Here is a 57,671-nt window from a genome sequence, read left to right as displayed (position 1 = left end):
CTAATGCTTAGCGGATCAGTCGCTGAAATTGTAGACCCGGCCAATACACATCCGCTCACTGTATTTTTCAAATTCATTGGTGATGAGGTTATGGCATTACTGATTGCGGCCGTGTTTTCTTTTTTCTCGCTAGGCTATGCACGTGGTCTAAAGAAAGAGGACTTGTCCCGTTTTACCAGTGAATGTCTGGCACCAACAGCCTCTATTATCTTAATTATCGGGAGCGGTGGTGCATTTAAAACGGTATTGATCAACAGCGGTGTAGGTCAGGCCATTGCAGCGGTCGCTACAGGAGCCCATATGAATGTGATTGTATTTGCTTTTCTGGTCGCTGCGCTCATTCGTGTAGCCACTGGGTCAGCGACAGTCGCGATGACGACAGGCTCCGGTATTGTCGCACCTGTGCTGGCACTTACACCCGGCGCGAATGTCGAACTGGTCGTCCTTGCTACAGGAGCAGGGTCGCTGATCTTGTCTCATGTGAATGACGCCGGTTTTTGGATGATTAAAGAATTTTTCAATATGACGGTTCCGCAGACTCTAAAATCATGGACCGTTATGGAAACCATCCTCTCCCTGGTCGCTTTCGGTTTGATTATGCTGCTGAGTGTGTTAACTTAACGATAATGAGCTAATAACGGTAAGTGAAGGGGAGATTGAATATGACAGACACCCGATATATGATCGGCGTCGATATCGGTACGACCAGTACCAAAGCAGTTCTTTTCGAAGAAAACGGCAATATTGCCGCCCAGCACCATGTGGGTTATCCGCTCCATACACCTGAGCCGGATGCGGCAGAACAAGATCCGGAAGATATTTTCAAAGCTGTTGTGACGACGGTGCAAGAGGTCATGAAACAAAGCGGAGTGTCAGCCGAGCATGTGCTGTTCGTCTCCTTCAGTTCGGCCATGCACAGTGTACTGGCGGTGGATAAGAATGGAAAACCGCTGACCGCCTCTATCACTTGGGCAGATAACCGTAGCGCCAAATGGGCCGAAGCGCTCAAACATGAATACAACGGACACGATATTTACTTACGTACCGGAACGCCTATTCATCCTATGTCACCGCTCACAAAACTAATGTGGATTACACGGGATTTACCAGATGTTGCGACCCAGACGTACAAATTCATTTCCATTAAGGAGTACGTTTTTGCCCGGTTATTCCACCAATATGTCGTGGACCACTCGATTGCCTCTGCAACCGGACTCATGAATTTGCAGCAGTTGAACTGGGACGAGGAAGCGCTGCATATTGCAGGTGTGACGAAGGAGCAGCTATCCGAGCTGGTGCCGACAACTCATGTGCTCAAAGGGCTGGATGAGACCTATGCACATGACATGGGCCTACTGAAGACGACTCCTTTTGTGATCGGGGCCAGCGACGGTGTCTTGTCCAACCTCGGTGTGAATGCGATCAAGCCTGGAGTTATCGCTGTTACCATCGGCACCAGCGGAGCCATCCGCACCGTAGTTGATAAGCCGCTCACGGATGCCAAAGGGCGCTTTTTCTGTTATGCCTTGACCGAAAAGCTGTGGGTCATCGGCGGACCAGTGAACAACGGAGGTATAGTCTTCCGCTGGATCCGGGATGAATTTGCAGCCTCCGAAGTGGAAACGGCCAAACGACTGGGACTTGATCCATATCATGTGCTGACCCAAATTGCGGAACAGGTACGTCCTGGCTCCGACGGTCTGCTCTTTCTTCCGTACTTATCCGGTGAACGTGCGCCCCTATGGGACCCGAATGCTCGCGGCTCCTTCTTCGGTCTGTCCCTGCGTCACAAAAAAGAGCATATGATTCGCGCCGCTCTGGAGGGTGTGCTGTTCAATTTGTATACCGTCATGCTCGCCATGGAAGAAGTCATCGACAGACCGTCAGTCATTCACGCCACGGGTGGATTTGCACGCTCGGAACTATGGAGACAGCTCATGGCAGATATATTTGATCAGGAAGTCATTATTCCCGAAAGTCTGGAAAGCTCATGTCTGGGTGCAGCTATTCTAGGCTTGTACGCACTGGGACGGATTGATTCGCTGGATGCTGTGTCCGGTATGATTGGTACCACTCACCAGCACAAACCGGTAGCAGAACACGTGGATATTTATCGCGATTTACTGCCGATTTATATTCGCATTTCACGTAAATTCGAAGAAGAATTCAAGGATATTGCGGAATTTCAAGCCAAGTCCCTACAGTCTTGAGTTACAAGGTAAACCGAATGGAGTTACAGCAGCGAAGCCATAGGCCCTTAAACTTGTAAAGCGAAGACCCTTCTCATCAAGGGTCTTCGCTTTATTGTTGTGCGCCCTTCGTCACGTAGAGCAGCATTCGTGCATTTTACAGGAAATCGGCCAAGACCGAAATTACAGAAACAGGGTTTTAGAGATGATCACCAACAAAATAAACAGAACCAGAATCGCTCCTACAGAGGTCCATGCGCCTACGCCGCAACCCATACCGCCTACTCCGCACATATGACTCATTTACAACACTCCCTTCGCTCATTTACAGGATCATTGTATGTAGACCTGGTCAAATGCGTAAGGGGGGCATTCCCCCATTTTTGCGGCGAATGCCTGTTTATTTTGGAGACTAGCATTATGTATTAACCTCAAAATTATAGAACCCCTCAAGTGTTGCTCTCTTCATCATCAATACTGCACAAGTCCCAAGGAATCCACTCAGCAAGCCACACCTCATGCCCTGCATAATAAAATGCGATTCCCTCTTCTCTTGCTTTAATCGTGTTTACCTTGAGCATGACCAATTCACCTCTTCGGCTCCCTGCTAATGCTGCAAAGTTAGTGCTTTCAGATAAATGTACATACTTTCTGCCAACAGGATCTAAACCATCCGCCATAATAAATGGCAATGCTTGCTTATTCGTACCATGGTATAGTACATCTGGTGGATTCCCGGGAGTATACTCTATCTTTTGATAGCTATGTCCATATCTAGCTCTGATTCTACCGTTATGGATTTCAAAACGCTGCTTATCTGAATTGCGCACGATCCGCTCAATATCAGTCTGCTCTACACCTGACCAGCCTGGCAAGCTTTGAATGATTTGAAGTAAGTGTTCCACAGTACAAGAGCCGTCTGTAATGTCTAACTTTAGCCCGGATTCCTCGGGTTTGTGTCGCAGCATTTTGCTCATTATTTTACTTAGCTTCATATCTTCCTTTTGTTTCTTCATTGAATTTCTCCTTCCTTTAACATAGTAGATCAAAAGATATTTCTACATAAAATTAAGGATTCCTCTTATTTCTTCTTTATACGCTAAAAGACCATCAGAACCGGGAAGGTCTGATGGTCTTTATCAGAAAAGATGCTAGTTATGCCTCTCTGCGTCTGCGTGGTGTCAGACCAAGCCAGGACAACAACGAACTGCGCGATTTTCGTTGTCTGCCCTGGTAGGTACGCAAATTCGTAATTAACTGCCGATCCCGTTCCTCGTCGATCTTTTCTTTCATCCAGCGTTTTTGATCCTCCAGTTGGTTAGACAAGTTGATATTCTTTTCCACCAAACGGCTGTGCTCTGCTTCCAGTTCCTCCAAACGGCTCCGCATTTCCAACAAAGCGTTTTGCACCATGTCCTGCATCTGCGCCAGTTCTTGTGGCTCTACGGACTCCTGTGTTTGTACAGATACAGGCGCTTGCTTCAATCTATACTCAATAGTTGATGCCAAAGTCTGGAACTCTTCCTGCAACTGTAGCTGCATGGGTTCTTCTGACAGTGTCTGAGCATTCATTTCATCCTGTAACTCTGTCAGTTCAACCGTAGCAGCGACTTGAGCCTGCATGACCGTCTCTTCCCTGCCTTCAGCCGCCGCCATTATTTCTTCCCAGGTTGCGGTCAGTGACTCAGCATCCGAGATGGGTGGCAAGCGGAATTCCTCATCCTCCATTGGAAAGGGAGCGGTCACTCTCTCAAGCACCACCTGAACCGCCTGCTCCATCGTCATATGCTGCTCACGCAACGCCCTCCGCATCACCTTCAAGCACTCAACATCCTCAGCACTGAACATTCTTGATTGATTCGCGGAACGCTGAAACACATACCCCTGCTCCTCCAGCGCCGCTGCATATTTACGAAGGGTACTCGCCCCGATTCCCAACTGTTTTGCTGCTTCCGTCGTCGATTTGATTTCTTCCATTTAATCATTACCTCCCCGGATGGTATGGAAAGAAATAAGCTTGTATATGTAGAATTCGCGAAATCCATTGGAAACCCTTTGGCAAAAATGTTCTAATATTGCAGACTGCTAAGAACCTTTGTCATAACGGAATCTTTGTAGAAATACAAGAAACGACATTGCAGAGAATACTTCGTTCTATGTACACTAAAGACTCTTTAAAGAGCGTCACATAAATGTCATACTTTTATAATTCCTATGGCACTATTCCTTCCATCAACATAGTTCATGTTATAATTTATACAGCGGTCACCTTAAATATAAATTGAAATGCACTCTCCTACCTTCCAGTAAAAGTATTGATAATTTACGTTCATTCTACAATTAATCGCAGAAAGACACCTCTTTCACAGTTCATTTTTAATTTTCCGGAATGGAGACAAAAAAAATGGATATTTTCAAAAGATCAGCAATATGTTATGTTATGTAACGTAAAATGGATTTCAGGCATAATTTGTAGCATATTAACGTTCGCTGGAACGAGGAGGCAACATAGATGAAGGGGAAGGCAAGGAAAGTAGCTATTGTCGGCGCGGGAATGGTCGGTTCGAGCTGTGCCTACTCAATGGTTAATCAGTCCATTTGTGATGAAATCATGATGATTGACCGCACGTATGATCGGGCTTTGGCCCATGCACTGGATCTGTCCCATTGTATGGAGTTTACGTCCACACGCACTAAGGTACGTGCAGGCACGTATGCAGACTGCACGGATATGGACGTGGTGATTATAACGGCTGGAGCCAACCCTAGACCAGGTCAAGACCGCCTGTCTGTACTGGACGACGCAGTGCTTATCACCAGAGAGATTGTAACAGCGATTATGGAGGGTGGCTTCGACGGTATATTCGTCATTGCCGCTAATCCTGTCGACATTGTAACGTATATGGTACAAAGTATATCCGGTCTGCCGCGCAACAAGGTGATCGGCACGGGCACCTCTATCGACTCGTCCCGGCTCAAGACGTTGCTTTCTGAGGTGTTTTCCATAGATCCACGCAGCGTACAAGGATATGCTCTTGGCGAGCATGGCGAATCCCAATTCGTCGCTTGGTCACACGTAACGATTGGCGGTAAGCCGCTTTTACACATTTTACGGCAGCATAAGGAACGATTCAGCCACGTCGATCTGGACGACATTGCCCGTAAAACCAGGGATGCAGGCTGGGAAATCTTCACCCGCAAAGGCGCCACTTATTTTGGTATTGCCAATGCTCTGGCATACATTACCCGTTCCATTTTAAATGATGATGGTAAAATTATAGCGGTCTCTGCTGTATTGGACGGCGAGTACGGGCACACCGATGTCTGCACGGGCGTTCCAGCGATTATCGGCAGCGGAGGAATTCAAGAGGTCATTGAGTTGGAACTAAGTCCAGAGGAACAAGCGAAGTTCGACGCCTCTTGCCACTTTATCAGCAATAATATCCGTGCCATTTCAGACTTAGTGTAAACCAATAGCACAGAAAAAAAACTCCTTACCCTCATTGAGGATAAGGAGTTTTTGCAATCCCCGTATTTCGCCCTATATCTCTTTATAACGAAATACCGTCAGTCCCGCCAACGTAAATACGACAAAGCTGCCCATTATAACCGTCAATAGTGTATCAGTTGGCACCATGAACGCCCCGAAGTTGTCTCTTCCACTCGGCATCATCGCCAATAAAGGCTGTGTCCATGGATAGTACGGACCGTAGGCTTGAGAATTGGCGACCAGAATATTCGGCACGGTGAACACAAAATTCAACGCAAGCGGTGCGGCAAAGCTGGACCACAAGAAGGATACCATCAACTGCAACGCAGCCAGCGGCAGGCAGGCTACCCAGCCTGCGAGCAGACTTTGAGCGATCACAGCCCAAGGAATCGGTCCGTTCATCCCCTGCACAGCTCCAACACTCAGCAACGCTCCTCCGAACAGTAGCTGGGTCAATCCGACCAAGGCCATAATGATAGTCAGCTTAGCTGCGTACAGACTGGTGCGGGACAATGGCAATGACATCAGCTGCTTCCAGCCGCCGCCCCCATGCTCGAAACGGCAGACTAGAGACCCAAACACGGCCGTCAGCATCGGCAGGAACAGCAGCGCATGAACTGTAAGCATGGCTGACAACAGCAACAGCCAGTTCCCTCCCGGATTCGCCAGCAAACCAATCAGGACGGCAATCGCCGGGCTGACGAGCGCGAGCAGCCAGACGGGCGATTTCGCCATTTTCAACCGTTCAACAGAAAGTAACCGTGCATATCCTCCGAACATTACGCCACATCCTTTCGGCTAAAATGGGCCGCTGTCAGCAGGCTGAGAAGCATACCCGTTCCGCACCCGACGGACGCAAACATCCACGCTTGAGGTGCAACCCAGGCGAATTGAGGCCAGGCCAATGGAAACCATTCGGACAGCTGTGAAGCAAACAAGCTGCCGATGCCTAACGTAATGCCCAGTGTTACAGGTAGCGCTTGATTATGGAATGTGACTGTTAACCACAACAATAATACGAGCATAGGCAACGTGCCGCCTAAGGGCCAAAATCCGAGTCGTAGCAGTTCTCCTACGGGTGCAGGTTCTCCCCCGAAGCCAAGGATCATTCCCAACACCCAAGTCCCTACCGTCAGGAGTAGACAGGACACACACAGCATCCCAATCGCCAACGTCAGCTTGGCCATATAGACGCTGAATTTGGAAATCGGCAAGGCCAGCAACTGCTTCCATGAGTTAGATGTATGCTCCACATTCGCCAACATGGAAGCCACCATAGTAGCTCCTAGCACCAGCGCAAGGGGTACAAAAAGAGCGATGTTATCCATCAAAACTTCCCACAGATGACCCTTGTTACGCGGAATCAGATAGTCATATCGAAGTCCAAAGTTGAGCGCCTGCATGGCCACCAGCCCAAGGGGACCGAGGAACACCAAGAACCAGATTCCCTTTCTGCGTGCTTTGAGCAGATCCGCCGTGAGTGCTCGCAGCATCATAAGGAAGCCCCTCCTTTGCCCACCACCTGCATGAACATATCCTCCAGCGATTTGCGGCGTTCCTCCACACGGTATACGGCATGCGTATTTTCGACCAATCTTCTGACCAGCAGCGCAACAGCCGCATCATTCATGTTCTCGAACTCCAGCGCCGATCCGTCCTTCACCGAATGGTAGCCCTGCTCACGCGCAATCAATTGGGCTGCTTCCGGTTCCGACACGACGATCCGAATTCCGCCCGCGGATTCCTGACGGAGATTATGAATCGTGTTTTGGAAGACCAGCTCTCCTTCACGAATAATACCTACGGTATTCGCCATATGCTCTACCTCGCTCAACAGATGGCTGGATACCAGTACGGTGATCCCCCGTTGCTTGGGCATCGCCTGAATCAATGTGCGCATTTCCTGAATACCCTCCGGGTCCAAGCCATTCGTAGGCTCATCCAAAATGAGCACTTCTGGATTCCCAAGCAGGGCTGCTGCAATACCAAGTCTCTGCTTCATGCCCAGCGAGTAGCCTTTGACTGGACGTTTGGCATGCTTGGTCAGTCGGACGACCTCTAACACTTCCGCAATGTTTTGCTTGGGTACATTCAAAATACGGCGAATGGCCTCCAGATTTTCAATGGCGTTCAAATGACCATAATACGAAGGATACTCCACCAACGAGCCGACTTTACGCAAAATATCAAGCTTATGTCTGCGAATATCTTTGCCGAATATACGAATCGTTCCTCGAGTTGGGCGAATAAGTCCAAGCAGCATGCGGATCGTTGTCGTTTTCCCTGCTCCATTTGGACCCAGAAATCCGTAAATATCTCCCCGAGCTATTTTCAGGTCCAGCTGATTAACCGCCGCGCAGCCTTTGTATATTTTGCTGAGACTGTTCGTTTCAATAATGTATTCGTTCAAGTTCCTCACCTCGACACCTATCGTAACGTGCCAAGTTTAAAGCCAAGGGAACTCTGAGTTTAAGTTTTGTTTAAAAAACGGATTCGGGTCCCGGCTGATGAACTGAAAATCTCCCTCTCCAAATTCATTTCGCGAGCCAGCAGTTCTGTAATCGCCAACCCAATCCCGGCTCCTTTTTCACTGGACTGTTGCTCCATACCAGGCCCTTTATCTGTGATAACCAATGCCTCTGTCCCATTATCCTTCTGGACTTGAACACCAATATATCGGCCTGAGGCAGCATGGCGAACTACATTTTGAAAGAGATTGTCCAGCAGACGACGGAAGCCTTGCTCATCGACATTCCACACCATACTATGCTCAGGCAGGTCGATATCCACTTCAAAGCCCTCCTTCTCCCACACCGGATACCAGCTGGCTACACACTCCCGCACTAGCCGCAGGATATCACGCGGTGTGTTATTCATGGTGTATTTGCCACTGGATAGGAGATTATAGGTCAGCAAGTTGTCGATCAGACTCCCAAGGTCCTTTAGCTTGTTTTCCATTAGTGTAATCGACTGTTTCCCTCTGCTGCTGAGATTTTCACCATCTAGTGTATACAGATGGCTACGCACGACCGTAAGCGGCGTCCGAATATCGTGTGACAGATCCGCGACCAGTCTCTTCCGTAGCTCTTCCTCCTGACGCTCACGTCCCCGACTCTCTGCCAACTGCTCGACCATCTGATTAAATGCTTCTTCCAGCTTGCCGATTTCATCCGGGCGTCCAGTGGCAACAAGAATAGGCAAGCCGTCCTCTCCTCGCTGCGACATGGCGGCCTGAAGCTGCAACAGTCTACGCCGAATGTCTCCAAAAAACAGAAGAGATACGGATATAAAAGCGCCCAAAATCAATACAATAAAAAAGAAATAGTACATCAACATACTACTATCAGTAGGTGGCTGTTCAAAGAACGAACGAGGCACTTTTAATACCATATAGCCCTGATTTACATCATTCTTGCCCCCGCCAATAAAGGCTACTACCGTAAACGGCCCCTCATAGCTTGCTTGCTTCATAAAAGCTATAGCCTGCGCAGCGTTCCATTGTTTTGGCAGGTTAGGTTGGGTCGGTAACTCCAACCTAGTTAACCCTGCGGTATCCACCCAAAATATTTGGGATTTAGGGAACATATCTTGTTGTATTTTGCGCAGATGGACTGAGATTTGCTCTGGTGTGGCTCCCTTCAAGGCTACAGCTTCGCGATGCCAGCTATTTTCGGTATGGGTAGCAGAGGGATAGTAAGCGTTTTTAGGCTTGGACCCCGCCCCCCAATTGAATAACACGCTATATATCAAGGCTGTAGCAGGCAACACAATGGGCAACAGCATCATAGCAACCACAATGATGACCAGATAACGGAACAACAGTGAACTGCGAAACCGACCTCCCTGATCCGGCTTAGAGCTGGGATGCAGCCTCCTCCAACCCTTGCGCGTCCTGTTCATTATGCTTTCACCCGATATCCTACACCACGGATCGTCTCAATGATGCGAGGTGTCGCAGGATCAATCTCCAGCTTTTCGCGCAGGTGTCGGATGTGAACCATTAAAGTTTTGTCTCCGTCGATATATGGATCTCCCCATACCGCTTCATACATTTGCTCTTTCGTCATAATCTGGCCCAAATGCCGCAGTAAATAAGCAAAAATGTGATATTGCTTGCCTGTCAGTGTAATTTCCTCCCCGGTATCACGGTTCACAATACGGTTATCAGGAGAGAACACAGAGAGATGCCCCAGTTGTAAGGATTCTTCAGGCACGGTTCCTGATCGGCGCAGCAAAATCTCCATACGTGCTATGAGCTCGTCCGGGTGAAAGGGCTTGGTTACATAATCGTCGGCGAAATCCAGTCCTTGCAGTTTATCGTCTATGGAGGTACGAGCAGACAACATGAGAATGGGAAGCTCCGGGTACTCTTTCTTGAGCCGTTTCCCTATGGTGAATCCATCCAGACCAGGTAACATCACATCCAAAATCACGAGTTGGCACGTACGGGCTGCCTCCACAGCCCCATCCCCGCTGCGAAGCCATACTACAGCGTAATTCCGCTCTTCCAAATACTGATGCGTCCAAGCACCGATATCCTGGTCATCTTCGATGTATAACACATTTGTTTTCATCATGAGCACCTACTTATCGTTTTTCTTTTATGTAATGGGCATTATAGCATTTATGGTACATAACCCACTTAAAAAGGTTAATAACTATCTTATACGACATACGCTTCACATTTTCAAATTTGAATGCTTATGAAAAAAGGAGGCCGACCCGATGCTGCTGGAAGCTATATACCATCACCCGAAACGCAATTGGGCTTTTGGTTATAATGATGAAACGATATTTCTACGGCTACGTGCGAAGAAAAATGACCTGAACACCGTTCATGCTCTCACCGGAGATAAATACGATTGGGACCGCACCCAACAGCTTGTCCCGATGTCCAAATTCGCTACTGATGGCAGGTTTGATTACTATGAGTGCAGTATAAAACCTACTCACCGTCGGCTGAAATATGGATTTTTGCTAGAAGACGGTGAGGAACGTATTTGGATGAACGAGGACGACTTTACTACCCAAGAACCCGAAAATGCAGATAAACTGTTCCAATATCCGTTCTTGAACCCGATTGATATTCTGAAGCCACCTGCATGGGTGAAGGATGCGGTATTTTATCAGATTTTCCCGGAACGATTTGCGAACGGTGACCCCTCCATCAGCCCAGAAGGTGCAGAGACATGGGGTGGAACCCCACAAAGAGACAATTTTTTCGGTGGCGATCTACAGGGGATTCTGGATCACCTAGACCACCTGAACGAGCTGGGGATTAACGCCATATATATGACTCCTGTGTTCAAGGCGACGACCAATCATAAATATGATACAGAGGATTATATGGAGGTGGACCCACATTTCGGGGACAAAAAGACATTGAAAAAACTGGTCGATGCCTGCCACGATCGAGGAATTCGGGTGCTGCTTGATGCGGTGTTCAACCATTCAGGGCGTACTTTTAAACCGTTCGTCGACGTCCAGGAAAAAGGCGAAGCCTCGCCTTACAAGGACTGGTTCCATGTACATAGCTTTCCCCTGAAAGTGGTGGATGGCATACCGACGTACGATACATTCGGGCTGGAACCGATGATGCCCAAGCTGAACACCGAACATCCTGAGGTGAAAAGGTACCTGCTGGATGTAGCAAAGCATTGGATCGAAGAAATCGGCATCGATGGTTGGCGGTTGGATGTGGCAGACGAGGTGGACCACGCCTTTTGGCGGGAATTCCGCACTACGGTCAAGCAGGCCAATCCGGATGCGTACATTTTGGGTGAAATGTGGAATGAATCATCTGAATGGCTTCAGGGGGACCAATTCGATGCAACGATGAATTATCCGTTCACCTACGCCGTGAATGATTTCTTCGTCAAAAAAGCGACCGATGCCCAAAGCTTTGCCTACGCCATCGGACGACAGCTGGCCCGCTATCCACAGCAAGCATCCGAGGTTGCTTTCAATCTGCTGGATAGCCATGATACACCGCGCCTACTGACGCTGTGCGGGGGCGACAAGCGACTGATGCGGCTGGCTGCTTTGTTCCAGTTCACGTATATGGGCGCACCCTGCGTTTTTTACGGCGATGAGATCGGCCTGGATGGAGATGCCGATCCAGGCTGCCGCAAGTGTATGGAGTGGGACACCGACAAGCAGGACCGCGAGCTGTTCGACTTTTACCGCGAGCTGATTGCACTTCGTAAGGGGCACCCGGTCCTCCGTGATCAGGGAAGCATCACCTTTTTGGAGGCACAGCCAGAGGGCACCTCACTTGCCTACGAGCGCCGCAGCGGGGAAGAAGTGCTGCTCGTGCTGCTCAATCGTTCCGATGAGGATCACGTTTTTGAATTGGACATTCCTGAGCAGGAATGGAAATCAGCCTTTGGCGAAAGCCAGTGGTCCGTAGGACCGAAGGGACTGCATGCCGAGCTTCCTCCTTACGGATATGCTGTGCTGAAGGCAACGCCTGTGCGATCAATCAACTCTGCAAAAGAAGTCGACAACAAGACGCAAAGCAAGGCATAGGCTATGTAGACGCGGATGCTGATGAAAGTACCTGCCGAATACGGCAAAAAAAAGCGAAACCACCAGGAACAAGATAGTTAACTTGTTCCTGGTGGTCTTTTTACGTTAAATATGAGCTTCTATCCAAGTCGCTTATTTGTTTTTAACATCTGTTCTTACTACCCCAACGTCTGAAGCATTGATAGAAATGGGGTTGCCGCCTTGCCCTGTTTGAGCTGAAGAAGATTGTCTAACGTCCACCCTAATTCTTTTGCCCTTAAAGCCAGTTCGTCTCCTTTTTCCCAATGCAGTGGCCTCCTTAAGTCTTCATGGCTTCATGAACCTCTCAATATGACCTAACTGTGGAGAGATATGCTATATGCATATGCCGCTGAAGAAAACAGGTCTCGGCGAATATCAGATCATAGAGAAAAGAGGCTGTTAGTACCCGAGCTGGCAAGCTCCTCCAAGAAATTGCAACGAACATACTAACAGCAAAAGAGCGGAACCTGCTTTTACAGGCTCAATGTGGCTTTAAAACCATCATTGAGCCTGTAATGATTAATGATATAGAATCATTGCTTATATCAGCTATCAACAAGCCAGCAGCCTTTCATGACTATCGTTGAACGCTAGCAAATTCGCTTGTAGATAATTGAATATTTTAATCCGTAAAATTTAAAGCGTTTACAAGTTAAGCGGCAGGTTGCCGGTCAGAGACGGCTGCTTGACCGGATCACTTTCAAATTGGCTTAAGCCAATACACCAAGAGCGTATCCAATAATTCCTATTGCGAATAAAGCAAAAATCAGAGCTATAGCATTCACTTTCTTTTTGAGCAGTCTCATGCATAAAAAAGTCAGCAAGAGAGGTAACAGACCAGGTATCAATTGATCCAGAATCATCTGTATCGTCGTAACAACCTCTACTCCATCCGAACGGGTATATCGGGATACTTCGAGTGGTATATTCAGAGTAGTCCATTTGGATACAAGGGCGCCCATAACAAATAGTCCCAGGATGGAGGCCGATTCCGTAAGCTTTTGCAGCCGGTTTCCGGACATGTCGGACACAATCTCCGTCCCTTTTTTGTAGCCGTATTTCAGTCCGTACCACTTAGTGGCCAGGCGAATAACATTAAAAAGCAAGAAAAATAGGACAGGCCCGATAACGCTTCCGGACAACGCAATGGAAGCTCCTAATGCAGCCAGAACGGGGCGTAATGTTCCCCAGAAAATAGGGTCCCCTACTCCAGCCAAAGGTCCCATTAAGCCAACTTTCACACCACTTATGGTAGCATTATCAATCGGCTGGCCATTGGCTTTCTGCTCCTCCATAGCGGCCGTTACCCCCATAATCGGTGCAGAGATAAACGGTTGAGTATTAAAAAACTCCAAATGCCGCTTTAGTGCTTCTTTTTGGTCTTCCTTCTTGCTGTATAGCCGCTTGATTGCCGGAATCAAGGTGACACAAAAACCAATCGACTGCATACGCTCAAAGTTAAACGAGCCCAGCAGGAACCATGAACGGAAAAACATTTTGTTTAAATCGCTTTTGGTCAACTTTTTTTCTTCCATAGTACCCCACTCTTTCATTAAGAATTTCTTTAGAGCTCTTCAATTTCACCCACTTGATCTTTGCGCTGGCTATATTTAGGATTGAGCTGGATATACAGCAGAGCCAGAACCGCCCCCATGATTCCAAAGCCAACCAGATTGATGCTTGTAAATGCCGCGATGACAAAGCCCAAGAAAAAGAAAGGCATCAGATATTTGGCTGCCATCATGTTAATAACCATGGCATATCCTACAACGACGATGAATCCCCCTGCAATTTGCAGCCCTTTTGTAATGACCTCCGGGATCGCGTCCAGCAAAGTCGTAACCAGACCGGTTTCTGCTGCAATAGCCACCAATACGGCAGGCAAAGCGACGCGTAATCCCTGAAGAAGGAGGGCTATGAAGTGACATAATTCAATTCCTTTGAAATTTGAAGATTCGGCATATTTATCTGCCAGATGCTGAAAGAACACGGTAATCGTTCTAACAAAGATAGTTAACACTTGTCCGCCAGCCGCAATCGGAATCGCAACGGCAATTCCCGCACCGATCGATTGGTGCCCGACAATAACCAATATGGTTGAGACTACACTGGCCAAAGCCGCATCCGGAGCCATGGACGCTCCGACATTCATCCAGCCCAAAGCCAACAATTCCAGCGTACCGCCTAGAATAATACCGGTTTTGAGATCTCCCAGGACCAGACCGATCAGTGTACACGCAACTATAGGACGATGAGTCTGTCCTTCATCCAAAACACTGCCCATTCCGCAAATGGCTGCAACCAGCGTGACCATTACGATTTCAAAAACACTCATGTTTGACCCCCTCTCTTATGCGTACGTGTTGTTAAAACTGGACATTTTGGAGCTTGTTAATCAAATTAATTTTAGGATCACTGGCCACTTTTCTAATCTCCAGTTCTATCCCCTTTTCGTGCAATTTATAAAATGCCTCTACATCCTGCTTGTCTACGGACACTGCTCCGGTAATTTGTGTTTTGCCTTCTTTGAAGCACATTCCACCTACATTTACCGATGTAAACGGTACCCCACCTTCTACAACCCGCAGTACATCCGTGGGATTGGTAAACAGGAACAAGGTCTTGAAATCGTTATATTTAGGATTGTTATAAGCTTCAATCGCTTTCGCAATCGTGACAACATAAGCTTTAATCCCCGGCGGCGCCACTTGTAACAATAAGGTTTTGCGCAGCGTATCCGCAGCGACCTCATTGCTGACGGCGATAATTTTGTTACACTTCGTTTCCTTCACCCACACCGTAGCTACCTGACCATGAATCAGACGGTCATCAATACGAACAAATGATATTTCCATACCTATAATTCCTCCTCTGTTTGTATGTCCCGGATGACACGAAAAGACTTCATTGAATCCTGACCCGCACGGATGGCCAGATCACTTAGATTCTCCACGTTCTCCAGCCCTCTATTGGTCAGCAGGTCTACGATCATTGGCAGGTTTACCCCTGTTACAATGTCCATTTTTTCATACCGGGCCACAATCCTACTGGCCGCATTATAGGGACTGCCACCAAACAAATCGACGAGAAAAATCAATCCGTCCGTCCAATCAATTGTTTCCAAGGCCGCTTTGTACTTCTCAACAAGTCCGTTAACACTTTCACCTGGTTCAAACGTTACACCCACCACATTTTCCAGATGGCCAAAAATCATTTCCGTGGATCTTAGGATCTCTTCAGAAAATTTTCCATGAGTGCCAACAATAACACCTATCATTTGTTTCACCCCCTCCTTGCATCCTTCGCCTATACTTATATGCAAGTCTCATGCCAAGATTCTGTATGATGCGATTAACTATCAAAAAAAAGACCAAACCCTCGGCTGCTCCGGGAATTTGGCCTTTTCTCACCAACTACCTATTATCCTTATCCGCATGATTAATACACATCCAGCATCGTTTTATACACTTGCGCCACTACTTGGGGATACAGTTATATACTTCGCTTAGGATTTCGCAAATATAATATTTTTCATCATTAGTCAGCTTAATGTTAATACTGGAGGCAAATATATTGCAGGAACGGTTCACCACATCGATTAATCGTTGTTCAAGCAAGGATACATCCTCCTGATACACTAGCCCTTCTCCAATGACCATTCGTTCCAGCGCATGAGCCGTATGAACAGCAAGCTGAACCTTCTTTGCATAATGGAAATCAGCCTCCAGTTCCTGTTCCAGCTGCTCGATAAATTTCATCAAAATCCCCAAAATTTTGTGAGGATTCAAATAAGTCATAAACTCCTTTAGCGTATCCTCACATAGATCTCTTACGATCACGCTTCCGTGTTCATGCATAACAGGCAACTGATTGTTGAGCAACAATTCTCTTAATGCCTGTTCACCGCTTGCCTCGATCAGTTTTTCCAAAGGGATAAACGGTACATTGAGCTCGCTTGGCCGCTTAACCCCAATCACCGCAAGAAGCGTATGCTTGGCCCGTAAATCCTTCACCACTTTATCCAATTCCCTGACCTTTGCCGGTACAACAACTATTTTCTCTTCGGTTAAGTCATAAACAACCTTCTCTACAAACTCCTTTAGCTTGGCGGCGGCACCTTTGCCGGAGGAACAGACCGTCACGATTACCTTATTACTGGTCTTTTCCGCTTTCACTCCAGCATTTCCAGTGTTATATCCACGAAAATCCTTCAAAGATAGATAAATTTCCTCTATATTCATATCAAAAATACTGGCCTTTCGCACAGCCTCCAACACAAGCGGGGTTGAAACCATATCGATAGTCTTCACCTTAATCCCGACACGTTCCATAATGGTTGCTTCAAGATTGAGCAAGGAGCCCATATCAACCAGCAGCAATACGCCTCTGCCATTGTCAATGTCCTTCACTTTTTCCACAATAACTTCCAGGATTTCTCTGGGGCTAACATCCAAAGGCATGTCTACTGCGCAAATATTTGAGCTCCCCAGCAGGCTGTCGACAACGCTAACGACACTGCTTGCCGTACTGTTGCCATGTGCAGCTACGATGATTCCCACATTTCCCTGGTGCTCCTCTTCTACCGATTTCAGAAGAATCGCCACATAGGTGGTCTCGGCATCGGGTACGCTGACTTCAAACTTGGACTCGATCAAATCTTTGATAATGAGTGCCAGTCTGTATTCTTCATCCTGATCATTCATCGGTTCATAGATTTGTTTACTGACATATTTTTTCTCCCGGATTCGCTTTAAAAAAGCACTTAAATGAAGACTGAAGGCATAAACAAACCTGTCGCTGTAATTTCTGTTCAATTCTTTTCGAGCCATCTCTTGCACCTGTTCAGCGAACTCTAGGATATTTCTGCCTACGATCTTAAGGATCCGTTCCCTTCCCCCTTTGATGTTATAAAATCGGTTATAGAAGCTTTTGATGTGAATATTGACATCTGTAGTAATAAACTTATTGATAAAACTGTCGTCGAGTCCTTCTTCTTTGAGCATCCCTATCTTGTCTTCAATCAATTTGTACAGGTTGAACGGCAGTTCAAAAGCGTCTACTTCATCCATTCCTTTGCTGCCTTCAGGAGTAATATACAGCGAGGAGTTGACCATCTCCATTTCGGCAATCTCCTTGCGGTTCTTCCCCATATTAAATAGACCTTCCTTGATATTTCCGGGCAAAATTTTAAAATCAAGTTCAATCTCTTCCTTATTTTCATGTATGCTGTTCAAAAATCCTTTGGCACACACAAGCTGAATGTTCGATTTCAACTGACCGATATTTCCATAGGTTACGCTGCCAATCAGTGCTTTTACAGTTTCCAATTCAACCCTAATAGGCTTGTTCACACGATGGGCTTCGTTTGCAAAGAGATGCTTCAGGATCAAAAACCTCTCTTCAACAGTTCGCTCTTGCAAGGAAGGAATGTTGATCGTAATCGGTATCCGTCTGATAAAGGTTTTCAGCATGGAAGAACCGGGATCTTCGGTCGTAGCGCCGATGAGCAGCACATTCGCTTCCCGCTTGCGCTCCGACTCGCCCAATTTGTTGTAACTGTTCGTGTCCATGAAATAAAATATCATTTCTTGGCCTTCTGGGGGCAGCCGATGAATCTCATCCAAAAACAGAATGCCCCCATCCGCTTTCTCGACCAGTCCCTCTTTCTCCCGATCAGCCCCGGTAAATGCTCCTTTTACATGACCAAAAATGTGGGAAAGTAGCAGCTGAGGGTTATTGTAATAATCAGCGCAGTTAAATACGATAAACGGTGCTTGCTCTGAAAAGCGCTTCATATATTTCCCATAATTATACATCAACCTAGCGAACATTGTTTTCCCAACGCCAGTCTGTCCCACAATCAGCGTATGTAGGCCCTTCGGCGGGTATAATATTGCCGCTTTTCCCTGCTCAACCTGGTTCCTCATACTCCCCATGAAACCAATTAAGGCGTGAAACGGATCCACTTGCTCTCCAGGCAGCAATATTTCATGAATACTGTTGACTTGGATTTGTTTCTCTTTAAGCTGAACCCGAAAGGTCTCCTCGATCACCTGCTTGTGCAAAAACTTGACGGGTCTCCCCTTGATTTTAATAATCAAGTCGGCGCGAAGTAGGCTATTAAGCTCCTTGCTTACATTATTTCTTAACATATTCTGTTGATCGGCTATTTCCGCAGCCGTAATTCCACCGCCGTCCTGCAAGGCCTCTACCGACAGTTTCTTTGTCCCATTGGCAATATACTCTAAGATCTCATCAATTCGTTTCACGGTATTCCCCCATGCTGACTAGTTCTTATTTAATTAGTATATAAAAAAAGAAATAATCCTCTACAAGAAAATAAACTGACAAGTTAATCATTAATCTGATACCCTTTTTATTGAATCTATCCAAAACTCAAATTCAGCCCATTCCATTCACTTCTTTTCCAAGATCAAAGGTTGGCAGTATAATTGCATAAGCTTCACGAATAAGCTGCATAAAAAGTTATTTTTGTTTCCCAGTAAGGAGCTGAGATAAAATAATGCGCTACGGATTACAGCAAGAGCAAACATTCAGGCTGGCTATGACTCCAGAATTACGACAAGCCATCACGATTCTTCAATATTCTTCGGTCGATCTGATGTCATATCTTCATGAGCAAGCAAATGAAAATCCGATCATTGACTTGGCAGAGATCGATATGTCCATCGAAAGAATCAACACAGAAGAAGAATATTCGCTACGAAAAAATGATAATCCGGTAGACCTTCTGGACTTTGTCTCTAATCCCGCAGATAATTTATATAGACATCTCAAAGCGCAGCTTGGGATGGTCCGCGGGCTATCCAAACTACAACAGATGATTGGCATGTTTCTAATTGGGAATTTAAATGAAAAAGGCTACCTTGAGCTGGATGTAAATACAGCTGCCGGAATACTTGACGTCCCCACCGATGAGGTTGAAAATATACTTGCCCTGATCCAAGGCTTTGAACCGGCAGGAATCGCTGCCCGCAGTCTGGAGGAATGTCTTCTTTTGCAGCTGCGATATGCCGGGAATGATGATGTTTACCTGGAAGAAATCGTGCGACATCACATGGTCAATCTTTCATGTAACCGCATACAAAAAATCGCGGATGCTCTAGGGATCGACATTCACATGGTACAACAAATGATCGATCAGATACGCAAGCTGAATCCTTGTCCGGGAGCGGCATTTGCTCCATATGAACGCCAGTATCATATAGCAGATATCTCAGTGGAGAAATCCAAAAACGACTACGTTGTGACAGTTAATGATATCACAGTCCCACGCGTCGGGATTAATCCTTTTTACCAAAGTATGCTTCGAAAGCCGGCGATGGAGGAAGAGAAACGATTTCTTCGTGAGAAGATGAATACAGCATTATGGCTTATTCATAGCCTTGAGCAGCGCCGCCTGACCCTGATGCGTGTGGCCCAGGCTATTGTTGATAGGCAACGGGAATTTTTTGAGCATGGCGTTTATCATCTGAAATCGATGACCCAAAAGGAGATTGCTGGAATAACCGGCCTGCATGAATCCACGATCAGCCGGGCGGTCAGTAATAAATACATGCAGACGCCCCGTGGATTGTTTGAACTCAAATATTTCTTCACCTCCGCCCTAGGATCGAAAGACGGGGATGCTACTTCATCAGAGAGCGCAAAAATGCGGATAAAGCAGATCATCGACAGTGAAGAGAAGCAAAAACCATTTTCAGATCAGGCAATCACAGAGCTGATGGCAAAGGAAGGACTAGAGCTGTCACGCAGAACGGTAGCCAAATACCGTGAAGAATTGGGGTATTTATCCTCCACCAGGAGAAAAGTGTATTAAAGCTTCAGCAAGCGGTTGTGAAAACTAAAAAGCAGCGCTATCACATTCTCCCGGCTGCCTCCCTCGTAGAATCTCCAATAGAATAGGCCAACCAGTAATCTCTGGTTGGCCTATTCATACGACCTGAGCCAGTACAGCCGTTTACGCAGGTAGCGTCTGTGTTTTCAATTGCACGTACAACTGGTGCGTCACCTGCTGCGGTTCAATACCCAACTCATCTTCCAATATTCTGACGAAGCTTTCATAATGCTTTTGCGCAGCGGTATAATCGCCCAGTTGGGCATAGGCGGTCAGCAGCAGACTGCAGATATCGTCTGAGTACGGCTCCCGCTGCTGTAGGCTGAGCAAGCGCTGAACAGACTGCCGGGTACGACCTGAGCGAAGCTCTTCTCTCGCCAGCTCAGAAGCACATGCCAGATACATACTGCGCAGCTTCTCCCTTTTTGCATACGCCCACGGGTAATCGTGCTCCTCCAGGTAGTTGCCACGGTATAGAGCCAACAGGCTATCAATACGCGGCGTACCGCCGCTACCGGATGCAGCCCATTCGGATATTCCCCGCTCGAAGAGCTCTACATCTGTAATCCAGCCATTGCGGTTCAAGCGGTAGCGATCCAGATTGTATTCTAGTTTTGTATCTTGCATCCGTTCTTTCAACGCCTTGCGAATTTGGTAAATGGACGTGTGCAGGTGAACAACAGCCTTGTCCAAATGATATTCAGGCCACAGCGCATCCAGCAATTGTTCTTTGCTCACCCATTCCCCTTCATGGTGTAGTAAAAAGGAAAATAGCTCCTGTGACTTTAACGTGCGCCATTTGAGTGGTTTCGCTCCTACGGCTTCCTGTCCAACCTCCAAAATTTCAAGCTTTTGAAAACAACGTACCTTGGGGGATTGCTCTGCTGCAACTCCCAAGCTGGAGGAACGGGAATCAGCCAGCGTGGCTGCAATCCGATCTATCGTTTTGGATAGCCGCCGGGCATGAACGGGCTTTAACAAGTAATCCAGTGCTTGCAGCTCGAACGCTTCAATAGCATATTCCGAGTACGCGGTCACAAAGACGATATGAATATGGGAATCCAGCTGTTGAATCCACTCGGCGGCCTCCAGACCGTTCATCTCTGGCATTCCGATATCTATAAAAACAATATCCGCACGTTCTGACGCCAGATGATCCAGCCCCGCTTGTGCAGACGTATATTTCCCCATTACCGTTAACCGTCCGTCCGCCTCCAGCAACCGTTCCAAGTAGGTTAATGCCGACCTCTCATCATCAATCAAAATCGCCTTCATTTGTGTCCGTGCTCCCTTCCTGCTGCAACCATCCATCATGATGCTCTATCTACATGCTATCTGCTTTATCCTTACGAATTTTAATTTCTTATATTTTATATATCGTATCGTCGCGGGCGTGACATTAGCTTTTCCGACGAATGTACTGTACTTTTTTTATTCATCGGTATTCCGGGGCGAAATCGTTTCCGGCACACGGAAGCTTACCGTCGTCCCTTGCATAGGATTACTTTCAATCCTCAATCCTTCTCCATACATATGGATAAGACGGCGATGGATATTACGCAGTCCCACGCTGGAAGATATATGATCCTCCGACAGCAGTTGTTCCAGTCGCTCCGGTGGAATCCCTACGCCGTCATCGGTCACGCTGACCACAAAATCGGTTCCATCCTCCTGCACAACCACTCGCACGGTTCCACCTGTTGCCCGTTGCATCACACCATGCCGTATCGCATTTTCCACGATGGGTTGAATACTTAACGGCGGGATGAGCGACCGGATGTTCCTCCCTACCTCTACGGTTACCTGCAAACGTTCTTCAAATCGTGCTTTTTCCAGTGCCACATACGATTCTACCAATTCCAGCTCCTTGGATAACGGTACCGTATTCTCCCTGTTCTGAAAATCAAAGCTCCCCCGCAAATACTGGCTTAGCTCCATGAGCAGCTCCGCTGCTTTGTCCGGGTCTACGGCTACGGTCGAAACAATGACATTCAAGGCATTGTACAGAAAATGCGGCTTGATTTGTGCCTGTAAAAAGGCCATTTCAGAACGCACCGCTTCCTCCGCTGAATGGCGCATGTTCAGCAGCGTGCGCACACGCGCTTTTAATTCCTCAGCATCAACAGGCTTACGTAGAAAATCATTCGCTCCGGCCATAAAACCTGCGCGGATATCGCCGGGCAGATCGCGTGCCGTCAGGAGCAACACCGGTAGCTCGGACAGGGAATACCGTTCCCTTATCCGTCGGCACAGCTCAATACCGGACATTTCCGGCATCATCCAGTCCGTAATGACCAGGTCAAATCGGGTACGGCCATTCAGCATGTGAAGTGCCTCCTCGGCATGATCCACAGCCACCACGCTACAACCTGTGGCATATAATAGTTCCTCCAGTACCCGAAGGTTAACCTCGTCGTCATCTACAGCCAGCACTTTGTAAGGAACAGTCTGGACTCGCTCCAGTGCGTCCTCTTCATGCGGAATCACATTCGGACCCGACGTCACGCCAGGCTGCAATATAACCGCAGGCGAAACATCTTTTTGAGCTTCATGTCCCAACGTTCCGGTCTGCGCCAAGGGCAGTGTAAAATAAAAGGTCGAACCCTTGCCTAATCTAGATTCTACCCGGATATGACCCCCATGCAGTTCCACCAGACGACGGACTATGCCTAATCCAAGCCCTGTCCCACTGTATCCTTCATCCTCAGCATTCGCCCCTCGGTTAAAAGGTTCAAATATATGCGAAAGATGCTCCTGGGCAATACCGGAGCCGGTATCCTTTATACTGATTTCCATTTCACGGGTCCCCGCTTTGGCAGAGATTACGATTTTGCCTTCCTCCGTAAATTTCACCGCATTACCCAACAAATTGTATAAAATCTGAATCAGCCGATCCTCATCCGCATCTACTTTGGGCAACGAACTGGGCCATTCTTTGACGAATTGAAGCTTTTTCTTACCCACCGTATGCCCCAATACCTCCAGCACGGAATTCACAGCTGCCTGTACATTGACAGGCCGACGATTTAAGGCTAATCTGCCATTTTTCAAATTAGAAAAATCCAGAATATCGTTAATTAAATAAGAAAGTCTGCGTCCTACATTCGCAATCAAGGCCAAATTGTGCTTTTGCGGCTCATTGAATTGTGTCCCGTAGCGGTCTAGCATGGATTGAGCGATATTAATAATTCCATGCAGAGGAGTGCGCAGTTCATGTGACGTGTTCGCCAGAAATTCGTTTTTCAACCCATCCAGTGTGAGCAATCGTCGTGACAGGTTCTCAACCTCCATAAACGAATGTACAAAACGTTTGGCCAGCAGCAGCGTTTGAGCCAATACGAATATGAGCATTTCATAGGCTGTCACCCCACGTACATCTCCCCAGCCCAGAATATACACAAAACTAGTCACTACAATCATAAGAATGCTCATAATACTAATGACTAGCAGTGCAGCGTCATCCGTCTGTTGAAGAAGCCCACGAATCAAGATTAGTAACACGTATCCCACACTGACTACACCAAAAAGAAGAATAAACAATTCAAAGGATGAGAGTACCAATGTAGGCAAAAATAGCCCCATACCCAGCATCAGTGCGGTTGTAATATGATAGAAGCGCAGCACGATCCGATTCATAACAATCTGCGTCGAAAGATGAACATAGCGGATCAGAAAATAGTAGAACAGCGTTGACGAGAACGACTGTATTTTCAGTACCCATTCATAAGGTAAATCCGGTATTCCCCAAACCAGCAGCTTTTCTCCATGTGTCAGAATATAAAATAAAGCCGCGATGCAAAAGCATCCTAAGTAAAGTAATGCCTTCTCCTTTTTACGCAAAAGGTATAGCATGATAAAAAATACGGTAGGAATAAAAAATCCTGCGATCAGTACGGTGTCCTCTGCCATTGCAACTTCCCGGCTATGCGTAATACTCTCGTAATCCCCAAATAACAGTGGATAAATAATCCCACCAGAGGAATAGCTATAATTAGCCACATGCACGGTAATATCAGCCGAATGTCCATCTACCGATGCAAACCCAACATAGGGAACATTGCCCTGCTTACCCTTGTCGGCAGAAACAGAGGGAATACCACTCGCTCCGACGTTTTCTCCGTCAATCCATACTTGGCTGGCACTGCGAATGTTTTGCATATAGATGCCGTACAGATTTTCCGCTTTTTCAGGCAACAGCACACGGATATGATAGGTTCCATATCCGGTCGCCTGTCCCTTAGGCATCCACTGATTCCATCTACCTGGCACATCCACAATCTTGGCAGAAGATCTCGTTTCCATCCCCAACTCTGAAGAACTCTGATGACTTTCCCAATCCTTATCTTGTTGCATTTCATGAAAGGATAAAGGTTGCACAAGCTGATTAGGGTAAAATTCCCACTCCCCTCCCAGCTGTACAGGGCCTTCCTTATGAGGGTCCCAATTACGCAAATCAATAATACCGTTATGAGCTTTCCAATGACTGTTTCCGGATAAAACACCCGACACTAACGGATACACTGGTAACGCAACCGCAAGCAGAAGTATAATAAAAAATAAAACACCCTGTTTTTTCATAAATCCTCCGCTCTTTTCAATAACGTCTATCTTTTGTATCGGTTATTCTATTCAGCTACATTAGAAGCGTTGTCCATACAAAAAAGGACGCCCGCCGCAGATAAAATCTGTGCGGAATCGTCCCCTTCAATACGTACTTGTAGTTTCTAGCCTCTCCTATTAAGGAATCATAACGCCATCAATACTACCGCCAGGAATCGAGCTTGAATCGTCTCCACTGTTATCGCTCGGCGGTGTTGCTCCACCGTTGCTGTCACCGCTTCCTGTTCCGTTGCTATCGCTCGGCGGTGTTGCTCCACTGCTGCTGTCGCCGCTTCCTGTTCCGTTGCTATCGCTCGGCGGTGTTGCTCCGCTGCTACTGTCGCCGCTTCCTGTTCCGTTGCTATCGCTCGGCGGTGTTGCTCCGCTGCTACTGTCGCCGCTTCCTGTTCCGTTGCTATCGCTCGGCGGTGTTGGTCGACCGTTACTGTCACTGCTTCCTGTTCCGCTGTTTTGTTGCTGGCTGGCTACATAATCTTTATACTCCTGAATCGCATCTTCCAGATCCATGTAATTTTTCTTAAGTTCTGGCATAGGCAAATACTGGTCCAAACGATTGAATGCATCCACTACTCTGTGAAAGTAGACCGTCGTAGGATCTGTACCATTTACTGTAAGCAGATTGTTCGCAATGTTCTTAAGCTCATTGATATCAAGATCAGTTACGATCCATTTGAATTGGTAGTTCGCAAACGCTGTAATCAGATCCGTATTAGCTTGGTCTACCTGTACCTGTGTGCTATCCGGATTATTAAGCACAAGGTTTGCCAGATTAATCTGCCCTTGAAGTTCTTCGTTATCTTGTTCCGTATAATGACGGCCGAACGTCAAAATTTCATTATTGGCCAAATTGATATTGTGATTCAACAACGTAGTATCCACCGTTATAGGTGCAGCATACTGGCTCTGTACTTGTTGCAGCTCCTCATATACAGGAACAACGTCTTGTAATTCAAAGCTGGACAAGCCTAAGAAAGTAGAGGCATGCTCTGAAGCAGAAGACAAGGCTTGCTGAGCCTCAGCGCTTAATGCGCCTGAATTTTGCAGCAAAATTCCATTGATCGAAGTCTGCATTTCAATGACTTTGTCTCTCAATTGTAGTCTTTTCTCGTTATATTTTTCAAGATAGGTCCCTTTAGCCTGACTTAATTGATTATAAGAGATGACCAATTGCTCCTCAGGAGTAAATGGCATAATGAGTGCAAAGTTGGCTTGTCCTGTTTGTTGCTCTAAAGACAGCATTTCCGTATTCAAGTAATTACGAGCCACAGGGTTAGACAGCAGTTTTAGTTGAATATCTTGAACCAGCTGCTGCAGTTTTTCCCGAGTTGTAGCAGGCAATGGCACAGTGAACTCCGTAAGCCTTTGACTCAGCTCCATGTTCAAGTTCAATACGTCCTGCTGGGTCATAGCAGTGTGCATCTTCTCTGTATATTCCTGAATCAAGTTATCTAGTTCAGCATTTTGAGAACCATTCTGATCGTAGATAACCTGCGCTTCTTGTAAAGTATTCTTAAGCACCGAGAAGTCCGCTGCTTGCAGTGCCAAGAATGATTCTGTAGCAAGATCTATTTTTTGTGTCCATTCTTCCAACTGCTCAGTTGTAGCCAATGGATTCACATATACATTTGATCCTTCTCTTACTAAGGACTTGTAACGCGCTTTATCTGTTTTCAAATTATCCACACGATCTGTTACATCGACAAAATGCAGATAGGCATCTCTGAGTTTTACTGATGCTTTGTATACCTTTATTACTCGACGCAAGCTTTCTGCTTCCCGATCCACAATATTTTGAGGCGCATTTCCTTCCAACACATTGTTGCCAAATTGAATCGCTTGACTTAGTGAGTCGTCCCAAAGAGGTGGAAATTCATCACCAACCATTCGGTTTTGTTCAAGGGTAGTCGAAGCTAACTGAACCAGTCTAGTTAATTCCTGTGTTCCAATCACCGGCTCTGTGGCTGAGGTTGTGTACACAGAAACATCCTGTTTCAATGTGCTGAGCGCTTGATCTACTTCTGCCTGTGTAGCTGCCGTATTGTTCAGTACCAGCATAGCCTGATTGATTGCTATGGACAGGTTTTCCTTCGCTGCGACCGTGTAAAGCGCCTGATCCAGTCCACCCTCACCTGCACGCTCCAACAGTTCTTTGGCTGCATGGACTTCCGTCTCCAACTGACTGCGGTCTATACTGACGATATCACTGTCACGTTTTTTCTTATCTTTGCTATCTGTGTCCGTGACAACCGATCCAACAGAGGATGAGTTCTTCGTACCATTTACGAGACTAACAGCTTCCTTCATCGCATTATAGTTAACAATAATATCCTGCGGCTGTTTTTGTTCCGGCAGATTGAGCTGGTTGATTGCAGCCCCCTTGGCCAGTGTGATAAAAGGAACACCCACATATTGTGATGCATCCAGCAAACCAATACTTCCGCTCACCAACAGCTTGCCTAGTCCCTGTTGCAATGAAACACGACTAATCGCTGCATCCCCCTCGGTCCCGATCGATGCATCATTTTTCAGCGTAAGGTTGTCAATCTTTGTCGTCCCGGTTGCAGTCAGTTTGGCATCCTTGGAGCCCAGTTCTACACCGGACCATGTCGTATTTTCCAAAATGGCCGATACAGGCTGGGTCCCTGAGCCTTTGATTTCTAATACGCCTGTGGAGGACATGTTTTTCAAGGTTACCGAACCATTGACGATCAGGCGTCCATCAAAAGACACACCCTTACCGTCAAATACACCACCGTCTGCGTTAATTTCCAGCTTATTTACACCTGTGAGTGTACGCAAATTACGGTTAAGATCGATTTTTGCCCCTTTTAATACAGCTTTGTTATTTTCACCAAACAAGCCTTGCAAAGATCCTTCCAACTGGTACGGGATATTTCCGATTCGAACGGTATTGCCCTCTGATTTCACTTCTCCTACCGGATGATCCAGCAGGCTGACGAATACTTCTGCACCACTCTCCCGGTTCAATGGATTTTTCAAATCCGTTGCAGAAGCATCCTCTGTTAACAGACCGTAAGAGCGGGCAACCTGAACTGCATTTTGCTGTGCATCCGCAGTACTTGTATCCTGCAAGTGCATTGCACGTACGAGCGAAACAATCAGTTCTTCCTTGGTAATGGCATCCCCCGGACGGAAGAGTTCTCCGTTACCTGTCATATACCCGGCTGCACGTACGGCCTCAATATAGGGAGCGCCCCATGCATCGGACGATACATCCATAAAAGAAGTCTGCGGCTGATTGTTAACTTCCAACTGGAACAGACCGCACAAAATTTTGGCCGCTTCAGCGCGGGTCAAATTCTTTTGTGCCATAAAATCGCCCTGATTCCCACCTGTCATCAAACCCAAAGTACGAGCTTGTGCTACAAATCCAGTTTCACTTTGTGTATCTGCTGTCGCTGCATAAGCAGTCTGAGCGCCCCCCAGCCAAGGCAAAGATACGATGGAGCCTGAAGCAATCCCCAATACCATCGCAGATGCAATCCATTTATTTCGATTTATAAGTTTCAACATTTCCACTCCTAGACGCTATTTATTGGCATATATCCTGTTTTATCAAAGTCTTTAGTCATGTTTAGTTCTACGGATTATGCAACCAAGGAACTATGCTAAGAGAATTATACGAAACCCCACTGAACCGATTCTGAACAATTAGTCCTATATGAAGGCATCACGCAACAAAATCGCTTGACTTGGAGTGAACTCCAAATGTAATAATATCCGGTGTAAGTAGCTGGAGTAGAACATTTGAAGAAAACAATATCTAGGAAAGAGATGTATAATCAAATGGACTATATGAAACTTGGAAATACCGGCTTGGATGTATCCCGGCTTTGTCTTGGGTGTATGGGCTTTGGGGTTGCAGAACGATGGATTCATCCATGGATATTAGATGAAGAGCGCAGTCGTCCCATTATAAAAAAGGCCCTGGAGCTAGGCATCAATTTTTTTGATACCGCGAATGTATATTCAGACGGAACTAGCGAAGAAATCGTCGGACGGGCTTTAAAAGATTTTGCGAATCGAGATGAAATTGTCCTTGCAACGAAGGTTCATTTCCGTATGCATCAAGGCCCCAATGGTGCGGGACTTTCTCGAAAGGCTATTATGAGTGAAATCGATAAGAGCCTTAAGCGACTGGGGACAGATTATGTGGATCTGTACCAAATTCATCGCTGGGATTACACTACCCCTATTGAAGAGGCGATGGAAGCATTACATGATGTGGTGAAGGCTGGGAAGGCAAGATATATCGGAGCTTCTGCCATGTACGCATGGCAGTTTCTAAAGGCTTTGCATATAGCTGAGAAGAATGGATGGACCCGGTTTGTATCGATGCAAAATCATTTAAACCTCTTATATCGTGAAGAGGAGAGAGAGATGCTGCCGCTTTGTAAGGAAGAAAAAATCGGTGTGATTCCATACAGCCCACTTGCAGGTGGAAGATTGACGCGTGATGCGCAGGAAACAACACATCGTTCCGAAACCGATCAAGTGGCAAAATCTAAATACGATGCGACTGCAGATACCGATCGATTGATCGTGGAGCAGGTTGCGGCCATCGCAGAAAAACGCGGAGTTCCCCGCGTTCAAATCGCACTTGCCTGGTTGCTACAGAAAGAACCGGTAACAGCTCCGATTATCGGTGCTACGAAAACGTCTCATCTTGAAGATGCAGTAGCTGCTCTTTCGATTACGTTAACACCTGAAGAAATCGCATTGCTGGAAGAGCCTTATGTTCCTCATCCGGTAGTTGGCGCCCAGTAAATATGGATGAAATGACAGTTTCGAAATAAGAAACGACAAGAACGCCCTATCCATTTACATAGGGCGTTTCTTGATCAGAAATCAGGAGGTGAAGTCTGCATGTTGATCGCAGAAGTAAGCAAAAAATTCGAACTATCTCAGGATACACTCCGCTATTATGAACGCATCGGACTTATTCCGCGTGTGAACCGTAATAAAAGTGGCATCAGAGATTACACGGAAGAAGATTGCAGATGGGTTGAATATATTAAATGTATGCGAGAAAAGAACTCCTAATAGAGCAGCGCAAGCAGCTCATTGCAAAAATGAAAGATATGAACAACGTATTGGAACGCATGGATTATAAAATTACAAGCTATGAACAGACAATAGGTGAAAAAAAACATCTAATTTAACCCCTGCGTGCTTTACGGGACAATAGGTTCCCCAAGGACTGAACACCTTGTACAAACAAGACTAGAATGATGACGGTAATCAGCATAACCAGCGTATCAAAACGTTGATAGCCATATGCGATCGCCAGATCGCCAATTCCGCCTCCGCCGACCGCACCAGCCATAGCAGTAGCACCAATCAGACCAATGGCTGCTGTCGTTAACGACAAAATCAGAGAACTGAATGCCTCAGGAAGCAAAAAGTATCGAATGACCTGGAACGGGGTCGCCCCCATCGCATCTGCTGCCTCCAATATCCCCGGATTCACCTCCAACAGCGAGTTTTCGACCAGCCTTCCGATATATGGCGCAATATATATAATCAAGGGGACAATTGCCGCGCTGGTCCCAATGGATGTATGCACAATCAGACGGGTTAACGGAATGATCGCAATCAGCAAGATAATAAACGGTAAGGAACGAACAATGTTAATGATCGGATTCAAAATATTGTGCAGCCATTTGTTCTCCAGAATTCCGCCCGAACGGGTGACAACCAGTAAAATGCCGATAGGGATACCGATCAGGGCGCCAATGAATAAGGATATGCTGACCATGAGCACGGATTCATACAAAGCTTCCCACAGTTGATCCCAGGTTATCGTGGTTCCTGTAATCATCATAGACTCTCTACCTCCTGAATATGGACTCCTTTGCTCTTGATAAAATCAACAGCCTGCTGAATGGAATGCTGCCCACCTCGCAGTTGGATCGTCATATAGCCAATCGTCGTTTCTTGAATCTCCGTCATGTTGGCAAACAAAATGTTCACATGGATATCATGCTGCCGAATTAATTCATGAACCACCGGATCAGAAGCAACCTGTCCTATAAATTCCAGCTTGTAAATCCGCTGTGATTCTTGCTGTTCGAACGTTTGTAGCACACTCTCCGGTACTGCATCGTGAATGACCGTGCGTACAAAGCTCTGCGTCGTCGGGTGCTGCGGCTGTCCGAATACCTCCAGGACATTGCCCTGCTCGATAATTTCCCCTTTTTCCATTACGGCAACCTTGTTGCAAATTCGCTGAATCACCGACATCTCATGGGTAATGATCAATATGGTGATCTTGTATTCCTTGTTGATTTTGCGAAGCAAGTCGAGAATAGACTGTGTGGTCTGCGGATCAAGTGCCGAGGTCGCCTCATCACAGAGCAAAATGGATGGGTTGCTCGCAAGCGCCCGTGCAATCCCGACACGTTGCTTTTGTCCGCCGGAAAGCTCGTTGGGATAGCTGTTCGCCTTGTCCGACAATCCTATGAACGCCAAAAGCTCTTTCACACGCCCCTCTATTTCGCGTTTGTTGCGCTTAAGCAGCACCAACGGAATTGCAATGTTGTCGAACACCGTTTTTGATTCCAGCAGATTAAAATGCTGAAAAATCATTCCAATCTTCTTCCTTACCTTCCGCAGTCCAGAGGTAGAATAGGTATTTAACTGCTCCCCTTCAACAAGAACCTCTCCGCTGGTTACTTTCTCAAGACGATTGACCAAACGGATTAGCGTACTTTTCCCTGCGCCACTGAATCCGATAAATCCGAAGATGTCCCCTTTATCCACTTTGATATTTATATTTTTTAACGCTTCAATACTTAGGCCTTTTCTCACGTAGGTTTTAGATACATTCCTAAGTTCAATCATGAGTCCTAACTCCTTCCGTTCTTACAAGTATGTAAGATATTCTGAACTGATGCTTTTCTTCGGCATAAACGATCGAATTAAATCCGAGTATTCTAGTGAGTTTTATAAAGTATACTACTTCGATTTAATATTCATGTCAATATGAGTTTTACATTCGGTCAAAGCATATCCTTGCATAAATCAGTACGATATTGCAGATGGTATGAAATATGTCGAAGCATACACACCTTACCCGAACGGGACGAAAGCGGAGGAAAATAGATGAAGCGAATATTTACCTTGTGGCTATGCATTGCAGTAACGGGTATGTTGGCAGTTACGGCGGAACCCGCATGGGCTACTCAGACTGTTGACGGACAGCCTTATCATTTTGGGTTTAAAAAAAGTAAAGGAGGGGAGCTACCTTCCATCGCACAAGAAGGCTTTATGCACCTGATCGAAAGACAAGGTGGCATCTTTCTGGGGGATACGACTAAAAAAGAATTATTTCTCACTTTCGACAACGGCTATGAGAATGGGTATACTCCGAAAGTGCTGGATGTATTGAAGGCCAAAAAGGTTCCGGCCGCCTTCTTTGTGACGGGGCATTTTGTAAAAGACCAGCCAGCTTTGATGCGACGCATGGCGAGTGAGGGCCATATTATCGGCAACCATTCATGGAGCCATCCTGATATGAGCACCATTTCTTCGGCAGAGATCCGGTCTGAGCTGGATCGGGTACGAAATGCATCGGCAGAGCTAACCGGGCAAAAAGAAATGAAATATGTCCGGCCGCCTCGCGGCATTTTTAGTGAAAAAGCATTGGCTTCCTGTCGAGAAGCCGGATATACGAGCGTATTCTGGTCTGTGGCTTACAAGGACTGGGACACAAAAATTCAGCAAGGAACGGACTATGCCTATCGTCAAGTCATGCAGCAGCTCCACCCTGGAGCGGTCATTTTGCTCCATTCCGTATCCAAGGATAATGCCGAGGCGCTTGCTTCTATCATCGACGAGGCTCGCAAGCAAGGGTATGAGTTTAAAAGTCTAGACGACCTTAAGGTGAAACATTATCACTAAAAAGTAACTACATTTAATGAGACCATATCATAATGAGCCCGATCCACACCTGCCCATGGTAGCCAGTGTGGATTGGGCTTTTTAGTTTACTCCAAGGAAGGGAAGGCTCTATGGGCCTTCCCTTCCTTTTACCATTCTAAAGATAGCAAAGCCTAATGCATGGTTAGCTTATACACTCTGGCTTCATAAGGCCGCAGCTTCAAGGCATGCAGTTGTTCCCCTTGTACCGGTTCGTAGTTGGAGAGAAGTAGTTCCGCCTTGGCGGCAGGAAGCTCCTCACCTTCGGGCCAGTGGAACACCGGATCACGGTCAAAGAAATTCAAAATGACCAGCAAACGCTCTTTTCCCAACATACGAGTGAATACATACAGCTCTGTATCCAGTGGCAACAGAAGCTTGTATTCGCCATAGACTATGACCTCATGTTGTTTGCGCAGAGCAATCAACTTACGATAATAGTGGAAAATCGAGCCTGGATTATTTCTTTCAGCCTCTGCATTAATGTGTGTGTAGTTATCGTTAATCTTCATCCACGGCTCTCCATCGGTAAATCCGGCCGCAGGACCAGCATCCCACTGCATAGGAGTGCGTGCATTATCCCGGCTTTTTCGCCAGATTGCCGCCATAATCTGCTCCTCCGGCTCACCAATCTTTCGTTGCTGCTCATAATAGTTTAACGTTTCCACATCCCGATAATCATCAATCGACGGGAATGCAATATTCGTCATCCCAATTTCCTCACCCTGATAAATATAAGGCGTACCCTCAAGCATATGTGTGAAGGTTGCCAGCATTTTGGCGGATTCCACACGATATTGTCCATCATTCGCAAATCTGGAGAGAGCCCGAGGTTGATCATGATTGTTGAGATAATTGGCATTCCATCCTTCCTGATGAAGCACTGTCTGCCAACTGCTCATTATTTTTTTCAGCTCCACCAGCGTCCATGGCTTGGATTTCCATTTTTCCGTCCCTAGCCCTTGTGCATCAATAAACATGTGTTCAAACTGGAAGACCATATTCAATTCATGCCGCTGGTCTCCCACATAATCAAGCGCCTGTTCCGGTCCTAAGCCAGACGTTTCGCCAACTGTCATTAAGGGATAACATTCCAGCACCTTTTCATTCAGCATCCGTAGAAGCACATGTACCTGTTCCAGATTGGAAAAGAGCTGATAAGCCCGTACCAAGGTTCGTTTGTCGGGATTATCGGCATCCGGCAGCCCTTCGGCTTTGACAATATGGGCAATAGCGTCAAAACGGAAGCCATCGACTCCCTTTTTCAGCCACCATTCCACCATGCGGTAGAGCTCGCCCACCATCTCTTCATTTTCCCAGTTCAGATCCGGCTGATGCTCGGAATATAGATGCATGTAATATTCGTCTGTAAGCTTGTCATATTTCCACACTGAGCCAGAAAAATACGATTCCCAGTTGTTCGGATATCCGCCATTTTTGCCTGTTCGCCATATGTAGTAGTCCCGCTTCGGATTATCCTTGGACGAGCGTGACTCCGTAAACCACGGATGCTCATCCGATGTATGGTTTAATACCAAATCCATCATGATTTTGATACCTCGTTCATGCGCCTGGTGAAGCAGTTCGTCAAAATCCTCCATTGTTCCAAACTCATCCATAATGGCATAATAATCGCTAATATCATATCCATTATCGTGATTGGGCGATTTATATACCGGACAAATCCAGATAACATCAATACCCAGTTCACACAAATAATCCAGCCTGGACAAAATGCCTCGCAAGTCCCCTTTACCGTCTCCGTCAGAATCCTGAAAACTGATCGGGTAAATCTGATATACAACGGCTTCCTTCCACCATATTTTTTTAGGCATGTTTCCCTCCTGTAGCTTCTCTGTACATCCAATAGCTTATGCTCTTAACATACACGCAATACCTGGCTGCGAATCGTTGGTAATTGGGAACAAGAGTCTTGTAAGCTTGCTTCGACGCATTAGCAGAACCGCTATAATCTGCGGAGGTTTATTTTAAAAAAATATTTTGTAAAACAGGTTGTATAAATGGATCTGGCGTTACCTATATTTATGAACTGCCCATATACATGTACCCAAAGCGGTGCCACTTTTGAATAAAAGGAGGAATTTACATGAACCATCGATCCAAGGAGCCAAAGGATCTGATTGTGGAAACTGCCGTGATCCCGCCCAACATCCATGTGGATGTGGAGTCAGCCACTGAGGGCGGAACACGCCGCCTGATGCTTAGCGATAACCCGGAGACGCTTACCCATGTGACGGTACCTACCGAGCAAGCCACCCTGTGGCATGACATGGTTCGCTCGACAACCCGAACAGTCAAACATCGCATTTTCGGCTGGCATTATAACAAAATCGACAGCCCTGTTAAACTGGGCATCACTGTAGAGAACAGGAGCGCTGCTAAACTGGAAGTACGCCATATTGAACGCGCTCTTAAGATTGTGCCTGAGGACGGCAACTGGATTATTGATGTCGGGCAGTCTATTGCCAAAAGCTGTTTGGCGGGTACGATGGAACGTGTGAAGCCAGCAGACCGTCATAAATTCGGCAAAGGCACCGCTCTGCTGGAGGAATTTGAGCTGCCCGAGGGATCGCTGGCCGGATTCATCTATGACCTTACCGTAGAATTTGCTGAAGGCCACGGTACGCTGGATTATGTGATTCGCACCGTGATCAGCAAGGACACGCAGACCGATCTGCGCCAGATTCATATGGATGCGCTTCCTCCCGTACCTCCACCACAGGCGCATCCACGAGGGGTGTGGTCCTTTTCCGAAACGAATGCGCGGATGCCAGAGTACGTGGTGGGACAGAGCGCAAACTATCGGGCGTGTGCCACCAAAAAGCTGAACGGTGAGGCTCCTGCCGATCTGCTGTTTACCGGGGCACGCAGCGAGCTGGGGCCTGCGCTAGATAATCGCGGACAATTCGGAACCATATACAACGCGACCATTCCCATCGTTAACGACAGTGACGAGGTACGTATCGTCAGAATCTACGCGAATCCACGTGGGGGCGCGTTCGCCGGGGCTGTACGCGTGGATGATCGTGTATATGGTATCCCTTTGCTACGAGATAATACCAAGGTATGCCGATTGGCTGATATCAGCGTTCCCCCCGGCAGATCCAGCTATTCTCTCAGCTTCATGGTTGCAGGTAGCGCAACTACGCCGCTAGGTCTGTACGTCATTACACTATAGCTGTGCTCACGATGACTGGATGAGCGAACGTGGGGCCAAAATGTTACGGGATATGGTCTCCTCTATAGTAAATGGAGCTGTCCCAAAGTGGTTTTAAACTTTATTGGACAGTCACGCTTCATCATTAGTATAAAAAAGCGCGAGTGCAAGGGTTATTCCCCCCTGTAGCTCGCGCTTTTTGGTTCATGCTCACCCGGTTTATGTCAGAATAAATATCGCTCTATTTGAACCGCTGGACCTGCCTCGAAGGCATAATGGTCAACTCTGGAATATTGACATGCTCCGGCTGCTCTAGTGCATAAAGGGCAGCTTCTGCAACATCATCGGGATGCAGCGGCAAAACGCTCGAAGCAAACGCCCGAATTTCCTGCTCGGGATATCCGGCCACCTGCGAAAACTCCGTCGCCACCGCCCCGGGGTGAATCGCAGTTACACGAATTCCTTGCGTACTGGTCTCCAAACGCAATGCAGAGGCTATGGCGCTAACGCCGTACTTGGTAGCGCTGTATAGTCCTCCTCCGGCAACCACTTCCTTCGCTGCAATAGAGGAGACAATGACAACATCCCCCTTGGCCTGTTCCCTCATTGGCTGAAGTCCGTACTTCAGTGTCAGGACAAGACCGTGCACATTCGTCTTGTAAAGCTCCTCCCAGCGTTCCAGTTCCACCTCTGCCAGCGGACTTCGATACCCGAAGCCAGCATTGGCAACGATAATGTCAAGCCGCCCCCAGCGTTCAAGAATGGCGTGGACCGCCTGCTGTATGTCTTCAGCCTTTTGGATATCGGCAGGTATTGCCATGACCTCATACAATTCCTCTTGGTGCAAGTCGCGAACCAATTCATCCAATCGCTCCTGACGGCGCGCCAATACAGCTACATACGCGCCACGCTTTGCCAGTTTTTTTGCAATCGATGCCCCAATGCCGCTGCTTGCGCCTGTTACCAAAGCTACTTTCCCGGCCAGGCTTTCCTTCGCTTTCCAGGATAATTTCAACTCATCCAATATCATGTTAAACCCTCCCCAAGCTTATTTGGTTAAAAGCACTCGATGAACACCCTGGCTGCCTCCAGGAGCTGTACCTATATATAAATATCCGTCATGGTTTACAGCCGTGGTTACCCCATAAAGCGAGCCTTCAGGATCATGCCAGCTTCCGATGAATTTACCCTGCGGATTAAGCTCCACAGCAAGTCCATGCTTCACAGGTGCGCTTGCACCGCTGAGCAGCGATTGAGGCAATTTGGCCATCATTCCAGCCAGCCACGGGCTTCCATGCATCTGATCTACAAAGGGAATACGTGTCGTGAAGAGACCGACCCAGAAATGGCCTTGATCATCACGCGTAATGTTATCCGGAAAACCGGCGAGATTATCCGCAAAAATATCCGAAGTCCCCTTCTTCGGCCCTTTGAGCCAGTATCGGGTCAATTGGTAGTGATACGACTCTGCCACAAGTACAAAATCTTCGTCCGCAGACAAGGCAACCCCGTTCGCAAAATAAAGGCCTTCCAACAGAACTGTCGTCTGCTTGGTCGCCGGATCATATTTCAGCAAACGTCCATGCGGCTTGTTCTCGGCGATTTCTTTGAAGACTACACTGCCATAATTGGAGGTGTCAGAAAAATAAATAGTACCATCTTTGGCAATATCCAGTTCGTTGGCCAAATAGATCGGTGTGTCGTCGACTTGATTGGCCAACACCGTCACGTTTCTGGAAGGATCTACCGACAGTAGCCCCTTCTTAACATCCGTAACGATCAGATTTCCACTTGCGTCAAACATAAGTCCATTGGGCGTTCCTTTGGTATCTGCATATAGCTGGGCCTTTTGCGGATTGCCCTTTGTATCAAAGGCAACCTTATAAATTTTCCCGTTGGAGTCTCCCGTATATAAATTTCCTTCCTTGTCAAAGGTGATAAATTCCGGAAACTTAGGGGCATCTGTAACAAGCTCGGCGGAGCTGAGTTTGTTGTTTTGTTGCCATGGACCCGCTTGTTCAAAAGAGGGGGCCGAAGGTGCAAGCCATTTTGCAGGCTGTACAGGGGAAGGGATGAGCATAAAAATAACCACTCCCAGAAGGATTACCGACAGCAGCGATAATCCGGTTCTGCGTACCCATTTACGCGGTTTCTTATTCTTTCTTTCTTGAGAATCTTTGACAGATAAATCAGGTTTACTGGGCATTAGAGTGCCTCCTATGTAATGTGAATAATATTTCAGCATTTTGCATAATTCAATTCCCAACGCTCGAAAGTACACTATATAGACGAACTAAACCGTTTCGATCTATATAGTGCTGATTTGAAATTGCTCTTGGGATTTATGCAAAATGCTCATTTATATTTGAACGACGATTTTACCGAAATACTGTTTTCCTTCAGCCAAAAGTGCGAAGGCTTCGCCGATTCGGCTGAGCGGGAATACCCGGTCGATGACAGGATGTAAACGATGGCGGGAAATGGCACGATTCATGTTTTCGAAATGTTCCCGGTTACCAACCTGGCTGCCGCGAATCGTCGCAGCCTTCTGCAAAATGCTGGTGACATCGAACTCAGGAATGGTCAAGCCCGATAAGAATCCGACCATGCTCACAGTCCCTCCAGTACGAAGTGCATTGATGGATTGCGCCATTGTTGCCGCTCCCCCTACATCCAGAACATGGTCGACTCCGCCGCCTGTCAGCTCCAGAGCTACCTTATCCCACTCTGGAACCTCCGAATAGTTGATTGTCTGCCATGCGCCGAGAGCCTTTGCCCGTTCCAGCTTGTCATTGCTGCTCGATGTGATAATTACCCGTGCTCCCGCCATCAGAGAGAATTGAAGCCCAAAGATGGAAACACCGCCTGTTCCTTGCAAGAGCACCGTATCTCCCGCTCGCAGCCCACCGGATTCCATCAGCATGCTCCATGCGGTTAATGCCGCAATCGGCAAAGTGGAAGCCTCCTCCCAAGATAGATGATCCGGAATGGCGACGACCCCTTCTTCATGCAGAACGATATATTCAGCCGCCACTCCACTGAGCGGGCCTCCCAGACTGTCCTTTAAGACCTCCGCTCTCGTGCTCCCGCCAATGAATTTCTGTTGTAAATTTGCCGCTACCCTTTGCCCAACCTGAAATTTTGTCACCCCTTCGCCCACAGCTACAATTTCACCCGCTCCATCGGATAACGGAATGAAGGGAAATTGAATGCCGATCGGCATGACTCCGTTGATAACTACCAAATCACGGTAATTGAGGGACGCTGCCCTTATGCGGATCAGAACTTCCAGCCGTCCAGGCACCGGTGTGTCAAGTTCCGTCAAGGTTAACTCTTCAAAGCCAAAACCGTTTTTCAGTTGCACTGCTTTCATTTTGGTTGTCCTCCCTCTATTGTTAAACCTTTTACCCAATATAGATACAGCGTATCACCAAGGAAACAATGTTTCCTATATAGTACACTGTATCCAATTGTCTTCAAAACGTCAATCTTTACTTTTAAAAAAAACGGTCGTAAACTGCTTCCGGGCTTTTAACGTCCCTTACCAAGTAAAATTGGAGACTGGATGGCTTTGCTTGCCAGAGCTTGTTCAGGTGGGCAAGCATGACCAAAAAACGCGAGTTGCAGGGGTGAAATAACCTCTGCACTCGCGTTTTTTACATTAATGCTTATACGACAGCCTTATTTAAGCTCCAATTTTTATAAACTACATCTACTTAAATTTGTTCCTGACTATATTACGCTGCTAAGCATAAAATTGGAGGGCGGATCGGGCTCCGGCTTGCCAAACAAATAACCCTGAGCCAGTGACACACCTGCTTCACGACAAAATTCAAAATCCTCTATCTGCTCTACTCCTTCAGCCAACACTTGGCCTCCAAAACGAAAAGCCGATTCTACAATTCCTGTGATTTGCCGTTTCTGATTACTGTTACTATGACAGCCGTCAATTATACTACGGTCAATTTTGACATAATCCGGCTGAAGGCAATTCATAAGCTCTGTCGTAGAATAGCCTGCCCCCACATCGTCCAGGGCAACTGAAACTCCTCGATTACGATATTGCTCAAAGATATGATGCAAAAAATTAAGGTCGTCTATCTCTTCCGTTTCTACGACCTCAAATACAAAATCCTTCGTACTCATGGATAACCGATCAATCGTCTCAAAGGTGTGATTCAAGCAATAAGCCGGATTATAAATGGTGGAAGGGAGAAAGTTAATAAAACGTTTAATCCCCGCCGGAAGGCATGTTGCACTTTTTTCAATAGCGGAAAAACGAGCCGAGCGATCCAGATGAGCATGCAAGCCAGCTTCACGGGCGATTTCAAACAGTCGGAAAGGCTGAAAAGGTCTTTCCGCATGTGACGGACGCAGCAAAAACTCAAACCCGATAATATCCAGCTTGTGGTCAACAATAGGCTGCATATGGCTGGAAAAACTTTGATCCTTAATAATACTCACGATATCCGGATGTTGCAGTCTGGCTTGCAATTGACTAAATAAAAGCCAGTCCTCATATCCTTCGACATGATGCAAGCCAGTCACCACAACTTGTATATGGTTCAAGTATTCCTGCGGCAGACGAGCCAGTCCGTTAACCAGCTGTTCCAACTCTGAACGGCTCTCATAGCGAAACTCTATGCCGCCCTCACGCTCATGTTGCTGCTTCATTTGTTCCGATAGCATGCCCAAACCATCTAATGCTGGAGTAAGCGACACCCTGGAATACCTAATTCTAAGCAATCCTTGATCCTTTATAGGTAATATGATGCTGCAATTGCTGCATGTCATAATGGTCCTCCTCGGAACAATTTTCCGGTTTTTTCACCATTATATCACAAATAACTAGAACAAAAGTACTATATAATTACGTTTTTTTACAAAAAAGCAGCTTTTTTTAACGATAACTTAGGACTTAAGTACATATTCGACAAAAACAAAACCTTTTTACACTCATAATAATTCGGGGCTGTTTTTTGATATTAAAAAAAGCAGCAAATCTCTTGGTTAAAGAGACTTGCTGCTTCATTCTGATATTAAACGAAAACTAAAATTCGAAGTTATTTGGATGCCTTTGGCTTTGTTGTTTTAGCTGGTTTAACAACCGCCGGTTTGGTCGTTTTAACAGCTGGCTTTGCTGTTGCTTTCGCGGGAGCCACAGCTTCCTTTACAGAAGTCGTTGCTGTACTAGGCTTAGCGCCAGCTTTTAAGCTGTATTTGGCAAAACCGTCTGCCGCGCTGCTCAAGTATGAAATTTGTTGATTGCCTGCCAGCACGTCTTTGGCATCAGGAGAGGACTCGAAAGTAACCTTTGCCTGACCAAAAGAAGCAATAGACCAGTTGCCATCCGCCGATGGATTAATCGTTCCGTTCGTACGGATATAGTCAACAACGACTTGACGACTTTCATCCGGTGCTGCCATCACAATTCGTTTGCCATCTGGGTTGGCCAGTTTGGATGAGGAAGCACGATAGTTATTGGTGGCTACGATAAATTTCTGTGCAGGATCTATAGCCTTTCCATTGTATTGCAGATCCTTGATACGATGCGCTGAAGAATCAATAATAGTTCCCTTGGCATCATACCGTGCAGGCTGCGTTACATCAATCTGATAATTCACACCATCAATGACATCAAAATTGTAGGTTGGGAAATCCTTGTTGATCAGCGATTGCTCCTCAGTTTGCTTTGGATCAATACGGTTGAACTGACCCGCAGACCACTCCAGCCATTCCTGAATTTCAGCACCGGTCACTTCTACAGCATGAACCGTGTTCGGGTACACATACAGGTCGGACACGTTTTTAATCGCTACCGTACCTTCAGGAATATTAGTGTAATACTCGGCTCCGTTTCGACCGCCGGCCTTGAATGGAGCGCCTGCCGACAATACTGGAAGATTTTCGTATTCAGTTCCTTTAAGATGGTTTTGAACATACCATTTCTGTGCATTCGTCACAATTTGAATGGAAGGGTCGTCCTGCACTAATGCAAAATAGCTGGTAATTGGCGCCGTCGTTGTTCCTACAGGCTGGCGAATATAATCCAGCGTTCCTTGATGCTCTTCTTTGACCGCATCAATCAGTTTGAATTCAGGCGTAAACTTCACAGTCTGATTGGTAGTACTCACTACCGGACGCACTTGAGACTGAGAGTCGATTACGTTCCATTCACTCTTTTCCTTTTCCAGAGTCAGGTCAATAATGCCCAAATCCTTGCCCCATGAAGAAGCTTCCACGGCCGGTACGCCATTAATGGTTCCCTTATCCAGATCTACACCCTTCATATCTTTAAAATCAGGGCCTGGGAAAGATTTATGAGCATGCCCAAACAGAATCGCGTTAATTCCTTCCACCTGGCTCAAATATTTAACAGCATTCTCCATCATTGGCGTTTGTGGCACATCCTCATAACCTGTGTGCGCAAGCACGACAATAATGTCGGCACCTTCCGTTTTCATTTGAGGAATAAACTTTTTCGCCGTTTCCACAATATCCTTCGTAACGACCTTATCCTTTAAATTGGCTTCATCCCATTGCATAATTTGAGGTGTTACCAGGCCGATTACACCCACTTTGAGTGTATGCTGATCACCTTTTTCATCCGTTACTGTTTTATCAAGAATCTGATAAGGGGTAAAATAATTTTTAGTAGCTTGACCCCCCTTGTCAACATAAACATTCGCATTTACGTAAGGGAAAACGGCTCCCTTGAGCGATTTCTCCAGAAAGCCTAGACCATAGTTGAATTCGTGGTTGCCCACTGTAGCCGCATCATAGCCCATCAAGTTCATCATCTTGTAGACCGGATGGACGCCGCCTTCTTTCTCGAAGGTTTTATTTCTCGCCATATAATCACCTAATGGATTGCCCTGCAATAAATCACCGTTATCGAACAACATGCTGTTTCTCGCTTCACTACGCGCCTGTTGGATTAGTCCGGCTGTGTTAATCAAGCCATATTCGTTGGTTTCTTTGTCCGAGTAGTAATCGTAGTTCATCAGGGACGCATGAATATCCGTTGTTTCCATGATCCGCAGATTCACCGTAGCTTCATCGCGGGATTTGTTAGCTGCCCAAGATGGAGCGGCCGAAAACACCAGCATGCTACAAGCTACAACTGCTGCTGTAACCCCTTTAAACCAATTTTTACGAAATAACAAAATATACCCCTCCTCATTAAGGTGTATGCCTCATATACATACTTTTGCACATATATGTAAGCCTTGAACCCACCATTTCTATTTTAATCCAACGCCAGACAAAAGAGTAGTCATTTACTTAAAATTATTTATGAAAAAATAATTAATTTTCTCAAACATAAAAAAACCAGCAAACCTCCTAATAAAAACTCGGAGATTCACTGGTTTATCCATTTATATTCGTATTATTTCTTCCACACCTGGCGCTCCGTTTGCTGACCCACATACTCAATGCGAGTCGGAGTCACGTCCAGAATGACATAATCGGGATCATCCGGTCCGGAGAACCATTCCTTCAAGGAATCGTTCCACACTTGTTTGCGCAGCCCCTCATCAGCTGTAATCTGGACGGTAGCCTCCACTTCTACAACTTCCTTCGTACCGCCAACCTCATAACCCAGCAGCAGGTAAGCATTCGGATTGTCCTTTAGCTCATCCACTTTATGCGTTTTGCGATCTGTCGCCAGATGAATGTTCATTCCATCGTTAAAAAGGGCCATATAGCGTACTTTCGGTTTGCCACCCTCTACCGTACCTAACGTACAAAATTTGTTGTTATCCAAAGCCTTCACAATGGCTTGTTCCAGTTGGTTGCGATCCAATGTTTCCGTTTTACCCACAGTACAACAACTCCTTTTCACGAATTAGAATTCTCTACGGCCATGCCATAGGGCACCAGCCCATCTGAACCTACCTGCGCAGCTGTTCTGAAAATAACATGACCGGATCGAATCGGATTGATTCATACTCATTTTCAGATCAAAGCTCACAGTAAAAGTGTACCCTGTCGTTCGGCAAATGAACCGTCATCTCTCCCTTCATGCTGGACAGACCCGCATTCAAAGCATATAATCGTCGTAGTAAACCCGAATAAATGAACCCATTAAACCATACAATGCCAGGGGTGCTGGAATCGGCCGGCTGAGAGTGTGTCCCAAGACACTGACCCTTACAACCTGATCTGGGTAATGCCAGCGTAGGAATGCTTAAGCAAGATGTGCCTTTTTTACATAGGACCATCCCTTACTTTGGTATATACAAGCGCAAGCGTCCCGGAAACTCGGGGCGCTTTTTTTGTTGAGGATTAAGTTGTTGGAAAGATCGCGTCCGGCAGATGTTATTTTTATGAAAATGGGAAACTTAAGCTGTCTGATTGGACGGATAACGGGTAATTAAAGGAGAGAACACAACGATGAAGCGCATGAAAATGTTAAGCCTGGGACTGATCAGTCTGTGGCTCATGGCCCTGACCCTGACCGCTTGCGGTGGAAGTCCCTCCACATCCCAAGAAGCGGCTCCCGCTACCAACACTCAAACGTCTACTCCGGCAAAGAAGCTCAAAGATGTTAAAGTCGTGCTCGACTGGACACCCAATACGAATCATACGGGACTCTATGTTGCCAAGGACAAAGGATATTACGAAAAAGCGGGTTTGAATGTCCAAATTATTCAACCTGGTTCAGGCGGAGCCGATCAAATGGTTGCTTCTAATGCTGCACCTTTTGGTATCAGCTACCAAGAAGGCGTCACACAGGCTCGTACGCAAGGCGTGCCGCTTGTATCCATCGCTGCGGTGATCCAGCATAATACCTCAGGCTTCGCAGCCCCGGTAGATCGCGGAATTAAGAGCCCGAAAGATTTTGAAGGTAAAAAATACGGCGGTTGGGGCTCTCCCGTAGAAGAAGCGGTCATGAAATCCATCATGGATTCAGATAAAGGCGATGTGAGCAAAGTGAAGATCGTCAACATGGGCAATGCAGACTATTTTACAGCCGTGAAGCGGGATATCGACTTTGCCTGGATTTTCTACGCATGGACCGGAATCGAAGCCCAACTTCGAGATGAGCCATTGGATATGCTGTATGTAAAAGATTATTCCAAAAGCCTCGATTACTATACGCCTGTAATTGTGAGCAACGAACAGACGATAAAAAATGATCCCGAGCTGGTCAAAGCGTTCATGGACGCTACCGCCCAAGGCTATGAATACACTATCGCCCATCCGGAAGAAGCCGCGGACATCTTAAGCAAAGCTGTACCGGAGCTGGATAAAAAACTGGTACTTGCCAGCCAAAAATGGCTAAGCCCACGTTATCAGGATGATGCCGCGCAATGGGGCGTGCAAAAAGCGGAGGTATGGCAAAACTATTCGGACTGGATGTACGAACGCAAGCTGCTCAGCAAGCCTTTGGAAGTCGATAAAGCCTTCACAAACGACTTCTTGCCCAAGCGCTGACCATTTGTTAAAACGCTAAATAAGACTGAACTAGAGAAGTGAACGAAGCCCTACTACGCAGTCGGATGATGCTTCCCATCGCTGTTGTACCCAGATTTCTTAATAAAAACTTATGATTAGTGTAGAAATCCGGGGAGGTTATGCTTCCGAAGCGAGCTTTCCTACGGAAAGCTTTTAAAGCGAACGCTAACGCTTGTACAGCACCATTCCGCCCACTTCGTTCTCGTTCAACTTGGTTTATTCTTTAGTTTCATATTATCTAAGCGCTAAGTAGGTGCGCTTGTGTGTTAAAAATGCCGCACAAACCAGCTTTAAAAATAGGGTGCTTTTAAGGCGGGCAGCAGCGGAGCGGTTCATTTGAATCTGGAGAAGCGGAGCGTTCGCCTTTGCAGGGGAATTCTTACCTTTGAAAACTTAAATAATCCGAGAATCCCCCTGCAACAGCGATCGTAAGATCAAATGAAACGCGAAGCGGTCTCCCCGCCTTAAACCACCCTATTTTCTCTAAAACACTCCAAATGAAGGACAGGTGAATTTGCATGGCTAATACACTGCTCAGTATTCAAGTAATCCCTAAAACTCCTAATAACGAGGACTCTTACCCGTATGTAGATAAGGCGATTGAGGTCATTCAGCGCTCCGGTGTCAAACATCAAGTGAACCCATTGGATACAACCATGGAGGGCGAGCTCGACGAGTTGCTGAAAGTGGTTAAAGAAATGCATGAGGCTTTGACGGAAGCGGGCAGTCCCAGCGTTATTTCACAGATCAAAATCGCACATAACCCACAAGGCATCAGCATGAACAAGCTGACCGAGAAATATCGCCCATGAATTCGAAAGGCAAGAACGCATCCTGGTGGAAAAGCGTATGGCCGCCCCTTGTGGCGGTCCTCTTCTTTTTAGCGGCCTGGCAGGGAGCGGTTTCCTATTTACATATTGAATCCTGGCTACTGCCAGCTCCATCCCTCATCGTACACGAGGGCATGGCCCAGACGGCGCTGCTTGGTGCCCATACATGGGCTACAATTCGCCTGACACTTGCGGGATTCGCTATAGGGACAGCAACGGGACTGTTGATCGCCATCGTTCTTCATACCATTCCTTTTCTCAAATCCGCCCTGTATCCGCTGCTTATTCTGAGCCAAAACATTCCGGTCATCGCCCTGGGGCCGCTGCTCATGGTGTGGTTTGGTTTTGGCATGCTGCCCAAGCTGATGGTCATTACCTTAGTATGCTTTTTTCCCGTGGCTGTAGCGACCATGGACGGGCTGACACGGACGGACCGTATGATGATGAACTATATGCAAATGTCGGGTGCAGGTCGCATGGCTATTTTCATGAAGCTGGAGTTGCCACACTCGTTGCCGCAAGTATTCTCCGGCATCAAGATTGCTGCCACCTACAGTGTGATGGGCGCAATTATTGCCGAATGGATTGGTGCGAGCGAAGGAATCGGATATTATATGCTGCTGCAAAAATCGGCCTATCGCACGGACCTCATTTTTGCCGCCATCGGCATCATTGTCGCGCTCAGTTTACTGATGTTTGTCATCATAGTACTACTGGAAAAATGGCTGGTTCGCTGGAAACCGGATCAGGAATAGCTTCCTCCTTGAATTAAATACAGCAAAGAAAGGACGTGGCACATATGAGTCTGCATCCGACTGACTTATCATCACACAACGTGGCTAATGAACAACGAGCCGGGGACCAGCAGAGTCCTTCGACTGCCCCTTCTGCTCTGGAATTGGACGGGATCAGCCTCGCCTTCCGCGAAAAGCGAAGCTTACTGCCCGTGCTGCAGGATGTATCCCTCACAGTCAAGCCGGGAGAATTCGTTTCTCTCATCGGTCCGTCAGGCAGCGGCAAAAGTACGCTGTTTCACATCATCGGCGGGCTACTCAAACCACAGCAGGGACGTATCCGTATGCACGGACGAGACATGACTGGTGAACGTGGGCATATCAGCTATATGCCACAGCAGTCCGCCCTTTTCCCGTGGCGCACCACGCTGGATAATGTACTGCTTGGGCAGGAAAATGCTCCACGTAAAAATACAGCAGTCCCCCCTCAGTACGCCAGTGAACGCGAACGTCGCAAAGAAGCCCTGCAATGGCTCGAGCAGGTTGGACTAGGCAAATTCGCCAAGGCGTATCCACATACGCTGTCTGGTGGAATGCAACAGCGTGCAGCCTTTCTTCGCGCACTGCTCAGCCCGCAGGAATTAATGCTGCTGGATGAGCCGTTCAGCGCACTCGACGCGCTGACACGTGCAGATATGCAGCAATGGTTATTGCGGATGTGGGAGAAGAACCGCCGCTCTGTGCTGTTCATTACCCACAGCATTGAAGAAGCGTTGCTGCTCTCCGACCGCATTTATGTGCTGTCAGCGCGACCTGCTTCGGTGGTGCATGTCGTAGATGTCCCTTTTCCCCGCCCGCGTAGGGAAGAAATCACCCTCGATCCACTCTTTATTGAATGGAAGCGAACCATGACCGGCTGGATGCGTGAGGAAAAGTACAAACTGGACGGCGACATGGACAATGCTCAGAGCGTTCACAAGAATATCCCGGAAGATGGATTGAATCGGCATGAGTGACGTAAAAGTTCGATGTGCATCGAAATGGAACAGCCAAACAAAGCTAGGCTTGGATTTGACCACAACAAGACCCGCTCCATTAATCGACGCGCACATTCATGTAGACAGCTACCCGCCCGAACAACAGAAGCTATTGCTCGCTTCACTTGCTGATAGCAGCGTCCAAGCTGTGATAGCCGTGTCGATGCATCTGGACTCCAGCCGAGCCAATCTACGGTTAGCCGAGCGTTACCCTGGGCTAGTACGGCCAGCCTTTGGCTTTCATCCCGAACAGGCCCTTCCACCGCAAACTGAGCTTGACCTCTTGTTCGACTGGATGGACGAACATGTACAGCAGATGGTCGCCGTGGGTGAAGTCGGCTTACCCTATTACAATCGGCTAGAAGCCTCGCAGAGCGGTTCACCTTTTGACCTCGCTCCCTACATAGTGCTACTGGAGCGTTTCATCCAGTTTGCAAGCAAGCATAGCAAGCCCATTGTCCTGCACGCCGTTTATGAAGACGCAGACATCGCCTGTGACCTTCTGGAACGTCACGGCGTCACGCAGGCGCATTTTCACTGGTTTAAAGGCTCTGCCGCCACGACCGAACGTATCGCCCGGAACGGCTATTATGTCTCCTTCACACCGGATCTCCTGTACGAAGAAGAGATCCGCAGTTTGGCAAGGCAGTATCCGTCTGATCAGATCATGGCAGAGACAGACGGTCCCTGGCCGTTCGAGGGTCCTTTTACCGGACAACAGACACATCCCCGGATGACTGCCGACGTCATTCGCGCGTACAGCAAGCTGACCCAGCAAGATGAATCTGCCGTCCATCAATTATTTTATGAAAATACGAGACGCTTTTACTCACTATCTGATGGATAAAGGTATACCAGCTGTTTACTGACTGGAAGGTTTACAACCACAACATGCAACCAAAGCAAAGAACCTCCTTATTTACGCGGAACTTCATCATACGTAAATAAGGAGGTTCTTGTATTTTCAAACGTATATAGCTCAAATACTACTTGTATTTTGCAGAGTTTTTTATCACTACTCAACTTTTATTGCTTCAAGAAACCCTTCTGTTCCAAAAATGGCTTCAACTGCAAGCGTGCTGGCTCGGTCAATCTTCCGGCCATTTGCTCAGACCATGGCGTAGAGCGTTGACCGCCCGTACGTTCCTTCAAATATTCCGCTGATGTGTGATCGTATACCTCTACAGCTTTCATCGTCTGATTTTTGTCGTAGCCGTTCATATGCAAAACACCGGACAGCGGAAGGCGTGGACGCAAGCCCGTTTCCTGATCCGGTACACCAATACACATACCGAATACTGGATACACCAGCTCTGGCAACCCTAACAACTCAGACACCTCTGCTATGTTAGTACGAATGCCGCCAATGTAGACGATGCCCAAGCCCAGTGATTCAGCGGCTACCGCTGCATTTTGTGCAGCTAACGCGGCATCAATGGTCGCAACCGTATAATTTTCAACGGACCCCTCATAGGAAGGCTGACCTGGCTGATGGTGGAGCGTGACCTGTTTCAAGCGATACAGGTCTGCGCACCATACCAAAAACGCAGGGCATTGCTCAACGTAAGCCTGCCCTCCTGCCAACTCCGCCAGTTTTGTTTTCAAAGAAGGCTCGGTAACGGCGATAACGGTATATGCCTGCACATTGCTGGACGAGGAAGCCATTTGGCCAGCTGCCACAATAGCTGCGAGCTGCTCGTCGGTAATGGGGGCTGACTTGAATTTTCGCACAGACCGGTGATTCATCAACAAGGAAATCGTATCATTCATGACTGCTTCACTCCTAATCCATAATATAAGCTCTTTATCTACTTCAAGCTGTGAGTATACGAAGAAGTTCTTGCATGCTTGCATGGCACTCCTACAAATATTATGGAACTTTCGCGAATGATAAGCAACCTGACGTAATGAAAGTTGAATGGTTTTAAAAAACCAAACACAACAAAAAGCAAGCACGCAGAGAAACCAACCAATTGCGCGTACTTGCTCTATACTCTGATAATAACTTTATCTCGATACAGAAGTCCGACAGCACGTTATCCTGCCGATACATCCATACACTTACAGCTTTACTCGTTGGAGACGCAGCGCATTCAGCACAACTGAAACAGAGCTAAATGCCATGGCCGCTCCCGCCAACCATGGGGCAAGGAAGCCCAAAGCAGCTATCGGAATACCGATCACGTTATACCCGAGCGCCCAAAACAGATTTTGCCGTATGTTTGTCATGGTCCGGCGGCTCATTTCAATCGCGTCAGGAATGCTGTTCAGGTTGCCGCGCATGAGGGTAATATCCGCCGCCTCCATGGCCACATCCGTTCCCGTACCCATCGCCATACCAATATTAGCAGTAGCCAGCGCAGGCGCATCGTTAATACCATCCCCAACCATAGCTACGATCATGCCTTGTTCCTGAAGCCGTTTCACTTCCTCAGCCTTTCCTTCAGGTAGCACCTCCGCCAGCACTCGTTCAATTCCGGCCTCGGCGGCAACAGCCCGCGCAGTCCGTTCATTGTCACCCGTAATCATGATGACTTCAATGTTCATCGCGCGCAGACGGGCAACGGCCTCCCGTGACGTTTCTTTAATCGTGTCCGCTACGGCCACCAGTCCGGCATAGGAACCGTTCACAGCGACCAGCATCGCGGTTTTCCCTGCTTTTTCCAGATCATTCATATACTGCTCAGCTAAGTCATCTATTGCGATGCCTTCCCTGCTCATCAATCGGCGTGTACCGGCCAATACCTGTTTACCTTCCACATGTGCCTTCACACCATAACCCGGAATATTTTCAAAATCTGTCGGTCCTACCAGCTCAATGCCTCGATCTGCAATCCCCTTTACAATGGCTTCCGCCAGCGGATGCTCTGAGCTTTTTTCTGCCGCACCGAGCAACCGTAGCATATCCTTTTCAGCCATGCCGCTTGCTCCAACCATAACATCCGTCAGCTCGGGCTTGCCATTCGTAACTGTACCTGTCTTATCCAACACCACTGCGTTGACTGAACGGGTCATCTCCAAATGCTCGCCGCCCTTGAACAGAATACCATATTCAGCGGCACGTCCCGATCCTGCCATAATGGACGTTGGAGTTGCCAATCCGAGCGCACAAGGGCAAGCAATGACGAGAACTGCAATCATTTTCTCCAGTGAGCCTGCAAAATCAGTCGGCGTCACAAGGAAAAACCAGACGATAAAGGCCAACACAGCGATAGCAACAACAATGGGGACAAAAATACCGGAAATCTGATCCGCAATCCGCTGAATGGGAGCCTTGGAGCTTTGCGCATCTTCCACGACCTTAATAATACGGGACAACGCCGTATCACCACCCACACGCTCAGCCTGGATACGTAGAACCCCGTTTTTATTGAGCGTCGCCCCTGTAACTGCGGAACCGGCTTCTTTTTCAACCGGAAGACTCTCACCACTTAACATGGATTCGTCCACTGCCGAACGTCCGTCTACGACCACACCATCGACAGGAATTTTCTCGCCGGGTCGTACAATAAAGATATCCTTCACACGTACCTGTTCAATCGGAATATCAAGCTCTTGCCCATCACGTACTACACGTGCCGTTGTCGCCTGTAGACTCATCAGGCTCTTGATCGCCTCGGACGAACGCCCTTTGGCTACCGCTTCGAACCATTTACCAACCAAAATAAGCGTAATTAGCACCGCGCTTGTCTCGTAATACAGCTCTGGCATGGTCATGACAGGCATTCCCGCCATCCCCTCCATAACATCAGCCGGACGCAGAGTAAGGTACAAGCTGTAAAAATAAGCCGCAGACGTACCCAGTGCAACTAACACATCCATATTCGAACTGCCGTTACGAAGCGCTTTGTACGCGCCCACATAAAACTGCCAACCAATGACGAACTGAATCGGCGTTGTCAGCACTAGTTGGAACCATGGATTCAAGAACAGTTCTGGCACATAAATCCATGATGTAAAGGAAAAATGAGCCACCATCGCCCACAACAACGGCAACGACAGCACTGCGGACACAATCCACTTCCATTTTTTACGATGGATATCCTTACTGCGGACATCCGCGATATTGTCCTCAGCGCTCTGCGGGATCGCTCCGTAGCCTAGCTGTTCAATCTTGCTCACCAGATCACCAACCGCAATACTCCCCGCGGCATATTCCACATGAGCGGTTTCCATCGCCAAATTTACCGTGGCACCTGTTACACCAGGCATCCGATTCAATCCCTTTTCAATCCGGGTTGCACAGGCCGCGCAAGTCATGCCCGTTACATTCAGATTGGCTTCTTCACTTACAGTTCCAAACCCAAGAGAAGCAATTTTATCGCGGAATTCAGCGATCTCCACCTGCTTGGGATCATAGGATATCGACGCCTGCTCCAAAGCCAAATTCACATTAGCCTGTGCCACACCATCTATTCGCTTTAAACCTTTCTCAATACGGCTTGCGCAGGCAGCACAGGACATCCCTGTAATGTGAAGCGTTGTCTGCTTGTCACCGTCGGTCGCACGGTTTTCCATGGCCATCCTCCTCCCATACCCCAGTGGGGTATATTATATCCAAAAAGAAAAAGCTTCTAATATGGAAGCTTCCTCTTCGAAACAAGTTTTTTCACACATAAAGCTTCAGCTTAAACAACATCATAGCCTTGGTCTTCAATGGCTGTTTTCAGCGCTTCAACGTTCAGCTTGGACTCGTCATATTCTACATTCACTTGTTTCATTTCGAGGCTGACCTTGCCGGTAGCGCCAACTTTCTCCAAAGCTCCTTCTACTGCCTTCACGCAATGATTGCAGCTCATGCCTTCTACATTCAATGTAACTTGTGCCATTTTCTTTTCCTCCTCTGGGGTACTTCCGTACCCATAATGTGTATGAATACTACTCTTAACGGATTAGCTTCTTGACCGTAACCAGCAGCTCGTCAATCACTTCCTGCTCTCCTGCCTGCATGCGCTCAATGACACAGCTTTTCATATGCCCTTCCAGCAGCAGCTTACCGACACCATTCAGCGCGGACTGGACAGCCGCAATCTGGTTCAGTACATCGTCACAGTAGGTATCCTTCTCAATCAAGCCTTTAATTCCGCGAACCTGACCTTCAATACGGTTCAACCGGGATACGAGGCTGTTCTTGAACTCTGCCGAATGATGACTTTTTCTAACTGTCTTTTCCCCATCTGTTCCACAGTGATTCTCATGGACTTCAGTGTGGGAAACAGGTTGCTCCTCAGCCATACATCAGCCTCCTGTGTGGTGTATATATGCATTCATGCATTTATTATAGTTCCATCATAATATACCCCCATGGGGTATGTCAACCTTCCAGATAAATGTCACTTTTTCGCCCTATTTTATACTTTTGAGCGTGCTTCCTTAGCAAGTACGATAAAGCTTAATAGAGCACCAACCTCGGCTATAGCTATAACGACCGCCATGGGTACGGGGGTTGTTCCACTCCCCAAGCCTACTAGCGGTGAAGCGATGGAACCCAGCAATAGAGGCAGCAAACCAAGCATGGCGGACGCACTACCTGCGGAGCGCTGCTGACTCTGCATTGCCAATGAAGTCGTCGTTGTACTCACAATCCCTACGCAGGAAACGACAAAAAATAGCGGAACTAAAACAGCAAACAATTGGCCTCCAGTAAAGGCTACAGTAAGCAAGCTGATTCCGGCTACAGCCGCAATGACCAGACCCGACAAGAGTAACTGTCGTTCGCTGAAGCGACCCACAAGTCTACCCGTTAACTGGGAAAACAGTACAATCCCCAAACCATTCACTGCAAAAATGATGCTATACGTCTGAGGGGAAACCCCGAAAATATCCTGAAGCACGAATGGTGAGCCAGCAATATACGCGAACATCGCTCCCGTAATCAGCGCCTGTGAGAAGGCATAGCCCATAAAGCGTCGATCGGCAAACAAGTGACCGAGTGTCCCCAGCGTCTGCTTCAAACCACCGGATGAGCGGCGGTTCGTTGGCAACGTTTCTGGCAAACCCAAGACGACGGCAATCAGCATAGCCACGCCGACCACACAAAGTACCATGAATACACCACGCCAGGAAACAAAGTTCAAAATGACACCGCCCAGTACTGGTGCAGCAATGGGGGCCACGCCGTTCACCAGCATGAGTAGTGAGAAAAAGCGTGTCAATTCTTTGCCCGAGTAAAGATCACGGGCTACAGCTCTGGAAATCACGATCCCCGCCGATCCTGTAAGCCCTTGAATAAAGCGAAGCGCAATGAGCATACCGATATTCGGCGCAAACACGCATAACAGCGAAGCGGCAGCGTACAGAATGAGCGAGATCACCAGCGGTCCTCTGCGCCCCCTTACATCGCTAAGCGGACCAGCAACGATCTGTCCAACGGCCAGGCCCAACAGACAGGCGGTTAAACTAAGCTGCGCCAACGAAGTAGTCGTATGCAAATTGTCGGCTAATGTAGGCAGCGACGGCAAATACATATCTATGGACAACGGCCCGAAAGCACTCAATGCACCCAGGACAAAGGCGATCCATAATATTCGCGATTTGGTCATATCTGCGGCAACCATAACAGTATTGGATAACCGGTTCATAATAATAATCATCCTTTTCACAAAAATATAAATAATTACTTCAATATATCATGATATCACTCATTTCGTCTGGCTTCGAATAATTCCACGCTAATCCGCAATTTTTTTTCAAAACTGCTATATATCAGGCAGGAATTTACCAATTTCAGGTCGAATTATACGGTAACCAAAACAAAAAATTTGTGGAATCTGGAGAATGATAATGGTCTATGATGGAGTACTACTGGGTCTCATTGTAGGTCTGTTCAGAGGAGGCTGGCGGCAAGGTCTGATCCGTTTCAGTCAAGTTCGCCTTATAGCCGGCTGGATGTTCCCTGTGCTGCTGCTGGTACAATTGATTATTTTTTATTTCCAGGAAAAGTGGACTGGGCTGGCAGCCATTAACGGGTATCTATTTATGGGAGTCTACGTGGTTGGATTGATATTTCTCTGGTTGAACAGACACCATAAGGGATTCAAGCTTATTATAATCGGCGTATTGTTGAATTTTATCGTTATGGCGGTGAATGGCGGCAGGATGCCGGTCTCATTGAGCGCTTCGGAGGTGCTGGGTCCCTATTATACAGATATGCTTAAATCCGGAAGTGTCATCTCGAAACATTACATGATGGATGCGAGCACGCGTTTATCATTGCTTGGTGACATTATTCCTCTCTCCAAGCCCTATCCTCGCACGCAGGTAATTAGTATTGGAGATGTTGTCATGAACTTCGGGATGTTCCTGTTTATCCAAAGCATTATGGTCATGAAAAGAACCAAGGACAAGCAGCAAGAAACCAATCCCCGCCACGCCTAGTGTGTATCTTATTCCAAGGAAGGGAGGGAACCCTATGAAAAACTTGAAATACTCCCGTGTGATTATCAATGCTATTATCGTAGCTTCTGTCATAATTGCTTTGACTTCCGGTTACAAAATCGGGGGCTAGTCACCGATAAGAAAAAAGGAAGCACAGGCTCAACAAAACAGGCTGGATTCCGGCCTGTTTTTTCATGTGAAATTTTCGATTACAAAATTGCAAATTATCCCATTCACCCCTGGTAGCTTTGACATCAAGATACGACAAGGCAGGAGAAGAAATGATGAGTATAATAAAAAAGCTGCAAGAACGGGTTACCGCGACGGGAATATATGTGTTTTTCATATGTTTGGCAGGCGTGATCGTCCTCCTATATACGAATCAATGGTCCTTTTTGCACTATACGACAACAGAGTGGGTCACGATCTATTCCCTATTGGGAGCAGTTCTGATTCTGGAGCATTTTACATTCCAGCTACCACCGGCCAGTAACAAGCAGTCCATGGATTCCTCTGTGTATCTGGCTTGTATTTTTGTGCATGGCACCGAGATTGCTATTCTGATTTTGCTGCTAAATGTAATCATTGCTATATTCCGGCACACAGAGCTGTCCTGGTGGAAGCATACCGTCAATTTTTCTATTTACGCCCTTTCCATTTTCCTGTCTTCAACAGTATTTGAACTAAGCGGCGGAACGCAGGGAGCTTTAAACCAAGATCATTTCGCTTCCTACCTGCTGGCGTTGATTTGCTACTTTGCGGTGAACACAATCACACTGGGTATCTACTTTTATATTGCATACAAAGGGTCCTTCAATGAGCTTAAACAGGCTTTTTTGGCTGAATCCCTGCTCGTATACTTATGTACACTCATTCTGTCTTTGGTATTGACTACACTGATTTATTACAACGGCATTTTAGGACTTTTGCTGTTCCTTGGGCTAAGCATGCTCCTGTCTCACGCATTCAAGCAAATGTTCACGCTGTATCGGGAAATCGAAGAAAAAGCCAACATGGATCGCAGAACAGGGCTATACAATCACAGCTACTTTGAAAATACACTTGAAGCTGAATTAAATATATCGAGATCCGAGAATACTCCCCTCAGTCTGGCGCTGATTGATATTGATGATTTCAAAAAATACAATGATCATTTCGGTCATCTTAAAGGCGATCAGCTACTGGGATTTCTCGGTGAGTTTCTTAAGAAGGAAACCTCCGGCACCCCCATCACCGTATCCCGCTACGGTGGAGAAGAATTCACCCTGCTTATGCCCGATCATACCGCTGAACAAGCATATGAAATAGTCAATGCTATTCGAAAAAGATTAAATGATTCTCGTTATGAGGGTGTTGAAATTTTTCCACATGGCTGTCTGTCCTTCTCCGCAGGTATTGCCCAAAGCCGCATTGACATCTACGACAAATCACAGCTGGTCGATCTGGCAGATAAAGCCCTGTACTACGCCAAGAAACAGGGCAAAAACATCGTTCATACACATGGAAGCTTAAATGAAGTGGAGCGTGAGGTGGATCTGGGGCAGGATATTCGTGATCTTGAGCAGCAGCTTAATTTGTTCTTATACAAGGATATTAACACCTTTAAGCATTCCAAACGGGTGTTCAGATATGCAGCAGACATGAGCGATGTGCTTCAGCTCGGACCGGAGGATAAGCGGCGTTTCATACTAGGAGCTCTCATTCATGACATTGGTAAACTAGAGATTCCCTGGAATATCCTCAATAAAAAAGAGAAGCTGTCCGGTGAGGAATGGCAGATGGTGCAAGCGCATGTCATGTGGGGCAAACGTATTGTTGAAGCCAACGAACGATTCGCAGATTTGATTCCTTTTGTGGAGCTGCATCATGAACGTTATGACGGAGGAGGCTATCCGTTTGGCTTTAAGGGCGAGCAAATTCCACTTTTATGTCGGATGCTGACGATCATTGACTCTTTTGATGCGATGACAACCGAGCGTCCCTATCAACCCACCAAAACGTTCGAGGAGGCCATTGAAGAACTACGTGCTTGCTCGGGTAGCCAATTCGATCCCAAACTAACGGCTATTTTTATCCATTATATTCAACATAAGCAACCTGCTTTCACGGATCTCATGGAAACAGGGCTCTAATTCCTTCATTGGCTCTTCCTCTTTCCCCCTAGCGTGGTTGAAATCGTCCTGAATTCAACCACGCTAGGGGTTTTCATATGATTGGCATTTTGTATAATGCTTATTATTTCAAATTTCATATAAATGTCATAATTCGCTCCATCCATTCGCGCTATATGCACTATGATTAAGATAGGAATGGGTTTGTCCGTCAGGATTTTGCAAAATCCTCCGTATAAAATGTTACAGATGGGGATATCCTCGCTTCAAGTAATCGAGAGAAGGTGACTTCACA

At 47.0% G+C, this 57,671-nt stretch carries 46 protein-coding genes, 1 pseudogene and 1 riboswitch (1 of these 48 cut by a window edge); of the genes and pseudogenes, 16 read left to right on the top strand and 31 right to left on the bottom strand.

The features are described 5' to 3' along the window. Window positions 1-621 carry the 3' end of a GntP family permease gene (locus MKX46_RS17880; RefSeq protein ID WP_341071564.1) on the top strand. It extends 741 nt beyond the left edge of the window, so only the last 621 of its 1,362 coding nucleotides appear in the window; its start codon lies beyond the left edge, outside the window; the stop codon is at window positions 619-621. Window positions 622-662: 41 nt separating this feature from the next. Next, a complete protein-coding gene (gene gntK, locus MKX46_RS17875) occupies window positions 663-2,210 on the top strand; it encodes a gluconokinase (protein WP_341071562.1) in 1,548 nt (515 codons plus the stop codon). Window positions 2,211-2,372: 162 nt separating this feature from the next. On the opposite strand, the gene MKX46_RS17870 is transcribed toward gntK, so the two are convergent. The 3 genes from MKX46_RS17870 to MKX46_RS17860 form a co-directional block, all read right to left on the bottom strand. After that, a complete protein-coding gene (locus tag MKX46_RS17870) occupies window positions 2,373-2,492 on the bottom strand; it encodes a hypothetical protein (protein ID WP_013369112.1) in 120 nt (39 codons plus the stop codon). 146 nt (window positions 2,493-2,638) lie between these two features. Beyond that, window positions 2,639-3,205: an RNA 2'-phosphotransferase gene (locus tag MKX46_RS17865; RefSeq protein WP_318627652.1), complete on the bottom strand. Its 567-nt coding sequence runs from the start codon at window positions 3,203-3,205 to the stop codon at window positions 2,639-2,641. A gap of 139 nt (window positions 3,206-3,344) precedes the next feature. Beyond that, window positions 3,345-4,166 carry a MerR family transcriptional regulator gene (locus tag MKX46_RS17860; protein WP_029514719.1) on the bottom strand — a complete coding sequence of 274 codons (822 nt, stop codon included), beginning with the start codon at window positions 4,164-4,166 and terminating at the stop codon, window positions 3,345-3,347. Window positions 4,167-4,701: 535 nt separating this feature from the next. Here MKX46_RS17860 and MKX46_RS17855 point away from each other — a divergent pair. Beyond that, the gene (locus MKX46_RS17855) at window positions 4,702-5,658 is read left to right on the top strand and encodes an L-lactate dehydrogenase (RefSeq protein ID WP_029514718.1); all 957 of its coding nucleotides are present in this window, start codon (window positions 4,702-4,704) and stop codon (window positions 5,656-5,658) included. Window positions 5,659-5,730: 72 nt separating this feature from the next. On the opposite strand, the gene MKX46_RS17850 is transcribed toward MKX46_RS17855, so the two are convergent. From MKX46_RS17850 to MKX46_RS17830, 5 genes are read right to left on the bottom strand one after another with little or no spacing between them, the layout of a single operon-like run. Continuing rightward, the gene (locus MKX46_RS17850; protein ID WP_029514717.1) at window positions 5,731-6,459 is read right to left on the bottom strand and encodes an ABC transporter permease; all 729 of its coding nucleotides are present in this window, start codon (window positions 6,457-6,459) and stop codon (window positions 5,731-5,733) included. Beyond that, a complete protein-coding gene (locus MKX46_RS17845; RefSeq protein ID WP_029514716.1) occupies window positions 6,459-7,175 on the bottom strand; it encodes an ABC transporter permease in 717 nt (238 codons plus the stop codon). Before MKX46_RS17845 ends, MKX46_RS17850 begins: the two co-directional genes overlap by 1 nt. Continuing rightward, complete coding sequence (locus tag MKX46_RS17840) at window positions 7,172-8,089, bottom strand: ABC transporter ATP-binding protein (protein ID WP_029514715.1); 918 nt, start codon at window positions 8,087-8,089, stop codon at window positions 7,172-7,174. Before MKX46_RS17840 ends, MKX46_RS17845 begins: the two co-directional genes overlap by 4 nt. Window positions 8,090-8,148: 59 nt before the next feature. After that, complete coding sequence (locus MKX46_RS17835; protein ID WP_029514714.1) at window positions 8,149-9,579, bottom strand: sensor histidine kinase; 1,431 nt, start codon at window positions 9,577-9,579, stop codon at window positions 8,149-8,151. Further along, on the bottom strand, window positions 9,579-10,253 hold the full coding sequence (locus MKX46_RS17830) for a response regulator transcription factor (RefSeq protein WP_029514713.1): 675 nt from the start codon (window positions 10,251-10,253) through the stop codon (window positions 9,579-9,581). Before MKX46_RS17830 ends, MKX46_RS17835 begins: the two co-directional genes overlap by 1 nt. A gap of 151 nt (window positions 10,254-10,404) precedes the next feature. On the opposite strand from MKX46_RS17830, the gene MKX46_RS17825 reads away from it, so the two are divergent. Further along, window positions 10,405-12,207, top strand: coding sequence for an alpha-glycosidase (locus tag MKX46_RS17825; RefSeq protein WP_341071561.1), 1,803 nt, complete (start codon window positions 10,405-10,407; stop codon window positions 12,205-12,207). A 132-nt stretch (window positions 12,208-12,339) separates the two neighbouring features. On the opposite strand, the gene MKX46_RS17820 is transcribed toward MKX46_RS17825, so the two are convergent. The 6 genes from MKX46_RS17820 to MKX46_RS17795 all read right to left on the bottom strand — a co-directional run bounded on the left by MKX46_RS17820 (window position 12,340) and on the right by MKX46_RS17795 (window position 18,497). After that, a complete protein-coding gene (locus MKX46_RS17820; protein WP_176715694.1) occupies window positions 12,340-12,492 on the bottom strand; it encodes a hypothetical protein in 153 nt (50 codons plus the stop codon). 446 nt (window positions 12,493-12,938) lie between these two features. After that, the gene (gene manZ / locus MKX46_RS17815; RefSeq protein WP_275041127.1) at window positions 12,939-13,781 is read right to left on the bottom strand and encodes a PTS mannose transporter subunit IID; all 843 of its coding nucleotides are present in this window, start codon (window positions 13,779-13,781) and stop codon (window positions 12,939-12,941) included. Window positions 13,782-13,792: 11 nt separating this feature from the next. After that, window positions 13,793-14,563, bottom strand: coding sequence for a PTS mannose/fructose/sorbose transporter subunit IIC (locus MKX46_RS17810; protein WP_013369101.1), 771 nt, complete (start codon window positions 14,561-14,563; stop codon window positions 13,793-13,795). 31 nt (window positions 14,564-14,594) lie between these two features. After that, window positions 14,595-15,083 (bottom strand): mannose/fructose/sorbose PTS transporter subunit IIB, encoded by a 489-nt coding sequence (locus MKX46_RS17805; RefSeq protein ID WP_013369100.1) that lies wholly within the window; start codon window positions 15,081-15,083, stop codon window positions 14,595-14,597. A 2-nt stretch (window positions 15,084-15,085) separates the two neighbouring features. Beyond that, on the bottom strand, window positions 15,086-15,505 hold the full coding sequence (locus MKX46_RS17800) for a PTS sugar transporter subunit IIA (RefSeq protein WP_013369099.1): 420 nt from the start codon (window positions 15,503-15,505) through the stop codon (window positions 15,086-15,088). 199 nt (window positions 15,506-15,704) lie between these two features. Further along, window positions 15,705-18,497, bottom strand: coding sequence for a sigma-54-dependent transcriptional regulator (locus MKX46_RS17795; RefSeq protein ID WP_341071560.1), 2,793 nt, complete (start codon window positions 18,495-18,497; stop codon window positions 15,705-15,707). Window positions 18,498-18,751: 254 nt separating this feature from the next. Between MKX46_RS17795 and rpoN the strand changes: the two genes are divergently transcribed. Then, window positions 18,752-20,068: an RNA polymerase factor sigma-54 gene (gene rpoN, locus MKX46_RS17790; RefSeq protein ID WP_318627656.1), complete on the top strand. Its 1,317-nt coding sequence runs from the start codon at window positions 18,752-18,754 to the stop codon at window positions 20,066-20,068. 141 nt (window positions 20,069-20,209) lie between these two features. Here the strand turns inward: rpoN and MKX46_RS17785 are convergent, their stop codons facing one another. From MKX46_RS17785 to MKX46_RS17775, 3 genes are all read right to left on the bottom strand, one after another. Continuing rightward, entirely contained in the window at window positions 20,210-21,361 is a 1,152-nt protein-coding gene (locus tag MKX46_RS17785) for a response regulator (protein WP_069010770.1), read from the bottom strand. Between the two features lie 156 nt (window positions 21,362-21,517). Continuing rightward, window positions 21,518-24,664 (bottom strand): ATP-binding protein, encoded by a 3,147-nt coding sequence (locus tag MKX46_RS17780; protein ID WP_341071559.1) that lies wholly within the window; start codon window positions 24,662-24,664, stop codon window positions 21,518-21,520. A 159-nt stretch (window positions 24,665-24,823) separates the two neighbouring features. Further along, a complete protein-coding gene (locus MKX46_RS17775) occupies window positions 24,824-28,240 on the bottom strand; it encodes an S-layer homology domain-containing protein (RefSeq protein WP_341071558.1) in 3,417 nt (1,138 codons plus the stop codon). Between the two features lie 273 nt (window positions 28,241-28,513). Here MKX46_RS17775 and MKX46_RS17770 point away from each other — a divergent pair, with 273 nt between their 5' ends. Next, window positions 28,514-29,494 carry an aldo/keto reductase gene (locus tag MKX46_RS17770; RefSeq protein WP_069010767.1) on the top strand — a complete coding sequence of 327 codons (981 nt, stop codon included), beginning with the start codon at window positions 28,514-28,516 and terminating at the stop codon, window positions 29,492-29,494. A gap of 99 nt (window positions 29,495-29,593) precedes the next feature. Next, window positions 29,594-29,889, top strand: a pseudogene (locus MKX46_RS17765) (MerR family transcriptional regulator). Here MKX46_RS17765 and MKX46_RS17760 read toward each other — a convergent pair. Both MKX46_RS17760 and MKX46_RS17755 read right to left on the bottom strand, forming a co-directional pair. Beyond that, window positions 29,886-30,551: a methionine ABC transporter permease gene (locus tag MKX46_RS17760; RefSeq protein WP_209949265.1), complete on the bottom strand. Its 666-nt coding sequence runs from the start codon at window positions 30,549-30,551 to the stop codon at window positions 29,886-29,888. The pseudogene MKX46_RS17765 and the gene MKX46_RS17760 sit on opposite strands and share 4 nt — an antisense overlap. Next, the gene (locus tag MKX46_RS17755) at window positions 30,548-31,570 is read right to left on the bottom strand and encodes a methionine ABC transporter ATP-binding protein (RefSeq protein WP_025722905.1); all 1,023 of its coding nucleotides are present in this window, start codon (window positions 31,568-31,570) and stop codon (window positions 30,548-30,550) included. Before MKX46_RS17755 ends, MKX46_RS17760 begins: the two co-directional genes overlap by 4 nt. 261 nt (window positions 31,571-31,831) lie before the next feature. Between MKX46_RS17755 and pdaA the strand changes: the two genes are divergently transcribed. Beyond that, on the top strand, window positions 31,832-32,629 hold the full coding sequence (gene pdaA, locus MKX46_RS17750) for a delta-lactam-biosynthetic de-N-acetylase (RefSeq protein ID WP_165147948.1): 798 nt from the start codon (window positions 31,832-31,834) through the stop codon (window positions 32,627-32,629). A gap of 152 nt (window positions 32,630-32,781) precedes the next feature. Here the strand turns inward: pdaA and MKX46_RS17745 are convergent, their stop codons facing one another. Next, a complete protein-coding gene (locus tag MKX46_RS17745) occupies window positions 32,782-34,482 on the bottom strand; it encodes a glycoside hydrolase family 13 protein (RefSeq protein ID WP_029514702.1) in 1,701 nt (566 codons plus the stop codon). A gap of 272 nt (window positions 34,483-34,754) precedes the next feature. Here MKX46_RS17745 and MKX46_RS17740 point away from each other — a divergent pair, with 272 nt between their 5' ends. Beyond that, window positions 34,755-35,846, top strand: a complete 1,092-nt coding sequence (locus MKX46_RS17740) for a hypothetical protein (protein WP_165147945.1) — start codon at window positions 34,755-34,757, stop codon at window positions 35,844-35,846. 220 nt (window positions 35,847-36,066) lie between these two features. On the opposite strand, the gene MKX46_RS17735 is transcribed toward MKX46_RS17740, so the two are convergent. From MKX46_RS17735 to MKX46_RS17710, 6 genes are all read right to left on the bottom strand, one after another. Further along, window positions 36,067-36,855: an SDR family oxidoreductase gene (locus MKX46_RS17735; RefSeq protein ID WP_029514700.1), complete on the bottom strand. Its 789-nt coding sequence runs from the start codon at window positions 36,853-36,855 to the stop codon at window positions 36,067-36,069. An 18-nt stretch (window positions 36,856-36,873) separates the two neighbouring features. After that, window positions 36,874-38,031 (bottom strand): SMP-30/gluconolactonase/LRE family protein, encoded by a 1,158-nt coding sequence (locus MKX46_RS17730; RefSeq protein WP_341038461.1) that lies wholly within the window; start codon window positions 38,029-38,031, stop codon window positions 36,874-36,876. Window positions 38,032-38,184: 153 nt separating this feature from the next. Continuing rightward, window positions 38,185-39,198, bottom strand: coding sequence for a zinc-dependent alcohol dehydrogenase family protein (locus MKX46_RS17725; RefSeq protein WP_029514698.1), 1,014 nt, complete (start codon window positions 39,196-39,198; stop codon window positions 38,185-38,187). 359 nt (window positions 39,199-39,557) lie between these two features. Next, entirely contained in the window at window positions 39,558-40,619 is a 1,062-nt protein-coding gene (locus MKX46_RS17720; protein ID WP_340931229.1) for an EAL domain-containing protein, read from the bottom strand. A 269-nt stretch (window positions 40,620-40,888) separates the two neighbouring features. After that, entirely contained in the window at window positions 40,889-42,991 is a 2,103-nt protein-coding gene (locus MKX46_RS17715) for a bifunctional 2',3'-cyclic-nucleotide 2'-phosphodiesterase/3'-nucleotidase (RefSeq protein ID WP_341071557.1), read from the bottom strand. 224 nt (window positions 42,992-43,215) lie between these two features. Further along, window positions 43,216-43,650 carry a pyridoxamine 5'-phosphate oxidase family protein gene (locus tag MKX46_RS17710; protein ID WP_341071556.1) on the bottom strand — a complete coding sequence of 145 codons (435 nt, stop codon included), beginning with the start codon at window positions 43,648-43,650 and terminating at the stop codon, window positions 43,216-43,218. A 270-nt stretch (window positions 43,651-43,920) separates the two neighbouring features. Continuing rightward, a riboswitch (TPP riboswitch) is annotated at window positions 43,921-44,030 on the top strand. A 192-nt stretch (window positions 44,031-44,222) separates the two neighbouring features. On the opposite strand from MKX46_RS17710, the gene MKX46_RS17705 reads away from it, so the two are divergent. The 5 genes from MKX46_RS17705 (at window position 44,223) to MKX46_RS17685 (ending at window position 48,735) form a co-directional block, all read left to right on the top strand. Next, a complete protein-coding gene (locus MKX46_RS17705) occupies window positions 44,223-45,266 on the top strand; it encodes an ABC transporter substrate-binding protein (protein WP_341071555.1) in 1,044 nt (347 codons plus the stop codon). Window positions 45,267-45,805: 539 nt separating this feature from the next. Then, the gene (locus MKX46_RS17700) at window positions 45,806-46,099 is read left to right on the top strand and encodes an MTH1187 family thiamine-binding protein (RefSeq protein ID WP_016818835.1); all 294 of its coding nucleotides are present in this window, start codon (window positions 45,806-45,808) and stop codon (window positions 46,097-46,099) included. After that, on the top strand, window positions 46,096-46,872 hold the full coding sequence (locus MKX46_RS17695; protein ID WP_341071554.1) for an ABC transporter permease: 777 nt from the start codon (window positions 46,096-46,098) through the stop codon (window positions 46,870-46,872). Before MKX46_RS17700 ends, MKX46_RS17695 begins: the two co-directional genes overlap by 4 nt. Window positions 46,873-46,916: 44 nt before the next feature. Beyond that, the gene (locus MKX46_RS17690) at window positions 46,917-47,867 is read left to right on the top strand and encodes an ABC transporter ATP-binding protein (RefSeq protein ID WP_029514692.1); all 951 of its coding nucleotides are present in this window, start codon (window positions 46,917-46,919) and stop codon (window positions 47,865-47,867) included. Window positions 47,868-47,922: 55 nt separating this feature from the next. Continuing rightward, a complete protein-coding gene (locus tag MKX46_RS17685; RefSeq protein ID WP_029514691.1) occupies window positions 47,923-48,735 on the top strand; it encodes a TatD family hydrolase in 813 nt (270 codons plus the stop codon). A gap of 179 nt (window positions 48,736-48,914) precedes the next feature. On the opposite strand, the gene nfsA is transcribed toward MKX46_RS17685, so the two are convergent. The 5 genes from nfsA to MKX46_RS17660 all read right to left on the bottom strand — a co-directional run bounded on the left by nfsA (window position 48,915) and on the right by MKX46_RS17660 (window position 54,469). Next, window positions 48,915-49,658 carry an oxygen-insensitive NADPH nitroreductase gene (gene nfsA / locus MKX46_RS17680; RefSeq protein ID WP_318627665.1) on the bottom strand — a complete coding sequence of 248 codons (744 nt, stop codon included), beginning with the start codon at window positions 49,656-49,658 and terminating at the stop codon, window positions 48,915-48,917. A gap of 291 nt (window positions 49,659-49,949) precedes the next feature. Next, window positions 49,950-52,406 (bottom strand): heavy metal translocating P-type ATPase, encoded by a 2,457-nt coding sequence (locus MKX46_RS17675; protein ID WP_341071553.1) that lies wholly within the window; start codon window positions 52,404-52,406, stop codon window positions 49,950-49,952. 110 nt (window positions 52,407-52,516) lie between these two features. After that, complete coding sequence (locus tag MKX46_RS17670; RefSeq protein ID WP_165147930.1) at window positions 52,517-52,717, bottom strand: copper ion binding protein; 201 nt, start codon at window positions 52,715-52,717, stop codon at window positions 52,517-52,519. A gap of 55 nt (window positions 52,718-52,772) precedes the next feature. Next, the gene (locus MKX46_RS17665) at window positions 52,773-53,123 is read right to left on the bottom strand and encodes a metal-sensitive transcriptional regulator (protein WP_013308456.1); all 351 of its coding nucleotides are present in this window, start codon (window positions 53,121-53,123) and stop codon (window positions 52,773-52,775) included. A 116-nt stretch (window positions 53,124-53,239) separates the two neighbouring features. After that, the gene (locus tag MKX46_RS17660) at window positions 53,240-54,469 is read right to left on the bottom strand and encodes a multidrug effflux MFS transporter (protein ID WP_341071552.1); all 1,230 of its coding nucleotides are present in this window, start codon (window positions 54,467-54,469) and stop codon (window positions 53,240-53,242) included. A 202-nt stretch (window positions 54,470-54,671) separates the two neighbouring features. On the opposite strand from MKX46_RS17660, the gene MKX46_RS17655 reads away from it, so the two are divergent. Both MKX46_RS17655 and MKX46_RS17650 read left to right on the top strand, forming a co-directional pair. Next, complete coding sequence (locus MKX46_RS17655) at window positions 54,672-55,265, top strand: DUF5317 domain-containing protein (RefSeq protein WP_341071551.1); 594 nt, start codon at window positions 54,672-54,674, stop codon at window positions 55,263-55,265. Window positions 55,266-55,546: 281 nt separating this feature from the next. Then, a complete protein-coding gene (locus tag MKX46_RS17650) occupies window positions 55,547-57,397 on the top strand; it encodes a bifunctional diguanylate cyclase/phosphohydrolase (RefSeq protein ID WP_341071549.1) in 1,851 nt (616 codons plus the stop codon). Window positions 57,398-57,671 lie beyond the last annotated feature (274 nt).

The sequence above is a fragment of the Paenibacillus sp. FSL P4-0113 genome (assembly GCF_038009305.1).
Taxonomy (GTDB): Bacteria; Bacillota; Bacilli; order Paenibacillales; family Paenibacillaceae; genus Paenibacillus; species Paenibacillus polymyxa_D.
Note: the sequence above shows the minus strand (reverse complement) of the source record. Positions and strands in the feature narration are given on the sequence as shown.

Excerpts from the sequence above, each read along its gene's own strand:
- MKX46_RS17855 (WP_029514718.1), top strand. The coding sequence starts at position 4,702 with ATGAAGGGGAAGGCAAGGAAAGTAGCTATTGTCGGCGCGGGAATGGTC.
- MKX46_RS17655 (WP_341071551.1), top strand. The coding sequence starts at position 54,672 with ATGGTCTATGATGGAGTACTACTGGGTCTCATTGTAGGTCTGTTCAGA.
- MKX46_RS17760 (WP_209949265.1), bottom strand. The coding sequence starts at position 30,551 with ATGATGATTACAGGAACCACGATAACCTGGGATCAACTGTGGGAAGCT.
- MKX46_RS17690 (WP_029514692.1), top strand. The coding sequence starts at position 46,917 with ATGAGTCTGCATCCGACTGACTTATCATCACACAACGTGGCTAATGAA.
- MKX46_RS17870 (WP_013369112.1), bottom strand. The coding sequence starts at position 2,492 with ATGAGTCATATGTGCGGAGTAGGCGGTATGGGTTGCGGCGTAGGCGCA.
- MKX46_RS17660 (WP_341071552.1), bottom strand. The coding sequence starts at position 54,469 with ATGAACCGGTTATCCAATACTGTTATGGTTGCCGCAGATATGACCAAA.
- MKX46_RS17845 (WP_029514716.1), bottom strand. The coding sequence starts at position 7,175 with ATGATGCTGCGAGCACTCACGGCGGATCTGCTCAAAGCACGCAGAAAG.
- nfsA (WP_318627665.1), bottom strand. The coding sequence starts at position 49,658 with ATGAATGATACGATTTCCTTGTTGATGAATCACCGGTCTGTGCGAAAA.
- MKX46_RS17675 (WP_341071553.1), bottom strand. The coding sequence starts at position 52,406 with ATGGAAAACCGTGCGACCGACGGTGACAAGCAGACAACGCTTCACATT.
- MKX46_RS17785 (WP_069010770.1), bottom strand. The coding sequence starts at position 21,361 with ATGAAGGCGATTTTGATTGATGATGAGAGGTCGGCATTAACCTACTTG.
- gntK (WP_341071562.1), top strand. The coding sequence starts at position 663 with ATGACAGACACCCGATATATGATCGGCGTCGATATCGGTACGACCAGT.
- MKX46_RS17730 (WP_341038461.1), bottom strand. The coding sequence starts at position 38,031 with ATGCCCAGTAAACCTGATTTATCTGTCAAAGATTCTCAAGAAAGAAAG.
- MKX46_RS17650 (WP_341071549.1), top strand. The coding sequence starts at position 55,547 with ATGATGAGTATAATAAAAAAGCTGCAAGAACGGGTTACCGCGACGGGA.
- MKX46_RS17735 (WP_029514700.1), bottom strand. The coding sequence starts at position 36,855 with ATGATATTGGATGAGTTGAAATTATCCTGGAAAGCGAAGGAAAGCCTG.
- MKX46_RS17740 (WP_165147945.1), top strand. The coding sequence starts at position 34,755 with ATGAACCATCGATCCAAGGAGCCAAAGGATCTGATTGTGGAAACTGCC.
- MKX46_RS17835 (WP_029514714.1), bottom strand. The coding sequence starts at position 9,579 with ATGAACAGGACGCGCAAGGGTTGGAGGAGGCTGCATCCCAGCTCTAAG.
- MKX46_RS17805 (WP_013369100.1), bottom strand. The coding sequence starts at position 15,083 with ATGGAAATATCATTTGTTCGTATTGATGACCGTCTGATTCATGGTCAG.
- MKX46_RS17825 (WP_341071561.1), top strand. The coding sequence starts at position 10,405 with ATGCTGCTGGAAGCTATATACCATCACCCGAAACGCAATTGGGCTTTT.
- MKX46_RS17665 (WP_013308456.1), bottom strand. The coding sequence starts at position 53,123 with ATGGCTGAGGAGCAACCTGTTTCCCACACTGAAGTCCATGAGAATCAC.
- MKX46_RS17670 (WP_165147930.1), bottom strand. The coding sequence starts at position 52,717 with ATGGCACAAGTTACATTGAATGTAGAAGGCATGAGCTGCAATCATTGC.
- MKX46_RS17810 (WP_013369101.1), bottom strand. The coding sequence starts at position 14,563 with ATGAGTGTTTTTGAAATCGTAATGGTCACGCTGGTTGCAGCCATTTGC.
- MKX46_RS17745 (WP_029514702.1), bottom strand. The coding sequence starts at position 34,482 with ATGCCTAAAAAAATATGGTGGAAGGAAGCCGTTGTATATCAGATTTAC.
- MKX46_RS17705 (WP_341071555.1), top strand. The coding sequence starts at position 44,223 with ATGAAGCGCATGAAAATGTTAAGCCTGGGACTGATCAGTCTGTGGCTC.
- rpoN (WP_318627656.1), top strand. The coding sequence starts at position 18,752 with ATGCGCTACGGATTACAGCAAGAGCAAACATTCAGGCTGGCTATGACT.
- MKX46_RS17775 (WP_341071558.1), bottom strand. The coding sequence starts at position 28,240 with ATGTTGAAACTTATAAATCGAAATAAATGGATTGCATCTGCGATGGTA.
- MKX46_RS17800 (WP_013369099.1), bottom strand. The coding sequence starts at position 15,505 with ATGATAGGTGTTATTGTTGGCACTCATGGAAAATTTTCTGAAGAGATC.
- MKX46_RS17865 (WP_318627652.1), bottom strand. The coding sequence starts at position 3,205 with ATGAAGAAACAAAAGGAAGATATGAAGCTAAGTAAAATAATGAGCAAA.
- MKX46_RS17695 (WP_341071554.1), top strand. The coding sequence starts at position 46,096 with ATGAATTCGAAAGGCAAGAACGCATCCTGGTGGAAAAGCGTATGGCCG.
- manZ (WP_275041127.1), bottom strand. The coding sequence starts at position 13,781 with ATGAAAGAGTGGGGTACTATGGAAGAAAAAAAGTTGACCAAAAGCGAT.
- MKX46_RS17700 (WP_016818835.1), top strand. The coding sequence starts at position 45,806 with ATGGCTAATACACTGCTCAGTATTCAAGTAATCCCTAAAACTCCTAAT.
- MKX46_RS17830 (WP_029514713.1), bottom strand. The coding sequence starts at position 10,253 with ATGAAAACAAATGTGTTATACATCGAAGATGACCAGGATATCGGTGCT.
- MKX46_RS17860 (WP_029514719.1), bottom strand. The coding sequence starts at position 4,166 with ATGGAAGAAATCAAATCGACGACGGAAGCAGCAAAACAGTTGGGAATC.
- MKX46_RS17755 (WP_025722905.1), bottom strand. The coding sequence starts at position 31,570 with ATGATTGAACTTAGGAATGTATCTAAAACCTACGTGAGAAAAGGCCTA.
- MKX46_RS17850 (WP_029514717.1), bottom strand. The coding sequence starts at position 6,459 with ATGTTCGGAGGATATGCACGGTTACTTTCTGTTGAACGGTTGAAAATG.
- MKX46_RS17720 (WP_340931229.1), bottom strand. The coding sequence starts at position 40,619 with ATGACATGCAGCAATTGCAGCATCATATTACCTATAAAGGATCAAGGA.
- pdaA (WP_165147948.1), top strand. The coding sequence starts at position 31,832 with ATGAAGCGAATATTTACCTTGTGGCTATGCATTGCAGTAACGGGTATG.
- MKX46_RS17780 (WP_341071559.1), bottom strand. The coding sequence starts at position 24,664 with ATGAAAAAACAGGGTGTTTTATTTTTTATTATACTTCTGCTTGCGGTT.
- MKX46_RS17725 (WP_029514698.1), bottom strand. The coding sequence starts at position 39,198 with ATGAAAGCAGTGCAACTGAAAAACGGTTTTGGCTTTGAAGAGTTAACC.
- MKX46_RS17770 (WP_069010767.1), top strand. The coding sequence starts at position 28,514 with ATGGACTATATGAAACTTGGAAATACCGGCTTGGATGTATCCCGGCTT.